General features: G+C 58.8%; 61 protein-coding genes and 2 tRNA genes. 25 read left to right on the top strand and 38 right to left on the bottom strand.

The annotated features are described in order from the left end of the window. Positions 1-42: 42 nt before the first annotated feature. The 3 genes from A3H92_03285 to A3H92_03275 are packed head-to-tail and all read right to left on the bottom strand — an operon-like array spanning position 43 to position 3,063. The gene (locus A3H92_03285) at positions 43-1,338 is read right to left on the bottom strand and encodes a hypothetical protein (protein OHC75705.1); all 1,296 of its coding nucleotides are present in this window, start codon (positions 1,336-1,338) and stop codon (positions 43-45) included. A 10-nt stretch (positions 1,339-1,348) separates the two neighbouring features. Continuing rightward, complete coding sequence (locus A3H92_03280; GenBank protein ID OHC75704.1) at positions 1,349-2,500, bottom strand: 3-dehydroquinate synthase; 1,152 nt, start codon at positions 2,498-2,500, stop codon at positions 1,349-1,351. Beyond that, positions 2,497-3,063 carry a hypothetical protein gene (locus tag A3H92_03275; GenBank protein ID OHC75703.1) on the bottom strand — a complete coding sequence of 189 codons (567 nt, stop codon included), beginning with the start codon at positions 3,061-3,063 and terminating at the stop codon, positions 2,497-2,499. Before A3H92_03275 ends, A3H92_03280 begins: the two co-directional genes overlap by 4 nt. A 293-nt stretch (positions 3,064-3,356) precedes the next feature. On the opposite strand from A3H92_03275, the gene A3H92_03270 reads away from it, so the two are divergent. Both A3H92_03270 and A3H92_03265 read left to right on the top strand, forming a co-directional pair. Continuing rightward, positions 3,357-5,216 (top strand): hypothetical protein, encoded by a 1,860-nt coding sequence (locus A3H92_03270; protein OHC75702.1) that lies wholly within the window; start codon positions 3,357-3,359, stop codon positions 5,214-5,216. Position 5,217: 1 nt separating this feature from the next. Continuing rightward, positions 5,218-6,156 (top strand): site-specific tyrosine recombinase XerD, encoded by a 939-nt coding sequence (locus A3H92_03265; GenBank protein OHC75701.1) that lies wholly within the window; start codon positions 5,218-5,220, stop codon positions 6,154-6,156. A gap of 18 nt (positions 6,157-6,174) precedes the next feature. On the opposite strand, the gene A3H92_03260 is transcribed toward A3H92_03265, so the two are convergent. From A3H92_03260 to A3H92_03225, 8 genes are all read right to left on the bottom strand, one after another. Continuing rightward, positions 6,175-6,999 (bottom strand): chemotaxis protein CheR, encoded by an 825-nt coding sequence (locus A3H92_03260; GenBank protein OHC75700.1) that lies wholly within the window; start codon positions 6,997-6,999, stop codon positions 6,175-6,177. After that, positions 6,996-8,084, bottom strand: a complete 1,089-nt coding sequence (locus tag A3H92_03255; protein ID OHC75699.1) for a chemotaxis response regulator protein-glutamate methylesterase — start codon at positions 8,082-8,084, stop codon at positions 6,996-6,998. Before A3H92_03255 ends, A3H92_03260 begins: the two co-directional genes overlap by 4 nt. A gap of 88 nt (positions 8,085-8,172) precedes the next feature. Further along, complete coding sequence (locus A3H92_03250) at positions 8,173-8,538, bottom strand: two-component system response regulator (protein ID OHC75698.1); 366 nt, start codon at positions 8,536-8,538, stop codon at positions 8,173-8,175. A 140-nt stretch (positions 8,539-8,678) separates the two neighbouring features. Next, positions 8,679-11,414, bottom strand: a complete 2,736-nt coding sequence (locus A3H92_03245; protein ID OHC75697.1) for an ATPase — start codon at positions 11,412-11,414, stop codon at positions 8,679-8,681. A gap of 103 nt (positions 11,415-11,517) precedes the next feature. After that, entirely contained in the window at positions 11,518-12,165 is a 648-nt protein-coding gene (locus A3H92_03240) for a hypothetical protein (protein ID OHC75696.1), read from the bottom strand. Beyond that, a complete protein-coding gene (locus A3H92_03235) occupies positions 12,165-12,725 on the bottom strand; it encodes a hypothetical protein (GenBank protein OHC75695.1) in 561 nt (186 codons plus the stop codon). The genes A3H92_03240 and A3H92_03235 overlap by 1 nt, the downstream gene beginning before the upstream one ends. A gap of 79 nt (positions 12,726-12,804) precedes the next feature. Then, a complete protein-coding gene (locus A3H92_03230) occupies positions 12,805-13,161 on the bottom strand; it encodes a hypothetical protein (protein OHC75694.1) in 357 nt (118 codons plus the stop codon). A 21-nt stretch (positions 13,162-13,182) separates the two neighbouring features. Then, positions 13,183-13,258 (bottom strand) — tRNA-Thr (locus A3H92_03225). Positions 13,259-13,343: 85 nt separating this feature from the next. On the opposite strand from A3H92_03225, the gene A3H92_03220 reads away from it, so the two are divergent. Further along, positions 13,344-14,504, top strand: coding sequence for a hypothetical protein (locus tag A3H92_03220; GenBank protein ID OHC75693.1), 1,161 nt, complete (start codon positions 13,344-13,346; stop codon positions 14,502-14,504). Here the strand turns inward: A3H92_03220 and A3H92_03215 are convergent. The 8 genes from A3H92_03215 to A3H92_03180 all read right to left on the bottom strand — a co-directional run bounded on the left by A3H92_03215 (position 14,501) and on the right by A3H92_03180 (position 21,862). Further along, positions 14,501-15,337 carry a hypothetical protein gene (locus A3H92_03215; protein OHC75692.1) on the bottom strand — a complete coding sequence of 279 codons (837 nt, stop codon included), beginning with the start codon at positions 15,335-15,337 and terminating at the stop codon, positions 14,501-14,503. The two genes, A3H92_03220 and A3H92_03215, sit on opposite strands and share 4 nt — an antisense overlap. Positions 15,338-15,347: 10 nt before the next feature. Beyond that, a complete protein-coding gene (locus A3H92_03210; protein OHC75691.1) occupies positions 15,348-16,373 on the bottom strand; it encodes a hypothetical protein in 1,026 nt (341 codons plus the stop codon). Beyond that, the gene (locus A3H92_03205) at positions 16,370-16,948 is read right to left on the bottom strand and encodes a hypothetical protein (protein OHC75690.1); all 579 of its coding nucleotides are present in this window, start codon (positions 16,946-16,948) and stop codon (positions 16,370-16,372) included. Before A3H92_03205 ends, A3H92_03210 begins: the two co-directional genes overlap by 4 nt. Then, complete coding sequence (locus tag A3H92_03200; protein ID OHC75689.1) at positions 16,938-17,249, bottom strand: hypothetical protein; 312 nt, start codon at positions 17,247-17,249, stop codon at positions 16,938-16,940. Before A3H92_03200 ends, A3H92_03205 begins: the two co-directional genes overlap by 11 nt. Positions 17,250-17,535: 286 nt before the next feature. After that, positions 17,536-18,891 carry a hypothetical protein gene (locus tag A3H92_03195; protein OHC75688.1) on the bottom strand — a complete coding sequence of 452 codons (1,356 nt, stop codon included), beginning with the start codon at positions 18,889-18,891 and terminating at the stop codon, positions 17,536-17,538. A 5-nt stretch (positions 18,892-18,896) separates the two neighbouring features. Next, a complete protein-coding gene (locus tag A3H92_03190; GenBank protein ID OHC75687.1) occupies positions 18,897-20,144 on the bottom strand; it encodes a hypothetical protein in 1,248 nt (415 codons plus the stop codon). Positions 20,145-20,200: 56 nt separating this feature from the next. Next, the gene (locus A3H92_03185) at positions 20,201-20,923 is read right to left on the bottom strand and encodes a hypothetical protein (protein OHC75686.1); all 723 of its coding nucleotides are present in this window, start codon (positions 20,921-20,923) and stop codon (positions 20,201-20,203) included. Then, a complete protein-coding gene (locus A3H92_03180) occupies positions 20,924-21,862 on the bottom strand; it encodes a hydroxymethylbilane synthase (protein ID OHC75685.1) in 939 nt (312 codons plus the stop codon). It abuts the gene before it with no gap. A gap of 82 nt (positions 21,863-21,944) precedes the next feature. Between A3H92_03180 and A3H92_03175 the strand changes: the two genes are divergently transcribed. From A3H92_03175 to A3H92_03165, 3 genes are read left to right on the top strand one after another with little or no spacing between them, the layout of a single operon-like run. Next, complete coding sequence (locus A3H92_03175) at positions 21,945-22,991, top strand: tRNA (adenosine(37)-N6)-threonylcarbamoyltransferase complex transferase subunit TsaD (protein OHC75684.1); 1,047 nt, start codon at positions 21,945-21,947, stop codon at positions 22,989-22,991. Positions 22,992-23,029: 38 nt separating this feature from the next. Further along, positions 23,030-24,016, top strand: coding sequence for a glycerol-3-phosphate dehydrogenase (locus A3H92_03170; GenBank protein ID OHC75683.1), 987 nt, complete (start codon positions 23,030-23,032; stop codon positions 24,014-24,016). Between the two features lie 11 nt (positions 24,017-24,027). Beyond that, positions 24,028-24,312, top strand: a complete 285-nt coding sequence (locus A3H92_03165) for a hypothetical protein (protein ID OHC75682.1) — start codon at positions 24,028-24,030, stop codon at positions 24,310-24,312. Between the two features lie 15 nt (positions 24,313-24,327). On the opposite strand, the gene A3H92_03160 is transcribed toward A3H92_03165, so the two are convergent. The 5 genes from A3H92_03160 to A3H92_03140 are packed head-to-tail and all read right to left on the bottom strand — an operon-like array spanning position 24,328 to position 27,978. Beyond that, positions 24,328-25,269: a glutathione synthase gene (locus A3H92_03160; GenBank protein OHC75681.1), complete on the bottom strand. Its 942-nt coding sequence runs from the start codon at positions 25,267-25,269 to the stop codon at positions 24,328-24,330. Positions 25,270-25,294: 25 nt separating this feature from the next. Continuing rightward, positions 25,295-26,134 carry a hypothetical protein gene (locus A3H92_03155; GenBank protein ID OHC75680.1) on the bottom strand — a complete coding sequence of 280 codons (840 nt, stop codon included), beginning with the start codon at positions 26,132-26,134 and terminating at the stop codon, positions 25,295-25,297. Continuing rightward, positions 26,131-26,730 carry a hypothetical protein gene (locus A3H92_03150; protein OHC75679.1) on the bottom strand — a complete coding sequence of 200 codons (600 nt, stop codon included), beginning with the start codon at positions 26,728-26,730 and terminating at the stop codon, positions 26,131-26,133. The genes A3H92_03155 and A3H92_03150 overlap by 4 nt, the downstream gene beginning before the upstream one ends. A 53-nt stretch (positions 26,731-26,783) precedes the next feature. Beyond that, positions 26,784-27,155: a hypothetical protein gene (locus A3H92_03145; GenBank protein ID OHC75678.1), complete on the bottom strand. Its 372-nt coding sequence runs from the start codon at positions 27,153-27,155 to the stop codon at positions 26,784-26,786. Continuing rightward, positions 27,142-27,978, bottom strand: coding sequence for a 16S rRNA (cytidine(1402)-2'-O)-methyltransferase (locus A3H92_03140; protein ID OHC75757.1), 837 nt, complete (start codon positions 27,976-27,978; stop codon positions 27,142-27,144). The genes A3H92_03145 and A3H92_03140 overlap by 14 nt, the downstream gene beginning before the upstream one ends. A 62-nt stretch (positions 27,979-28,040) precedes the next feature. Here A3H92_03140 and A3H92_03135 point away from each other — a divergent pair, with 62 nt between their 5' ends. Then, positions 28,041-29,501: a hypothetical protein gene (locus tag A3H92_03135; protein OHC75677.1), complete on the top strand. Its 1,461-nt coding sequence runs from the start codon at positions 28,041-28,043 to the stop codon at positions 29,499-29,501. Between the two features lie 212 nt (positions 29,502-29,713). Here A3H92_03135 and A3H92_03130 read toward each other — a convergent pair whose 3' ends face one another. The 3 genes from A3H92_03130 to A3H92_03120 are packed head-to-tail and all read right to left on the bottom strand — an operon-like array spanning position 29,714 to position 32,193. Then, on the bottom strand, positions 29,714-30,856 hold the full coding sequence (locus tag A3H92_03130; GenBank protein ID OHC75676.1) for a coproporphyrinogen III oxidase: 1,143 nt from the start codon (positions 30,854-30,856) through the stop codon (positions 29,714-29,716). Positions 30,857-30,862: 6 nt separating this feature from the next. Beyond that, positions 30,863-31,462, bottom strand: a complete 600-nt coding sequence (locus A3H92_03125) for a non-canonical purine NTP pyrophosphatase, RdgB/HAM1 family (protein OHC75675.1) — start codon at positions 31,460-31,462, stop codon at positions 30,863-30,865. 11 nt (positions 31,463-31,473) lie between these two features. Beyond that, complete coding sequence (locus A3H92_03120; protein OHC75674.1) at positions 31,474-32,193, bottom strand: ribonuclease PH; 720 nt, start codon at positions 32,191-32,193, stop codon at positions 31,474-31,476. Between the two features lie 99 nt (positions 32,194-32,292). On the opposite strand from A3H92_03120, the gene hrcA reads away from it, so the two are divergent. From hrcA to A3H92_03090, 6 genes are all read left to right on the top strand, one after another. Next, positions 32,293-33,327, top strand: a complete 1,035-nt coding sequence (gene hrcA / locus A3H92_03115) for a heat-inducible transcriptional repressor HrcA (protein OHC75673.1) — start codon at positions 32,293-32,295, stop codon at positions 33,325-33,327. A gap of 7 nt (positions 33,328-33,334) precedes the next feature. After that, the gene (locus A3H92_03110) at positions 33,335-34,057 is read left to right on the top strand and encodes a nucleotide exchange factor GrpE (protein OHC75672.1); all 723 of its coding nucleotides are present in this window, start codon (positions 33,335-33,337) and stop codon (positions 34,055-34,057) included. A 162-nt stretch (positions 34,058-34,219) separates the two neighbouring features. Further along, on the top strand, positions 34,220-36,154 hold the full coding sequence (locus A3H92_03105; GenBank protein OHC75671.1) for a molecular chaperone DnaK: 1,935 nt from the start codon (positions 34,220-34,222) through the stop codon (positions 36,152-36,154). Positions 36,155-36,383: 229 nt separating this feature from the next. Further along, the gene (locus A3H92_03100) at positions 36,384-37,523 is read left to right on the top strand and encodes a molecular chaperone DnaJ (protein ID OHC75670.1); all 1,140 of its coding nucleotides are present in this window, start codon (positions 36,384-36,386) and stop codon (positions 37,521-37,523) included. 20 nt (positions 37,524-37,543) lie between these two features. After that, entirely contained in the window at positions 37,544-38,341 is a 798-nt protein-coding gene (locus A3H92_03095) for a 4-hydroxy-tetrahydrodipicolinate reductase (protein OHC75669.1), read from the top strand. A gap of 14 nt (positions 38,342-38,355) precedes the next feature. Beyond that, complete coding sequence (locus tag A3H92_03090; GenBank protein OHC75668.1) at positions 38,356-38,994, top strand: endonuclease III; 639 nt, start codon at positions 38,356-38,358, stop codon at positions 38,992-38,994. Between the two features lie 142 nt (positions 38,995-39,136). On the opposite strand, the gene A3H92_03085 is transcribed toward A3H92_03090, so the two are convergent. Genes A3H92_03085 through A3H92_03075 form a run of 3 tightly spaced genes read right to left on the bottom strand, consistent with a single transcriptional unit; the run spans position 39,137 to position 40,882 of the window. Next, positions 39,137-39,586 carry a hypothetical protein gene (locus tag A3H92_03085; protein ID OHC75667.1) on the bottom strand — a complete coding sequence of 150 codons (450 nt, stop codon included), beginning with the start codon at positions 39,584-39,586 and terminating at the stop codon, positions 39,137-39,139. After that, the gene (locus A3H92_03080) at positions 39,583-40,194 is read right to left on the bottom strand and encodes a hypothetical protein (GenBank protein ID OHC75666.1); all 612 of its coding nucleotides are present in this window, start codon (positions 40,192-40,194) and stop codon (positions 39,583-39,585) included. The genes A3H92_03085 and A3H92_03080 overlap by 4 nt, the downstream gene beginning before the upstream one ends. Before the next feature lie 19 nt (positions 40,195-40,213). Continuing rightward, positions 40,214-40,882, bottom strand: coding sequence for a hypothetical protein (locus A3H92_03075; GenBank protein ID OHC75665.1), 669 nt, complete (start codon positions 40,880-40,882; stop codon positions 40,214-40,216). Between the two features lie 141 nt (positions 40,883-41,023). On the opposite strand from A3H92_03075, the gene A3H92_03070 reads away from it, so the two are divergent. Genes A3H92_03070 through A3H92_03060 form a run of 3 tightly spaced genes read left to right on the top strand, consistent with a single transcriptional unit; the run spans position 41,024 to position 43,332 of the window. Continuing rightward, positions 41,024-41,512: a hypothetical protein gene (locus A3H92_03070; GenBank protein OHC75664.1), complete on the top strand. Its 489-nt coding sequence runs from the start codon at positions 41,024-41,026 to the stop codon at positions 41,510-41,512. 11 nt (positions 41,513-41,523) lie between these two features. After that, a complete protein-coding gene (locus A3H92_03065) occupies positions 41,524-42,033 on the top strand; it encodes a hypothetical protein (GenBank protein ID OHC75663.1) in 510 nt (169 codons plus the stop codon). 12 nt (positions 42,034-42,045) lie between these two features. Then, positions 42,046-43,332 (top strand): spore maturation protein, encoded by a 1,287-nt coding sequence (locus A3H92_03060; protein OHC75662.1) that lies wholly within the window; start codon positions 42,046-42,048, stop codon positions 43,330-43,332. Between the two features lie 4 nt (positions 43,333-43,336). Here the strand turns inward: A3H92_03060 and A3H92_03055 are convergent, their stop codons facing one another. Then, the gene (locus A3H92_03055; protein OHC75661.1) at positions 43,337-43,774 is read right to left on the bottom strand and encodes a hypothetical protein; all 438 of its coding nucleotides are present in this window, start codon (positions 43,772-43,774) and stop codon (positions 43,337-43,339) included. A 46-nt stretch (positions 43,775-43,820) separates the two neighbouring features. Here A3H92_03055 and A3H92_03050 point away from each other — a divergent pair, with 46 nt between their 5' ends. After that, a complete protein-coding gene (locus tag A3H92_03050; GenBank protein OHC75660.1) occupies positions 43,821-44,045 on the top strand; it encodes a hypothetical protein in 225 nt (74 codons plus the stop codon). 129 nt (positions 44,046-44,174) lie between these two features. Continuing rightward, positions 44,175-46,268, top strand: a complete 2,094-nt coding sequence (locus tag A3H92_03045; GenBank protein OHC75659.1) for a hypothetical protein — start codon at positions 44,175-44,177, stop codon at positions 46,266-46,268. Here the strand turns inward: A3H92_03045 and A3H92_03040 are convergent. Next, positions 46,265-47,464: a phosphoglycerate kinase gene (locus A3H92_03040; GenBank protein OHC75658.1), complete on the bottom strand. Its 1,200-nt coding sequence runs from the start codon at positions 47,462-47,464 to the stop codon at positions 46,265-46,267. The genes A3H92_03045 and A3H92_03040 overlap by 4 nt on opposite strands. A 129-nt stretch (positions 47,465-47,593) precedes the next feature. Between A3H92_03040 and A3H92_03035 the strand changes: the two genes are divergently transcribed. The 4 genes from A3H92_03035 (at position 47,594) to A3H92_03020 (ending at position 50,727) form a co-directional block, all read left to right on the top strand. After that, positions 47,594-48,328, top strand: coding sequence for a hypothetical protein (locus A3H92_03035; GenBank protein ID OHC75657.1), 735 nt, complete (start codon positions 47,594-47,596; stop codon positions 48,326-48,328). 162 nt (positions 48,329-48,490) lie between these two features. Further along, positions 48,491-49,354: a hypothetical protein gene (locus tag A3H92_03030; protein ID OHC75756.1), complete on the top strand. Its 864-nt coding sequence runs from the start codon at positions 48,491-48,493 to the stop codon at positions 49,352-49,354. 12 nt (positions 49,355-49,366) lie between these two features. Beyond that, positions 49,367-49,810 (top strand): ribosomal protein S6 modification protein, encoded by a 444-nt coding sequence (locus A3H92_03025; protein ID OHC75656.1) that lies wholly within the window; start codon positions 49,367-49,369, stop codon positions 49,808-49,810. 11 nt (positions 49,811-49,821) lie between these two features. After that, on the top strand, positions 49,822-50,727 hold the full coding sequence (locus A3H92_03020) for a ribosomal protein S6 modification protein (protein ID OHC75655.1): 906 nt from the start codon (positions 49,822-49,824) through the stop codon (positions 50,725-50,727). A gap of 6 nt (positions 50,728-50,733) precedes the next feature. On the opposite strand, the gene A3H92_03015 is transcribed toward A3H92_03020, so the two are convergent. From A3H92_03015 to A3H92_03005, 3 genes are read right to left on the bottom strand one after another with little or no spacing between them, the layout of a single operon-like run. Continuing rightward, a complete protein-coding gene (locus tag A3H92_03015; GenBank protein OHC75654.1) occupies positions 50,734-51,132 on the bottom strand; it encodes a hypothetical protein in 399 nt (132 codons plus the stop codon). Then, positions 51,129-51,359 (bottom strand): phage shock protein B, encoded by a 231-nt coding sequence (locus A3H92_03010; protein ID OHC75653.1) that lies wholly within the window; start codon positions 51,357-51,359, stop codon positions 51,129-51,131. Before A3H92_03010 ends, A3H92_03015 begins: the two co-directional genes overlap by 4 nt. Positions 51,360-51,373: 14 nt before the next feature. Next, positions 51,374-52,042, bottom strand: a complete 669-nt coding sequence (locus tag A3H92_03005; GenBank protein OHC75652.1) for a phage shock protein PspA — start codon at positions 52,040-52,042, stop codon at positions 51,374-51,376. Positions 52,043-52,237: 195 nt separating this feature from the next. On the opposite strand from A3H92_03005, the gene A3H92_03000 reads away from it, so the two are divergent. The 3 genes from A3H92_03000 (at position 52,238) to A3H92_02990 (ending at position 54,002) form a co-directional block, all read left to right on the top strand. Next, the gene (locus A3H92_03000) at positions 52,238-53,242 is read left to right on the top strand and encodes a phage shock protein operon transcriptional activator (protein OHC75755.1); all 1,005 of its coding nucleotides are present in this window, start codon (positions 52,238-52,240) and stop codon (positions 53,240-53,242) included. Next, entirely contained in the window at positions 53,239-53,868 is a 630-nt protein-coding gene (locus tag A3H92_02995; GenBank protein OHC75651.1) for a molybdenum cofactor guanylyltransferase MobA, read from the top strand. The genes A3H92_03000 and A3H92_02995 overlap by 4 nt, the downstream gene beginning before the upstream one ends. Before the next feature lie 57 nt (positions 53,869-53,925). Further along, a tRNA-Met gene (locus A3H92_02990) sits at positions 53,926-54,002 on the top strand. A gap of 12 nt (positions 54,003-54,014) precedes the next feature. Here the strand turns inward: A3H92_02990 and A3H92_02985 are convergent. The 3 genes from A3H92_02985 to A3H92_02975 form a co-directional block, all read right to left on the bottom strand. After that, complete coding sequence (locus A3H92_02985) at positions 54,015-54,278, bottom strand: hypothetical protein (GenBank protein ID OHC75650.1); 264 nt, start codon at positions 54,276-54,278, stop codon at positions 54,015-54,017. Continuing rightward, a complete protein-coding gene (locus tag A3H92_02980; protein OHC75649.1) occupies positions 54,259-54,531 on the bottom strand; it encodes a hypothetical protein in 273 nt (90 codons plus the stop codon). The genes A3H92_02985 and A3H92_02980 overlap by 20 nt, the downstream gene beginning before the upstream one ends. A 160-nt stretch (positions 54,532-54,691) precedes the next feature. Further along, on the bottom strand, positions 54,692-54,889 hold the full coding sequence (locus A3H92_02975; protein OHC75648.1) for a hypothetical protein: 198 nt from the start codon (positions 54,887-54,889) through the stop codon (positions 54,692-54,694). Positions 54,890-55,066: the final 177 nt, after the last annotated feature.

The raw sequence follows: 55,066 nt of genomic DNA, 5'->3' as shown, positions 1-55,066 counted from the left end.
AGCATAGTTTACCACCAAATGCCTCGCGGCGTATCATTACTTTTATGGGGCAGGCGCTTCCTTTTCCAACTTTTTTTCTGTTTTTCGCCGGGGAGGAGTTATGCGCACCGAGGTTATCTGATGACGGACGCGATTCAGTATCTCGAAGCGGAAGTCATGGAACATAAAAGCCTGTCCGCTCTCGGGGATGCGGCGCGATTCATGAATAATCAATCCGGCGATGGTGGCCGTCTCCTCATCAGGGAGGCTCCACGAAAACTGGCGGTTAAGGTCGCGGATGGTGACAACGCCGTCAACGATGTAACTGCCGTCGGACTGAGGACGAATGCCGGTAGCGGCGATATCGTGTTCGTCGGAGATTTCACCGACGATTTCCTCAAGAATGTCATCAAGGGTAACGATGCCCATCAGGCTTCCGTACTCGTTAACCATCAAGGCGAAGTGCTGGCGGCGGCGGCGAAAAGCGTTAAGCTGATTCAGCAGGGTAGTTGACTCAGGGATAAACCACGGCTTGGTCGCCAGAGCCATGATGTCCAGCGGAGATCGCTTCTCGCCGCGTTCCCGCACCGCTTTCAGCAGCGCCTTGGCGTGCAGGACGCCGACGATATTATCGGGTTGTCCGCGCCACAGCGGGATGCGGGTAAAAGGACTCGACAGCATTTCATCGACTATCGCCTGAACAGGCTGATCGGCGTTGATCGTCACCATGTTCTTGCGATGCACCATGATCTCGCCCACCTGTACGTTGTCCAGATCGAGGACGCTGTGCAACATGTCGCGCTTATGCCCGACCGAATGTTCCTTGCCGCCGTGCAGTTCAATGGCGCCGCGCAATTCCTCCTCGGTGGCGGCCAGCCCATGGTCATCCCTGATATCGACCCCTGCGATCTTCATAATAACGCGCACCACCAGATTCACCGTTCTGGTCGCCGGCGCCAACATCAGCGCCAGACCACTTATTAACGGCGCGACGACCAGCGCCACGCGATTGGCTTTATTGAAGGCGTAGACCTTGGGCATGATCTCGCCGAAGATCAGCACCAGCAGCGTCATCGAGATGGTGGCGTAGACAACGCCGGCTTCGCCGTAGAGTGAGATAAAAATGCTGGTGGCCATGGCCGACGCCAGAATGTTCACCAGATTGTTGCCGAGAAGAATAGTGCCGATCAGCAGTTCTTTTTTCTCGCGCAGACGGTTGACGACGGCGGCGCGGGCGCTGCCTTTCTTTTCCAGTTGGTACATCAACGGCCGCGAGGCGGCGGTCAGCGCCGTTTCGGAGCAGGAGAAAAAGGCGGAAAACAACAGTAAAACGGCGATGGCGATCATGGAAACCATCATAGTTTGGACCCTAAATGATGTTGATGGGGCGAGGTTTAATAAGAGCGTCCTTCAGCAGGGCGTGAATATCATTGTGCGTCGCTTCGCCGGTAATAAAAGATCGGCCGATGCCGTGAGCCAGAATGAGGGTAAGCTTGCCGTCCCTGACCTTCTTGTCCCGCGCCATGTGGGCGATCAGGCCGTCGGCTGTCCACGACGGAGCGGCGATGTCGCCGAGGCCGGTCGGCAGGCCTACGGCGTCAAGATGCCTGCGTACGCGCTCGGCATCCGCAGGCCGGCACAGGCCCATGCGCTCCGATAAACTAAAGGCCAGACAAATGCCGACAGCCACCGCCTCGCCGTGAAGCAACGCGCCGGAATAGCCGGTCTCGGCCTCCAGGGCATGACCGAAGGTGTGCCCCAGGTTGAGCAGGGCGCGGCGATCCGCTTCCCTCTCGTCCTCGGCGACAATAGCGGCCTTGGCGGCGCAACTTGTCAGAACGGCGTGACGTCTGGCCGCGCTGTCGCCTTCAAGCATGCCGGCGGCGTTATTTTCCAGCCATGAAAAAAAATCGGCGTCGTTGATCAAGCCATATTTTACCACCTCGGCATATCCGGCAAGCAGATCACGCGGCGTCAGGGTGTCCAGCGTTTTGATGTCGGCCAGCACCAGCGCCGGCTGGTGAAAGGCGCCGATCAGATTCTTGCCGTGACGACAATTGATGCCGGTCTTGCCGCCCACCGAGCTGTCAACCTGAGCCAGCAAGGTGGTCGGAATCTGGATAAAGGGAAGTCCGCGCAAGGTGATGGCGGCGGCAAAGCCGGTAATATCGCCGATCACGCCGCCGCCCAGCGCAATCAGGGTAGTGGTCCGCTCCACGCCTCTGTCCAGCAATCCGTCCGTCAATTCCCGCAGATGGTCAAAGTCCTTGGTCCTCTCGCCGGCCTCAAGAACGATGCTGGAACGGCGGATGCGGGCGTCGCCCAGGGACTCTTCCACCGCCGCCAGATAATGCCCGGCGACGGTCGAATCGGTGACTACAACCACGTCCTTCAGCGAGGACATGTAACGACCGGCGTCGGCCAGCAGACGCTCCCCGATGATAATATCATAGCTGCGAGGCCCCAGCTCTACCCTCAGGCTGTCAACAGCCGGCCGTTTTATGTCATCGCGGCCGGTCATGGGTTCTCCCGGGGGCCGACTTTGCGTTTGATAAAGGCGTCTACGGCTTCGGCAACGCGCTTGGTGGTCGTCGTCGGCGTTTCATCATTACTGTCGATAACGATGTCTGACTCGGCGTAAACCGGATAGCGGATGCTTATCAATTTTTCCAAAGTCGCGTAGGGATCATCGGTTTCAAGAAGAGGCCGTCCCCCCCGGCGCCGGGTGCGTTTGAACAGAGTCTCGATGTCGGCCCTCAGCCAGACCGAAATGCCCTTGTCCCTGATCATGGCGCGGGTTTCAGGGGCCATGAAGGCGCCGCCGCCGGTGGCCAGCACTTGCCGGCCGTTACTCAACAATCTGGAGATTACTTTTTTCTCCACCTCACGGAATGACGCTTCGCCGTAGAGTTCAAAAATGTCATCAATAGAGCATCCGGCGGCTATAACCACTTCCTCATCGACATCAATGAACGGCAGGCCGAGCTGCATGCCGAGCCGGCGTCCGACGCTTGTCTTGCCGGCCCCCATCAGACCGATCAGGACGATAGACTTGTCAGGAGGAAGACAAATCACCACAGGCATCCCTCTCCCCGCAACGATTCACAAGGCAAAGCATAAAACAAACCGCCGCCCTTGACGCCGGGACGTTGAAAGCATTTATGCGAGCCTATACACTGCCGAAAATTCGCCATAGTCGAAACTTACCGTAAAGATAATATGATTCCGCTATAAATAACCGCTTTCAAGGTATTCTATGAGAAATTTTCCAAGAATCGTTTTATTCACTGTTCTCGTCATGCTTATCGGCGGCGCAGTTTTCCTCGTCACCTGGGATATTCCCCCGCCGTCAGCCAAGGTGGAGAAAGTTATACCCGATGATCGCTTCCCCAAGTAACGCCCTCCAGTTCAGGTCAGCGATTTTCGCATCGGGTTTTGCCGTCCTTATCGCCGGGGCGGGATTTCCCGGACTGGGCATGGCTCAAGACTCCCCTTCTTCAAGCGCTCCCGTGCGTCTGGCGCCGCCGAAGGCCCCACCGCTGTCGCCGGCGCCTCAAAAGCCGTCTCCCGCCGCCAAACAGGAGGCTCCGGCCCCCGGATCGTCGAAAGCCTCCTCGCCCGCCGCGCCGAGCAATCTGATTGAAGTGGATTCGCTTCAAACAATCGACCCCGACGCAACAGGCGTGCTGAGTGAAGGAAAGGGCGGATTCGGGGTCGATATGTGGGCCGGCGCCGGTCGCGAAATGGTCTTCGCCCTGCTTCCGCAATTACCCGTGGCCGCCAATTCCATAACGATGCGGGAACTGATGCGTCGCCTGTTGTTGTCCTCGGCCACGCCGCCGCAGGGTGACGCCGCCGCCGCCCAAGGAGGCGGTCTGATGGCGATAAGGGCCAGACTGCTTGTGGATATGGGTGATCTTAACGGCGCCGACCGGCTCATCGGCGCCACCCCGGACCACGCCCGGAATAATGAACTGGTGCGCATTGAAGCCGATGTCCGGTTCCTGTCCAACGACAACGCCCGCGCCTGCGCATTAGCCGTCGATCAAATCACCGCCGGGGCGAACGACTACTGGCAAAAAGCATTTATCTTTTGTCAGGCGTTGGCGGGAGAGAAGGAGAAAGCATCCCTCGGCATCTCTATTCTGCGCGAGTTAGGCGAAAAGGATGCGGTTTTTCTGCAACTTGCCGGCGCGCTGATTAACGGCGAGGTTGTCGCCGTTGAACGCCTGCCCGATCCGTCGCCGATGCATTTGGCAATGGCGCGCGCCGCCAAGGCGTCCCTGCCGATGGATGTGATGTCTTCGAATCTTCCGGGGATATTAAGCGCTGTCGCCGTCAACCCAAGCTCGTCAGTTGATCTGCGTCTGAATGCTGCGGAAAAAGCCGAAGCGACCGGCGCTCTGCACGTCGATACCCTGCGTCAACTTTATACTGACATTTCGTTCTCCGATAAAGAGATGGCCAACCCGCTTTCCAAGGCGGAAGCCGAAAGCAGCCCGATGAGCCGCGCGCTGCTTTACCGTGCGTCTTTGACGCAAACGGCGCCGGCGGCGCAGGCCGAATTATTGGCGCGCGCCTTGTCTCTGGCCCGGCAAGACGGCCGCTACAAATCCACGGCAAGAGTGTTCATGCCGGCGCTCCTGCGCGTCCCGCCGTCCCCCGACCTGGCGTGGTTTGCCCCCGAGGCGGCGCGTTCGCTGCTGGCGGGAGGCGAACATGAGGCCGCCGGGGCATGGTTCTCCCTGCTGCGCTCCGGCGCCGTGCTGAACGATGATTCCAAAGCCGCGCTTAAGGCCCTTATGCCGATTGCCCGTCTTGCCGGCTCCGTCGAAGCCGGGGACTGGACTACCGATAATCTGGCCGACTGGTGGGAAACCGAGAAGGAAAATGACGGGGCGCGAGAGCGCGCAACCCTTCTTTACAGCCTGTTTGAAGCCCTTGGCGAGCCTGTTCCCGATAAAATATGGGACAAATTAATTAACGGCCGTGAACGCATAACGGTGACCGCGCCTCTTCCGGCCCTTCGGCATCGCCTGGAAAAAACGGCCCACGGCGCCGCAGGCGAACGTCCGGGCGAAACGGTGCTTATTTCACTGCTGGCGCTGGGTAAGGACGGGCTGGATAAAACCGATCCGATAATTCTAAGACAAGCATTGGCCGGCCTTTACGCCTCCGGCCTGAAGTCCGAAGCCCGCATGCTGGCCGTGGAAGCGGCGTTGGCCGCAGACCTTTAAAATGGTCGAGCGCCTTACGCCGCTTCGCGTAGAAAGCTTTCTGGAAATGCTTGTGGCGGAACGCGGCGCATCCGCCAACACCATTTTGTCCTATCGACATGATCTGGTGAGTTTTTCCGAGTTTATAACCTCCAAAAAACAGGGAGGCACCCTTGAAAATGCAAGCTCGGAGATTATCAAGTCCTACCTCAAATATTTATCCGTCGCCGGCATGACCCCCGGCACCGCCGCCCGGCGTCTGTCCGCCCTGCGCCAATTCTATAACTTCCTTTATGCGGAAGGGCTGCGCGCAGACAACCCCTGCGCCGTCATCGACGGCCCCGGATCGGGGCGGTCTTTGCCGAAACTGTTAAGCGAGGAAGATGTGGAACAACTGCTGTCAACGACTCGGCTGCGGCAAGGCGCCGAGGGGCTGAGGCGGATAGCGCTGATCGAAACGCTCTACGCCACCGGCCTCAGGGTTTCAGAATTGGTGGGGCTGCCGTTGTCGGCCCTCTCCCGCGACGGCTTGATGCTGATCGTTAAAGGCAAGGGCGGCAAGGAACGCATGATCCCGCTGGGCGAGGAGGCGTCATCGGCGCTTAACGATTATAAGCTGATGCGGGAAAATTTCATTTCCGGCAAACAAAAGACCGGCGGGCATTCGCCCTGGATGTTTCCTTCAAGCTCCAAAAGCGGCCATCTGACGCGCGCCCGCTTCGCCCAGATGCTCAAAGAGACTGCGGCGGATGCCGGAATTGACCCCACGCGCGTTTCGCCTCATGTCTTGCGGCACTCATTTGCCAGCCACCTGCTGGCGCACGGGGCCGACCTGCGCTCGATTCAACAGATGCTGGGACACTCGGATATATCAACCACCCAAATATATACTCATGTCCTGGAGGGCCGTCTGACCCGTCTGGTCAAGCAATCACATCCATTGGCGATGGTAAAAAAATAATCAATATCTCCGGATTTTTCAGATATTTTTATTCTGAGTGAGGCAATAAAGGCCCCGTTGTCCGGGAACCGGCTTGAACTTATCTGAAATGCCCAAAACCGTTTCTGCGCCGCCCATAAAAAGCATGCCGTCTTCGGGCAACAAACTGCTGATCTGGTCAAGAACCTTGGTCTTGGTCGGCTGATCAAAATAAATCAGCACATTGCGGCAAAACACCACATCGAACTTACCCAATGCCTGAAGGCTGTTCAGCAGGTTGTATTCCCTGAATTGAACCATGGCGATCAATGACGGATGGATCTGCCACATGTCGGCCTGCTTGATAAAATATTTCAGCAGAAACTGGATAGGCAGTCCTCTTTGCACTTCAAATTGCGAATAAAGACCGGCCTTCGCTTTTTTGAGAATATCCTTTGAGATGTCGGTGCCGATGATTTCGGTGCGCCATCCGACCAGTTTGGCGGCTTCTTCCCTGAGGATAATACCCAGAGAATAAGGCTCCTGACCGCTGGAGGCGGCGGCGCACCAGATACGAAACGACTTTTTATCGGCGCGGGTTTTTATAAGGTTGGGCAGGATCGATTCGCGGAATATGTCAAACGGCTTGATGTCCCTGAAGAAGAATGACTCATTGGTGGTCATCGCCTCCGTGACTTCCTGGATAAGAGCCTCTTCCGGGCTGGCCCGCATGACGGGAATCAATTCATCCAAACTTTTCATGCCGCGCTTGCGGGCCACCGGCATCAGCCTGCTCTCAAGCAGATAGGCCTTGTCTTCGGTCAGGACCAACCCGGATCGTTCCTTGATGAGCTTGCTGATAAAGGAAAAGTCTTCAGGTTTCATGAGTGACCCCTGCCGACATGTTTTGCAACATAGGACGCAAGCTCTTCAAGCGGGAGCACGGCGCTGCATATTCCGGCCGCCGCCGCCGCTCCGGGCATGCCCCAAACGACGCTGGTTTTTTCATCCTGGGCGATAAGGGTGCCGCCGGCATCGGCAATCTCCGTCCCGCCCTTGGCCCCGTCGGACCCCATGCCGGTCAGAACTACCGCCATCACGCGGGCGCCGAAGGTTTTGGCAATGCTTCGAAACATAGGATCAACGGCGGGCTTGCAAAAATTTTCCGGCGGGCCGTCGTTAATGCTCAACACCCGCTGAGCGCCTTTGGTCGTCACCAACATATGATAGCCGCCGGGAGCCAGATGAATATGTCCGGAGGTGATTACGTCGCCGTCTTTGGCCTCGCTGCACGGCCAACCGGTCAGACGGTTGATATGATCGGCCAGAATAGCGGTAAAGGTCGCCGGCATGTGCTGGGTGATAAGGATCGGCAGCTTGATATCTTTCCCGAGTTTGCCGAGAAAGGTGAACAGGGCTTGCGGGCCGCCCGTCGAACTGCCGATAGTCAGAACGTCCGGTTTTTCCGTTCCCGGCTTGCGCAAGGAAACGGGGCCGATCGGTCCTATGGCCGCCTTGATCGGCGCGGAAGCAGCCCCCTTGGGCCGTTCGGACGCTCCCCGTAAAATGCGGGCGCGCCTTCGGGCGAGTCCCAGCGCCTTGACCTTTTCCTGAAGCTCCCTGCGGAATTCTCCGCCCATGCCGATTTCGCGTGCGGAAGTCGGTTTAGGCACATAATCGGCGGCCCCGGCTTCGAGCGCGCGCAGGCTTATATCGGCGTTGCGCGCAGTCAGCGTGGAAGCCATGATAATCTTGACGTTCGGGTCTACCTCAAGAAGCTTGGGCAACGCCGTCAGGCCGTCCATCACCGGCATTTCAATATCGAGGATAATGACATCAATGTCATGACGGGCAAGGTTGCTTACCGCTACCTCGCCGTTGCCTGCGGAAACGGCGACGGTAATAGCCGGATCATCCTCAAGCATTTTGGTTATCAGTCCGCGAATAACCGCAGAGTCGTCCACGACCATGACCCGGATCTGCTCCGAGGAGGAATTTTGTGTTGTTTCCGACACGATACTTTCCAGATTAATCGCCAAGGGCTACCCCCAGGGAAATTTACAGCAAACCGACTTGAGCAAACTTTGCCTGAATGATCTCGCTGTCAAAGGGCTTCATTATGTATTCATTAGCCCCGGCCTCAATGGCTTCCTGAATGTGTTCAATATCGTTCTCGGTGGTGCAGAAAACTACGACCGGCGTGTTGCCCCCGGGCAATGCGCGCATTTCTCTGAGAAACTCAATACCGCTCATTATCGGCATATTCCAGTCAAGCAGAACCGCCTCGGGCATTTTGCTCTTGCAGGAATCGAGGGCGGCCTTGCCGTCCGCAGCTTCCACCGTTTCAAATTTCAGCTCCTGCAGGATCTTCCGGGCCACCATTCGAATGACCTTGGAATCATCAACGATCAGACAAGTCTTCATGTGCTTCTTCGTCCCCCCCAAGGGCAAAACAACGGCCCGTTTGCCGAAATCCGCCCGAGCCGTTTAAATTATAGTTACTAAAATCAACAAAACCCCTGCTGCGTCAAGCACAAACGGCGACGGCGCAGACGGCGTTTCAATTACGATGTTGCCGCAAGCACGGTGCCGGCAAGCGTGCCGACCAAAGCCTCGCGGTCGAATTTGGCGACATAGTCATTAAAGCCGACCTTGCGGCCCCGCTCAAAATCCTGCTCGGTCGCGTGCGAGGAAAGAGCGATCATCGGCACGTTTTTCCATCTGGCGTCGGCGCGCACCGTCTCGGCGAATTCAAATCCGTTCATCCCGGGCATTTCGATATCGCTGATAATGACGTCGTAGGCGGCGCCTCCCTCAAGCAACTTGAGCGCAAGCTGGGCGCTCTCGGAGGTTGTCACCTTGTATCCGGCAACCGACAGGAGCGGCGCCAGGAGATTACGGAAAAACGGACTGTCATCCACCAGCAGCACACGCTTGCTGTGATTGTCTTTGCCGGCGGGGTTTTTTGATTCCTCGGCGCCGAACCAATCGGAGAAAGCCTGGGTCAGGAAGAAACCGGCGTCGATAACGTCGGTAGCCTTGCCGTTGATAATGGCGCTGCCGATAATGCCGGGCATATTCGAGGCCAACTCGATATTGAGGCGCTCCTCGACAATGTCAACGATAGTATCAACCACCAGCCCCATGGAATGCTTGCGATCAGTGAAGACCAAAATCGGTTGCCGGCCGTCTTTTTTCCACTGGTGAGCCGTGTTGAAGGGGATCAGCGGCATCAGGTGATCACGGTATTGGACCACGATCTGGTTATGAGAAACCTCCGTGGACGCCATGTCGATTTCCTCCAGCCTTGCCACAAGAGCCAGCGGCACCGCCCTCAGCTCTTTTCCGCCGGCGCTGAAAATGAGCATGGAGGTTTTCTCATCGCCATGCTCGATGGCGACAGGTTCCGAGGATGCCGCATCGCCGCCGGCGCCTTGGCCGGAAGCGGCGGCAATGCCGTTAGGATCAAGAATCATGATAACGCTGCCGTCGCCGAGGATGGTGTTGCCCGAATAAAAAGGAATTTCCCGCAAGATCGGCGAAACCGGCTTGACCACGATTTCTTCAGTGTCAAAAACCCGATCAACAATGACGCCGAATGTATAACTGCCGACCTGGGTAACCACAATAAAGAGTTCTTCCCGGGTCGCATCTTTCCTGTCGCCAAGCTTCAGAAGATTTTGCAGGGACACCAGCGGCAACAGTCTGTTGCGCAACCGCAACACGGGAGAGTCATTAATCATCTCAATAGTGTTATCGGAATGGGCGGACGTGCGCACCAACTCCAGAACGCTGATTTGAGGAATGGCGAAGCGTTCGTTGCCGCAGGCGACGACCAGGGCCGAGACGATAGCCAGAGTCAGAGGAATCTTGATAGTAAAGGTTGAACCTTTTCCTTCCACCGACTTGAATTCGATGGTGCCGCCGATTTTTTCAATGTTTGTCTTTACCACATCCATGCCGACGCCGCGACCGGAGACGCTGGTGATTTTCGCTGCGGTGGAGAAGCCGGGCCGAAGGATGAATTGCTGGATTTGTTCATCGGTCATCGCCTCCAGTTCGGACTCGCCGGCCAGCCCGTTCTCGATAACTTTGGCTTTGATCCTGCCCATATTGAGGCCGCGTCCGTCATCGGCGATGCGAATAATAATATGACCGCCTTCATGGAAGGCTTCGAGAACGATCTTGCCCATTTCGAGCTTGCCCGCCGCCGTGCGGTCGGGCGGAGTTTCCAATCCGTGATCGGCGGAATTGCGAACCATATGGGTAAGCGGGTCCTTGATTAATTCCAGAACCTGCCGGTCAAGTTCGGTCTCCTGGCCGATCATCTGAAGGTCGATCTTCTTGTGGGTTTCAACCGAAAGATCGCGCACGATGCGCGGCAGCTTGGCCCAGGCGTTGCCGATAGGCTGCATGCGCGTTTTCATCACCCCTTCCTGAAGATCGCTGGTGATATGGCTCAAGCGCTGCAACGGCACATGAAATTCACTGTCGTCGTGACCGCGCACCATCTGCAAAAGCTGGTTGCGGGTCAGCACCAATTCGCTGACCAGAGTCATCAGGTTCTCAAGCAGATCGACGTTGACGCGGATAGACTGGGCGGCAATGGCGGATTCCTTGGATTCGCCGTCCTTCTTCTCGGCGGGAGGAGCCGTCTTTTTCGGCGCCGCCGGAACCTTTGCCTCTGCCGTCGCCACGGACTTTTCATCGACGGGGGCGGGCAATTCGCCTTTCTCGGCGGCGAGCTTGGCGGCATTCTCGGCGGCGATTTGCTCATCGCTTGCCGCTTTGGCGCCGGCGGCCATGGCGGCTTCGACTTCGGCCAGCAGTTCGGCCGCTACGGGAGCGCCGGTGGCGTTTACCGCAATGCCGGGAGCGCTGAATACGGGGGCCGCTCCCAACGGCACGGGCTTGGGCGTCGAGGCGCCGCCGATCAGGCCCCTTAATTCGCTGATCAGCTCGCTGTCTTCGCCTTCCTGTTCCTCGCCGGAGGCTTCAAGCTTTTCCAGAAGCGCCTTAATTCTGTCGATGCATTTAAGGATAACCGTTACCGACTCGGGAGTTACTTTAAGTTTTCCGTCACGGTACAGGCCAAGCACGTCCTCTCCGGCGTGAGCGACCTTTTCCAGGCGCGGCAGACCGAGGAACCCGCAGGTGCCTTTGATGGTATGCACCAGGCGGAAAATATTGGAAAGAATCGCCTTGTCGTTGGGATTTTGCTCGAACTTGACAAGCTCGGCGTCAATGACGGCCAGACTTTCGGTAGTTTCCGTAAGGAATTCAGTTAACAGGTCATCCATAATTATTTTCCTCTTGCGGAACGGACAAGTCGGCGAAAAATATCCGAACTAACCGACTGTGAGCGCAATATAACCACATAAGTCTTTAATTATCAAAAAGAAATCATTTGCCGACGGACATCAGGGCGGCCATGCGCACCTCATTTTTCATGTCGTCGGAAATTTCGATATCGGTATTAAGGCTCTCGGCCAGACGCATGGTGAAATAGCCGTGGACATTATGCGCCGTGAGATCGCCCGAAGACACATCGGCGGCCATGGCGGCGCGGATGTCATCCCTGAGGCGCGCTCCCGGGCCTTTCGCCGTGACGGCGATTCCCATTCCCTCGGAAAGATCGGCCGGACGGACGCTCAACTCGCCGCCACGGGGCAGGGAATCCATACTCAGCAGAATCAGGTTGAGAATGAGCGCCGCTCCGCCTCGCGGCAGGTTCCCGGCGGCGTATGTATCTTCGGGCCAGTCCATGGTTACGCGGTTGCCGTCAATCAAACCCGCAGCCAGACTGCGGGTTTGAACGAGCGAGGCAACGGCGCCGGCGCCCTGGCCGAAGGCCATGCGGAAGAAAGCCAAACGACCGGACAGTTGACGGGCGCTGTCAGCGACCAGGGCCGCTGCTTCTCCATCATCGTCTGCGGCATCTTCCAGGACTTCCAATCCGGCATTTACGGCGCCGGCGGGGCCGATAAGGTCATGGCAAAGACGCGAACACAGAAGTTGCACCGTTCTGAAGTCGATAAGCACCCCCGCCACTAACGCGACTTCAGGTACTCAAGCATGGTTCCGGCGTCGCTGACCTTGAAGGGATCGCCTGGTTCTTTGGAATTTTCAACGAACATCTTTTCGATGACCCCGTTAACGACCAGCATGGAATACCGCCATGAACGGTGGCCGAACCCGATCACATCCTTGTTGACCAGAAGGCCCATGCCCTTGGAAAAACGGCCGCTGCCGTCGGGGATGAATTTTATTTCGTTGTTTATTTTCTGGTCTTTCCCCCAGGCGTTCATGACAAACGAGTCATTGACCGACAGGCAGTAAATGTCATCGACCCCTTCGGCCTTGATGAACTTGGACATGGCCTTGTAGCCGGGAAGATGGGTGGACGAGCAGGTCGGGGTAAAGGCGCCGGGCAGCGCAAAAACGACAACCGTCTTGCCGCCGAATATTTCCGAGGTGGTTACATCGACCCACTTGCCGTCGGCGCGGGTGTGGAAAGTTACGTTGGGAACTCTTTGGCCGGCTTTTTTAATGCCCGCTTTCTTTGCGACAACTTTCTTTGCAACCACTTTTTTCGTGACCGCTTTCTTCATGGAAACCCCCTCCAAATTAAATCATATTATATCATTTAGAATAGCTCTAAATATATATATCAGCAGACTTTATTCATTATCAACCTTTGCCGTTTGATATATTTTCAGCGATAACCCGCACGGCGGAGTTTCCGGCGGCTTCCTTGGAGAGGGCGGCGGTTTTATCCTCGATAGCCGCCTTCAGTTCCTTCTCATCAAGAGGATTGTTTTTAATCATCACCGCCAAAATCGCCTCAATGGCAAGAATATGGGCAGCCAGACTTTCCGTTTCTTCAAGGCGCTGGGTGGCGGTCTCGCCGAGAGACTTTATATCCATAGAAATTCTTCTCAGGTTGCCTTCCAGGTCCTTGATCTGCCGGAAAAAGCCGGATTCCTCCAACTGCTCCAGAAACTCGGAGGAAGCATTGTCGGGGCCGCTGTTATCCTTACCGGACATCTCGATCCTCCCGAAAACAAATGGTGCCGCGTGCAAGACTCGAACTTGCGACCCTCGCATTACGAATGCGATGCTCTACCAACTGAGCTAACGCGGCGATAATTGTTAAATACTTCGCCGTCTTCAGTGCGTCAACGCTCCGTTTCACGGTAGCATATCAGGGCATAGAACAATATGGTGGAATGAATGGCAACCCCGGCCAAAGGCGCGAAATGATAACGACGACTCCCCTGCCGACATGGAAAGAACTGGCGGCCCCGTTCGCCCGCCCCGCCCTTGATGACGAGCCGTCGGCGGCGCCGTGGCGGGGAAAAGACGGCGGCGAAGGCCAAGCCTTTTGGTTTTCACGCTCGGCATGGGCGATGAAAGCCATCGTCCGTTGGTGGTCGTCCCTGCATGAGGGGCGCAAGCCCGTGCTGTGGCTTCCCGATTATTTCTGCAACCAGTCCACCTACCCCTTGCGCGAAATAAACGTCACGCCGGTCTTTTACCCGATAGATATGGACCTCAGGCCCGACCGGGAGGCGCGCCGGGCCATGGCCGCGCTTGCCGCTCCCGACCTGTTTGTTATCGTCCATTATTTCGGAATACCGGCGGACGCCGCTGCGGCCCGCTCTTTCTGCGACGAGACAGGCGCGTATTTGATCGAGGACGCCGCCCACGCCTTAGGCCCGGCGCCCGGCATCGGCGAACAGGGCGACTTCATTTTTTACAGCCCTCACAAGATTCTCGCCGTCCCCGACGGAGCGCTTTTGCTGATGCGCCCCAAGGACGGCGCCGGGATCATACGGGAAGCGGCAAACGGCGGCGGTTATTCAAAGGCCTTGACCGGCGCCTGGATAATCAGGCGAACGCTTCAAAAGATATTGCCGGAACCGCTGCTCGCCCGGCGGGCGCGGCGGCAAAAGCCGGCCTTTGCCGACGATCCGCCCTACAAGCCGTTGCCGCCCGAAACCCGGATCAGCTCCACGGCCCGCGCCATGCTGGCCGACGCGGCGGAAATCATGCCCGCAGCGGCGAAGGCGCGGCGGCGCAATTGGCTGGCGTTGCGCCAGGCCTTGAACGGCCTCAAGGGTTGTCGTCCCCTGGAAATTGCCGATCAGGCCACGCCTTACCGCTTTGTCCTGCGTTGCGACGACGAGGCGACCGCCGCCGCCTTGTTCGATAGTTTACATGCCGGGGGTTGCCCGGCGGAAAGCTGGCCCGACCTGCCGCCGGAGGCATGGGCCGAGCCTGGCCGCCACCAAGCCGCCATTCGCCTGCGCCGCACCCTGGTCCTGCTCCCCGTCCACCAGACGGCGGGGATGAACGAACTGATCGCCTGCTGTGAGAAAATACTTTAAGAAACCATCTCGTCCAGCCGCCGTCGCGCCCCGGCGTAGCGGAACTGAAGTCCCCCCTCGACGATCAGCTTGCGGTAGGCGGCGGGGGCCGTCATTTCCACATGATCGGCCCGCAGGGCGTGGAGATCGGTAGTCGGGAAATTAACCCCGCGCACGCCGCTGCGGCAGAAACGGAATTTTTGCGAAATGATTTTTAACGCATCCACGGAAATACTGTCGATATCGCCGAAGGCGTAAGCGTACCAGTCGATATTGTCGCCCAGACGGTCTTCGAGCTGAACGCCGGAATCGAGAATCTCCCGGCCAAGCGCCTCCCCCGACAATTTTGTAAGACGAAGATGATTCATGCCGTGGGCGCCGATGACATGGCCCCCGGATTTAAGTTCGGCGATCTCATCCCAGGACATCAGGCGCTTGCCGGCCGCTTGCCGCCGTCCGTCAAAGATATTGGCGGCGATCAGTCGGCTTTGCTCGTCCGCCCCGAGGCCGATGAGGCCGGGGCAGACAAAGAAAAGCGCCGTCACCCCGTGGCTCGCCAGCACCTCGGAAGCCAACTCGAAGTTGGAGGCAAAGCCGTCATCAAAAGTGAACAGGCAAGGAGTCCGCTCCTTGCTGTTTTCCTCCCCCCCGCCGGCAAGCCGCGCCGCCGCTTCTTGCGGAGATAAAATTCCGTGGGTTTGTTTTACATATTTGACAAAACGCCCGAAGTCCTCAAACCCGTCCCTGGGCGTATCGTGGAACAATAGTATCCTGACTCCTCCGCCGCCGCTGAACAGCCGCCATGTTCTCAAGGCCGATAGCCAGGGCAGGGAAAGCCGGGTCAGAATTGGCATGGTCCCTTTCCTATCCGTCGGAGCGGGCGCGATTGACAAGCCGGCGCACCAATCGGCCTGGAAGTCCGCCGCCGACGGCTTCGACTTCGTTGGTCAGCCGGTAAGGCTCGGCGGCCACGCCCGCCTTGAATTTATAAATACCCTCCGGCGTCAGCTTCGGGTCCATGCCGCCGACATCAAGGCGCCGGCAACCCAGAGCCTTCATTGCCATGATCGCCCGCCACAGCACGAATTGTCCGGCGTTCAGCCGCCGCCCCTCGGCGCTCAGATTGCCTGCCAGATACTCGCAGGCATCTCCGTATTTGACCATCAGCACCGAGGCCGCCGCCGCCCCCTGATGGTAAGCGGAAAAGACTTCCATCTTGCGCTCGACCGGCAACAGGTCCTGAAGGGCGGCGAGCAGTTCGCCGGTAACGCTGGTGGCAAAACCCCTGCCGGCGATCAGCCGGTCATGTTCTTCAAGAAAATTCTGAAAGACCTTTCCTTGCGACCCCGTCTTGATTTCCAGATCGCCCCGTTCGCTATGGTTGAGGGGGCCGCGCCATTTGCTTTTCAGGTTTCTTCGCAAGTCCTCCTCCGGCGGCGTCAGGTCAAGCGCCGCCGAGGCCCAGCCGAGCGTTTTCGTAGGCATAAAGCCGGATGCGCGTATATCGCCGACGGTCAACGCGCCGTCAAGAACGGGCGGCGCTACGCGCAGATACATGCCGCGCTTGTCGGCATAATGGCTACGCAACGATTTCATGATTTCAAGGAACTGCGTCTGTTCGCCGCCGCGCCACAACGGCCCGCGATTAATCCAGACCAAGCCGCCGGGGAGTCCGGCGGGGAGGAGGCGAACCAAGGCCTGAAAAGCGCCGACCGGCTGATCGCCATCAAGGAACAGGCCTCGCTCTACGCGCCACGGGCCGGTGCGCGCCTTGGCTTCGGCGTATTCCCAGCACTGCCCCAGACTAAGCGAAGGAAAGCCGCCGACCAGCCGGTTCCAATTATCTTGGGCGAAATTTTCAATAACCAGACGAACCATTCGCCGGATCATGCCTGTGAAGAAAGAAATTGCAACCATTCACGCAGATGGTGAATGTTTTTGATCGGCAGGAACATTCGCATTGGGTGAGACGGAAAGGACGTAAAATTAAACTTCACATAGAATTGCTTACGCTTCTTGACCGCTTTGATGTCGCCATCATCCAAAATATCAAGAACAATGGCCGCCAACCCCATCTGTTCGGATATACCGACGATCCGTTTCAAGGCGTCCACTAACAAGACACGCCCAAGGCCTTGGCCTTGGCAGACCGATTCAATGCCCAGGAAAGAAAGATAGGCGGCTGGAATTAAGCCGTGGTTCGGGGCGTTCTTCGTCAACTCCGTGGGCAAATCCGCCGCCTCGATTACATGGCTGTTGATCGCGTAATAGCCGAGTACGCGCGACCGGCCTGAAGCAACCGCGACCCAAACCCGCGAGAAATCACCTTTTTGATGCTTTTTCGCGGTCTTTTTGATAAAATTATCAATCCAGGCGGCGCCACATGAGAAAGCCGTTCGATCATGTATCGCCGGATCAAACGACTCAATCGAGACTTTTAGATCATCGGCGGCGTCATTGGTCATCAACAACCATTCGATGATGAAGGTCAAGCGCTTGGCGCATCGCCGCGCTCGGCCCAACCGGCGCGTCCAGAGCGGCGAGAAACACATCCCGATCCTCGACCGTTAAAACCGTGCGTTCATGATCTCGAAGGACCAAGCGCGCCCGCTCATAAGCCGCACCGGTCACGAACGCCGTTTCATCAATGCCCATTAATGCGGCGGCCTTTTGAATCTCAGCCTTCACATGAGGTTTTGTTCTCTGCTCCATGCGTACGGTCTTGGCCTCGTCAACCGCCGTCGTCACGTCAGTAAAAGAAATCATCTTAGCTTACCTCAACCTGCCACATTAAAGTGTACGGCAATATGCCGGACATTGCAAGGATCGCATGTTTATGAATAATAAGGTGAATAAGGGGGGAAAGGAGGGCGATTTGTTGTATCAGCGCTTTCTGCCAAAGATGACGTCCCAATTGGCGAGGTAAGATTTGGTGATGGTTTTTTGACCTTCGTGGCGGCTACAACCACTGTCTTGATCGTTGGCGGACTCCTTTGAGGGTTCTTTAGATGGTTCGGCGGCATCTACCTTTTTCTTCGTCTCTAGGATCATATTAATCCGCCTCGCCTTCCAGCGCCGGAAGAGCCGCAGGCGGCGGAGCTTGGGCGGCAAGGCAGGCGACATGAGACGGCGTTCGCCAGGAGAACGGATCGAATTGTTCGCACTTGCCGCACAGGACGCTCCATTCCTCCACCGTATTGCCGCAGTGCTCGCATACCCAGGCCGGGTCAGCCTCGGCCGTCGAGGCGCGCATCAACCATTCGCGGGCGCCCGTCAGGTTGCCGTGCTCACGCTCCTCCAGTTCCGCCATCAGTCGGCACACTCCGACCGGCGCGTCGATGTTCGCTATCTCCGTCAGGTGTTTCCTCGCCTCGCCCCACAGGTCGGCCTCCAGCGCCGCCGCAGCGACGGCGATGCGGCTTTCCATATGGCCGGGATTGTGCCTGGCCAGACTTTGGGCGGCGCGCACCCCGGCCATGGCGTCATCGGCGGACTTCGCCCGCCGGTAGATTTCCACCAGATCGGGATGGGGATTGAACTTCCAGGCGCTCTCGATGACCCCTGTCGCCTTGCGCATTTTATCGGCATCCACATACAGCCGGGCCAGACGAATCGACGCCGGAACAAACTCGCGGGACAGGTCATGGGCCTTGCCCGCATGTTTCATAGCCTGCGAGACATTGCCGGCGCCGCTTGCCGCCAAACTTAATTGATATTCGAGAACGGCGCGGCGGCGAACGCCGACCGCCGGCGTCACCAGCTTGTTATCAACGGCGTCCTTGAGAGTCGCCATGGCGTCTTGCCAGTGACCGGAACGAACCTGCAAATCAAACAGGTTCGCCGCCACCCAGCCGCTTTTCGGACGGAGCGCGTAGGCCCTTTGGGCCAGTTGCAGCGCCTCGTTCCAATTGCGCCGCCTCATCGCCTGGGTCAACAGGCCGCGCAGCCCTAAAAACTCGGTCTCCGTTTTTTCACGCATGGCGTTGAAAAACTTCCCGGCCGCCATCTCGTCGCCGCCGAGCTGCGAGGCCTGGGCTGACAAAAGCATGGTCAGCGGCGGGTCTTCCAGCAACGCTTCGGCGCGCTTGCTTTGGCGACCGGCTTCCTCGACATCTCCGGCGGCGACCGCCACCAGACCCCTGGTCAACGCCATATATCCTTTGCGGCGGCGTCCCTCGCGCCACAGACGGCTGATATCGGCGGGGGAGCGGCAAATAAAAAGCCAGAACCGGTAAAAAAGCGCCGCCGTAACGGCAATGATGATGATCGCCGTCAACAACAATGAAAATGAAGTGTCGAGCCGGTAGCCCCGCCATTGCATGGTCACCGATCCGGGATTATCGGCCAGCCATGCGGCAACGACCGACAACGCCCCGATAACCACCATAAATCTTAAAGCGCGAAACATGGGTTCTACTCTTTCGCGGGAGACAGGGGAGATGCGGCGAGAACATGCAGCGTGGTCATCGCCCGTTCAGCCGTCAGCCGCGCCCGCGCATCCTTCAGCCATGGCTCTGCGATAACGGCTTGTGAACCGGCAAGATTCTCAAGCGCCTTGACTGCCGCCGGCAAATCGCCGGACTTAAGACCGGTTTCGGCGGCGGCAAGAGCGGCGTCGGCGGCGCCGGCATCGGCTCCGATGCGACGCACGCTGACTAAAGAGGTCAACCGGGTGATGGTCTTGGCGACCCAGCCGTCGCCTTCTACGGCCATGAAAGAGTTGGCGACCTTGACCGCCATGGCGTCGAACCGATCACGCAGGGCGGCCTGGGTCGGGATACCGACGGCGGCGAGAGGATCAAGAACGGAAATGACCGTCATGACGCCCTGGTCGCCTTCGGCTGCGGCTTTAAGGGCTTCCAGGCTTTCCGCATACGGAGCGGCGCCGCGCAAGTCATCATGCAACCGGTTCACCGCAAGCAATACCGCCTGAGACCCCGCCGGCAACGCCGACGGCGGCGCCGTGTCCTTGGCCGCCTCCAGGGCGCCGATGCGTTTGGAAATCTCGGCGATATCATTCTCACCCGAAGAAGAATCGCCCTTGGCGATAAGCCTCTCTTGTTCCAGCTTGCCGATCCGGTCCAGCAGACCGCCCATCGCCTCGTCGCGTTCCTCCAGCTTGGCAAAACGCTGCGAAAGCTGCTTCAAAGAGGCCTCGGCATCCGCCGTTTCCGCCGACAGCGCCGTGGCCTCGGCCACCTTTCTTACCGACCTGAAGGCCTGATCGAGTGAATCAACCTGCTGAATCAAGGCCTCCACCTGTCCGCGCAAGCGGGTCCGTTCCGCCTCCATTCCCTTGATTTCCTGATCGGTGTCGAGACGGACTTTTGTCTGCTCTTCCAGGGTTTTCAATCGGTTGTCCACGCCGTCAACGCGCGGGTCGGGCAGATAGGAGGCAATAATCGGAGACCATCTGGGCCACGTCAGATAACCGGCGGCGCCGACAACCGCCGATGCGGCAACCATTATCAGAACCCCGGAAACGCCGCGTGATTTTTTGACCGGCGAGGAGGCGTCATCAACGACGGGAACGGAATCAGGCCCCGGCTCATCCGTGGTCGGCGAGGCGGATTCTTCGGCAAAAGCCTCCTTCGCCGCCGCTTGTAGTTCATCATCATCGCGCCGCGCCGACGGGCTTTTCTTTTGTTCGGGATTTTTCATGACTCCAACTATATCCTCTCTTCCCAGGCAAAGAAGAACAAGAAACGCCCGGTATGTCAAAAACCTTCTTTAATAACGTCGCTGACGACTGCCAAAAGAGCCGCCTGTTCGGGGCGCGCCGCCGAACGCACGTCCCGCCAGGCAATATCTTTAAGCTTGTCGGCGACGGCGGGGCTGAGACAAAAGGCGATTATGCCCCGGCAGGCTTCAGTCAAACCAGCCGTACGCGCCAGCGCAACGAAGGCGGCGGCGGTGCGCGGCGAAAAGAACATTACCCCGTCCACGGCGCCATCCTTCAGGGCCAGCATCGTTTCATCGGAAAACCTTTCGGCCTTGCGGGCCTCGTACAGAACCTCGCGGCGATAGGCGAACCCGTGTTTCTCCACCATCCCCTTAAGGTCGCCGGCGACCGTGGAACCGGCAACATGCAACAAACTCCCGCCGTTTATGTCAAGACGCGCCGCCGCCAGTTCGGCCAGCGCCCCGACATCGCCGGAGGCGCTGGCGACGTCCGTAAAGCCTACATCACGCGCCGCCCCGGCGGAAGCGTCGCCGACGGCATAGACCGGCGTCCCCCTCGCCGTCGAACGTCGCGCCAAGGCTCGTATCCCGTTGGCGCTGGTCACCAGCAACGCCTGTACGCCGTCCAGATTCAGCATCGGACCGTCCAGGTAATCAATAGATAAAAGAGGCTCCGGCAAAACCTCGACGCCGATAGCGCCGAGGCAGACCGCCAACCGGTCTGAGTCTTCTTCGGGGCGGGTAACCAAAACGCGCAATTAGACTGATCCTTCCAGAAAGCCGGGACCGGCCCGTTTCTTTAATTCCTCGCCGGCGTCGCGCCCGATGGCTTTTGCATCGGCCGCGCTCCCCGAACGCTCCGTCTCCAGCACCTCGCTGCCGTCGGGGCGCGCGATCAGGCCGCGCAGCCTCATATTTGCGCCGGTTATCTCGGCGAGAGCGGCAATCGGCGTGCGGCACGAGCCGTCCAGCACCGTCAGCATGGCCCGTTCGGCAGTAACCCGCATGAAAGTCTCGGCGTGATTAAGAGGCGCCAGAAATTCATCGGCGCGCCGATCATCGCTCCGGCAGGTGACGCCGACGGCGCCCTGGGCTACCGCCGGCAACATTTCCTCCGGCTCGATAACGGCGGTGACGACATCGGCCATGCCGAGACGTTTAAGCCCGGCCAGCGCCAGCAGGGTGGCGTCGACGACCCCTTCTTCCAGTTTTCTGAGCCGACTCTGGACGTTGCCGCGAAACACCGCCACCCTGAGGTCGGGGCGGCGGTAAAGGATTTGCGCCTGACGCCTTAGGGAAGAAGTGCCGACCACCGAACCCGCCGCCAATTTCCTGATGCTCGCCGCCTTGTTGCTGATAAAGGCGTCACGCGGGTCTTCACGCTCCAGGGTGCAGGGCAGCGCGATGCCGTCGGGCAACCATGTAGGCACGTCCTTCATTGAATGCACCGCCACGTCGATAGAGCCGTTCAGCATCGCCTCGTCAATTTCCTTGGTGAACAGGCCCTTGCCGCCGATCTCGGCCAGCGGCCGATCCAGCACCATGTCGCCGGTAGTCTTGATGATCACTATTTCTATCGCTCCCGGAACGGCCAGTTCGCGGTGAGCGGCGATCAGCCGGTCGCGGACGTCATGAGTCTGGGCCATGGCCAGCGGCGAACCTCTGGTGCCGATGCGAAGGAGGGGAGTCTGCGGCATGGGATTAAATAACTCGGATATTGTGGTTACAAGCGGGCGGACAGAGTAAAGTCCGCCGACGATTCGGCAAAAGGTTTTTTTAATGATCATGCTCGGCATCGAAACCAGTTGCGACGAGACCGCCGCCTCGGTGGTGACCGGCGAGCGTCAAATCCTGTCCAACATAGTCCTCTCCCAACTTGAGGAGCATAGGCCCTACGGCGGCATCGTGCCCGAAGTCGCCGCCCGCGCCCACCTGGATAATCTGGATTTTATCATCGCTCGCGCCATGGACCGGGCCGGAATAAAATTCGCCGACCTTAACGGCGTCGCCGCCGCCGGCGGGCCGGGGCTGATCGGCGGCCTGCTGGTCGGCGTCATGTGCGCCAAGGCCATCGCCTGCGTTCATGATATTCCTTTTCTGGCGATCAACCACCTTGAAGGCCACGCCCTGTGCGCCCGGCTTACCGGCGACGTTGACTTCCCCTACCTGCTGCTGCTGGCGTCGGGCGGCCATTGCCAGCTTCTATGCGTCGAGGGAGTCGGGAAATACCGCAGGCTGGGAACCACCCTGGACGACGCCCTCGGCGAGGCCTTCGATAAAGTCGCCAAGATGCTGGGGCTGGGTTTCGCCGGCGGGCCGCTGGTGGAAAAGGCGGCGAGGAGCGGCGACCCCGCCCGCTTCAAGTTTCCCAGGCCGATGAAGGGGCGGCCCGGCTGTCATTTTTCCTTCTCCGGCCTCAAGACGGCGGTGCGTCACGCCGTCATCGGCTTGCCCGAGGGAGACTTGCGTGACCAAGACGTAGCCGATCTGTGCGCTTCGTTCCAGGCCGCCGCCGCCGACGCCTTGCATGACCGCGCCAAAAATGCGCTCAAGGAATTCAGCAAGCTCCATGGCCCCGCCGCCGCTCTGGTGATCGCCGGCGGCGTCGCCGCCAATCAGCATATCAGAGACACTCTTGAAGGCCTCGGCATACCGTTGGTGGCGCCGCCCTCGAACCTGTGCACCGACAACGCCGCGATGATCGCCTGGGCCGGCATCGAACGTTTGCGGCTTGGGCAAAGCGATGACATGGAGTTTGCGCCCCGTCCGCGTTGGCCGCTGGATCAAAACGCCCCTCCCGCCGTCTACGCCGGGGTCAAAGCATAACTCTTGTCCCCCAATCTCAATCGGGGCATAACTGAACGATGAAAAAAATAGGCATTATCGGCGCGGGAGCATGGGGAACGGCGTTAGCCATGGTGGCCCGGCGAGCCGGACGGGAGGCGATAATCTGGGCCTTTGAACCCGAAGTCGTTGCCGCCATCAACGGCGACCACGAGAACATCTCCTATCTTCCCGGCGTCGCCCTTGACCGAAAGATTGCCGCCACCGCCGATATGGCCGCAGCGGTTGACGCCGACGCCCTGATGCTGGCGGTTCCCGCCCAATTCCTGCGCGCCGCCTGCGTCAGACTCGCCGCCGTCATCGGGGAAGGCCTTCCGGTCGTCATCTGCGCCAAGGGCATCGAGCGGCAAAGCAACGCCTTGCCCGGCGAGATCGTCAATCAGATTCTGCCCCGAACTCCGGTCGCCGTTCTTTCCGGGCCGACCTTCGCCGCCGAGGTGGCCTGCGGATTGCCGACGGCCGTGACCCTGGCCTGCGCCGACGCAAAACTGGCCGCCGACATCGCCGAAGCCGTCGGCTCCCCCCGCTTCCGCATCTACGGAAGCGATGACGTCATCGGCGCCCAGATCGGCGGCGCCGTCAAGAACGTATTGGCCATAGCAAGCGGCATTGTCGAAGGACGGGGCCTGGGCGACAACGCCCGCGCCGCCCTGATCACCAGGGGACTGGCCGAGATTGCGCGACTCAGCGCCGCCAAGGGCGGCAAGGCGGAGACCCTGATGGGACTGAGCGGCCTCGGCGATCTGATTCTGACCTGCACCGCCATGCAGTCGCGCAACTTCTCGCTCGGCGCGGCCTTGGGCAAGGGCGAGCGCCTGAAAGATATCCTGAGCCGTCGCCGCTCGGTGGCCGAGGGCGTGGCTACCGCTTCGTCGGTGAGCAGTCTGGCGCGGAGCATGAGCATCGACATGCCGATCTGTCTGGCTGTTGACGGCATCCTTCACGGCGGACTGGACATCGACCTGACCATCGCCGGGCTGCTGGCCCGCCCCCCCGGAAATGAATAAAGGAAGTCTCCATGCTGTTCGTTTTCTGCTGCGCCGACAAGCCGGACCACCAACAAGTGCGCGCCGCCGTGCGTCCGGCCCACCTGGAATATCTGAACGCTTTCAACGACCGGATTTTCGGGGCCGGGCCGACCCTGACCGATGACGGCCAAGGCATGACCGGCAGCGTCCTGATCATCGAATTCGCCGACCGCGCCGCCGCCGAGGCTTTTGCCGCGAACGATCCCTACAACAAGGCCGGATTGTTTGAAACCGTCGCCATCCGTCCATGGAAAAAGGTTCTCCCCAAGGGATAGTCGAATTACAGATATTCAGCCGCGCCGATCCTCGATAGCGTCCCAGATGCGGGCTTCAAGGCAGACGCCGTCGAAGCGATTGATTTCCTGAAGTCCGGTGGGAGAGGTGACGTTGATCTCGGTGAGGCAGCCGCCGATAACGTCGACGCCGGCAAAGATCAATCCGCGCTCCTTGAGGCTTGGTCCGATAGCTTCGCATATTTCACGGTCCCGCGCAGTCAGCTCCGCCTTGAAGGGCGTGGCCCCCGCGTGCATGTTGGCGCGGGCCTCGCCCGCCGACGGCACGCGATTGATGGCGCCCGCCGCCTCGCCGTCGATAAGGATGATGCGCTTGTCGCCGGCGCGCACCTCCGGCAGGTAGGCCTGGACGATGACCGGCTCGCGGTAGAATCTGGTGAACATCTCCAGCAGTGAATTCAGATTCTCATCCCCCGGCGGAATGTGAAAGACACCGGCGCCGCCGTTGCCGAACAAGGGCTTGACGATAATATCCTTGTGTTCGTCCCGGAAAGCGGCGATGCGCTCCCGATCCGAAGCGATCAGGGTCGGCGGCATCAGGTCCGGAAATTGCGTGACAAAAAGCTTCTCCGGCGCATTGCGGACCTCGGCCGGATCATTGACCACCAGAGTCTTGGGATGGATATGCTCCAGCAGGTGGGTGGCGGTGATGTAAGCCATGTCAAAAGGCGGGTCCTGACGCATCAGCACAATGTCGAAATCTTTAAGATCGACGGTTTGGGCAGGCCCCAGCGAAAAGTGGTCCCCCTTGGAACGACGCACCTTGAGGGAGCGCGCCCGCGCCAAAACCTTTCCCTGGGTAAAGGCAAGACCGTCGGGCAGGTAATGGTAAAGGACATGTCCCCGCCGTTGCGCCTCCAGCGCCAGGACAAAAGTGCTGTCGGCATCGATGTTGATGCTCTCGATGGGGTCCATCTGAATGGCTACTCGCAGGCCCATGCCGCCGTTCCTTTTATAATAACGTCTAGACCAGACGGCCCCGCAGTTCCTGCAAAAAAACGGACGTGCGATATCTGGCCGAATCGCCGGTGTTGCGGCGTAAATACTCTTCCAGCGCCGCCACCGCCTCTTTTATTTTATCAAGGCGGGCGTTGAGCATGCCCGCCTCGCGCCACAACGACGGCGTCGCCGGAGCGAAAAGCAGCATGGTCTCGATGGCGTCAAGAGCGTCTTCCGGCCGCTCGGAACGAATCAGGCGAAATTTTATATGATTTTGAAGGCGCAACAAAACCCCACGGTTACCCAGGGGTCGGTAATGGTTGGGGGTTAATTCGGCCTGGTTGCCGATGACCGCCTTGGAAAGATCGCGCATGTCTTTAGGCGTCACGACGCGGCCGCCGTCAAAAGGATCAAGGATGACGCGCCGGCCCTCGTCTTCCAGGCGCACCATGAAACGGGCGGGAAAATCGAGTCCCGAAATCGTCCACCCAAGGGCGCGCGCAACGTGAATATAAATAATTCCCAGAGCTACCGGGGCGCCGACCCGCCGGTCAATTACCCGCATCAGGTTGGTGTTATCGGGGTCCTCGTAAGAGGTTTCAGCGCCCTTGTAGCCGTAGCGTCTGGCGATAACCTGACACAAAGCCTCGACGGCCTGATCAAGCCCCGCCGCCCCGCCGCCGGCGTCGACATAAACGCGGACTTCATCGCTTAACCGTTCCAGGTGGCGGAGATACGGGTCAATCGCCATTCCGGGCCGCTCAATCGACGCCAGAACAAGGGCCGTCTCCGCCGGATTTATCTGCTCGTCCGGCAGCCCGCCGAGCCGCATCAGCCTGGCGTGAATGTCGGCAGGCAGCCTCATGCCTTGTCTTTCAGGCGCACATGACTGACCACCTTGCGCACATATTCGATATTGCGGGCATGGGAGATCACCCGGTCAAGTTCCTCCTTGTTCTGGGCGATGCCGATCATATAAACGACGCCGCCGACCGTTTCGATAGCGTAATTAACGGCCATGACATATTTATCCACGGTCAGTTTGGATTTCAGCTTGGTGGTGATCCACGAATCGCGGGCCATATCCATGAAGGTATTGTCATCTTTTACCTGGATTTCATTGATGACGTCCTTGACGCCATGCACTTTCCAGGCGAGGCGCACGGCGTCGGCGCGCATTTCGGGCTTATCGACGATTCCGGTCAGCAAGGCGCGGCCTTCGTAGAGTTCGGTGCTGACCTTGATCGGCAGGGAGTTATCGTGATTCAGCCACAGCTCAATAATTTTCATTTCAAGTTTAAGGTCATCGGCGGCGACCTCGATGCCGCGCTCCTGATAAGCGACAACGCCGGCCCCGGCCCCGGCCCCGGTTCCGGCACACCCGCCGAACATAGTCGCTACGGCAAGCAGCCCCACGGCCGGCAACAAAAATTGACGATGCGTTCGAATCATTTGAAACATCCTTTGGAAATCAGGTTCAGCGTAGTTATTTCATAATACACCCTAATCAAATCCTAATCGCCGCATATCCAGGCGCCGGTCAGATGGGTCGGCAGCCGTCCGGGGCTTACCAGCATAACGTCAAAGCGCGCGTCAAGGCCGGCATATTCCGGGCGTGATCGAAGGAAGGCCCCGGCGGCGGCGGCGATGCGTCGGCGCTGACGCAGTCCCAGCGCGTGCGCCGCCTCTCCCATGTCACGGCGGGCCTTGACCTCGATCATGGCGATGATGCGGCCGCGACGGGCGATGATGTCGATCTCGCCGGCGTGAACGCGAAAGTCCCGCTCCAGGATGCGATAGCCTCTGAGCCTCAAGCTCCAAACGCAAAGAGTTTCGGCGAATCGGCCGTAGCGCCAGGCGCGCCGCTTCTGCTCAGGCCCGCGCATTAATTTTTTTGTTGAGGAGGAGGGCGCGGGCGTAGACCCGGCGTCGGGGCAGATTAGCAGCGGCGGCCACCTTCGCCGCCGCATCGCGCACGGAATGGCCGTCAAGGGCGGCAAGTAATCGGCGGTCAAGCTCGTCATCATCAATTATCACGCCGACGGACGACGGCGGCGCCACCACCACCGTTATCTCGCCCTTGGGCGGACCCTTGGTCTGGTAATAGGCGGCCAGTTCGGCCAACGCGCCGCGTCGCACCTCTTCAAACATCTTGGTCAGTTCGCGGCCTACCGCCGCTTGGCGCGGTCCCAGGATTTCCGCCATGTCGGCCAGCGCCGCCGCCAGCCTTTTGGGCGATTCCATGAATATCAAAGTGGCCGGGATAACGGCCAATTCGGCATAGACCTTGCGCCGCCCCGTCGCCCGCGACGGCGGAAACCCGGCAAACAGGAAACGATCCGCAGGCAGGCCCGAAAGCACCAGCGCCGCCAGCGGCGCCGATGGACCGGGCAGGGTGGTGACCGGCAGCCCTTCATCGATACAGGCCCTGAGGAGATCATAACCCGGATCGGAGATCAGCGGCGTTCCGGCATCCGACACCAGCGCCGCCTTTTTGCCGTCTTTCAGCAACTTGATGATTACAGGCCTTACCCTGTCCGCGTTGTGCTCGTGGTAGGGCTTGAGAGGTTTGGAAATGCCGTAAATGGCCAACAGCCGGGAGGTCACCCTGCTGTCCTCGCAAACGATGACATCGGCATTTTTCAGGACATGAAGCGCCCTCAACGTGATGTCCCCCGCGTTGCCGATAGGGGTGGCGATCAGATACAGCCCCGGCGTCACCGGATCATCGGATGGTTTACTCACGGCGTTGACATGAGTAGGGTCTGTCAATGACCGATACGAAATTTTCCCGGATGCGATACGCTTTGGCGCCATGGCTGATTGCCGTCGTGCTGTTGAATGCCGGGTGCGAGTCTCCACGACAAAAATCCGTATTTCAGGATGATAAGACCTCCCAGGCTTCCGGCAAGAAGAAAGAAACGCTGAAACCGCCGACGCCGGAGAATCAAGGACAGCCGCGCCGCGCCGAATTACCGCCTTACGCGCCGCCGTCTGCGACTCCCGAACCGAATCGGGACCGTGCGCCCTCTCTCCGCGAACGTCCGCAAGAGGACGAGCCGGAACAAGCGTCGGCAACGGCGCTGCCCAAATCGGCTACGGTGCGGGTTGCGTTGCTGCTGCCTCTTTCCGGTCCCAGCGCCGCGCTCGGCATCGCCATGCAAAACGCCGCCCAACTGGCGATGTTTTCTTTTGCCGATGATAAATTCGAATTGCTGATTCATGACACCAAGGAAACGCCGGAAGGCGCCGTCGAGGCGGTGGGATCGGCCATCGGTGACGGCGCTCATCTGATTCTGGGGCCTTTGCTCAGAACATCGGTAAGAGCGGCGGCTCCCGCCGCGCGCGCCGCCAATGTGCCGATGGTCTCTTTCTCAAGTGATCGGACGGTAGCCGGACAGGGCGTTTTCACCATGGGTTTTTATCCCGAATCCGAGGTCGAAAGGGTCGTCGCCTTTGCCCGCTCACGCGGGATCACGACATTTGCCGCGCTGGCGCCGGAAGACGAAAACGGAAAAGCGGTGGTCAGCGCCCTGCAACGCGCCGCCGAAACCCATGGCGCGAGGATAAGTAAAATCCAGTTCTATGATCCCGAGACCGGCGATTTCTCCGGCATCGTGCGCAAATTGGCTAATTACGACGAAAGACGCAGGGCCTTGCTTGATCAAAAGACTACGCTGGAATCAAAAGACGATGAAATTTCCAGACGCGCCCTTGAGCGTCTGGCGAAAATGCAAACCATCGGCGATCCGCCGTTTGAGGCATTGTTGCTGGCGGACGGCGGGAAAAGACTCCAGGCCATCGCCGCGTTACTGCCGTTTTATGATATTGATCCGGCGAAAGTCCATATCCTCGGCACCGGCAGGATGGATGTTCCGGAGATCGGCGCCGAGCCGGCGCTGGTAGGCGCCTGGTTCGCGGCGCCGCCGCCTTCGGCCCGCATTGATTTCGAGAAACAGTACCAGGAAGTCTACGGCCAACCGCCGCCGCGCCTTGCCACTTTGGCCTATGACGCTACGGCCATGGCGGCCTGGTTGGCGCAAGCCGAAGCCGGCGCCGATCTCGGCGTCCGGGCGTTGACCAATCCCGGCGGGTTTTTCGGCCGTGACGGTATTTTCCGTTTTCTCAACAACGGCGCCGTCGAACGGGGGCTGGCCGTTCTCAAGGTGCTTCGTCATGATTCAACGGTTATCGACAAAGCGCCTGAAACCTTCGAGAAGGCGACAAACTAGAGCACGTCAGGATCGATCAGGATCACCCGCGTCGCGCCTTGGCGTCATTGCGACCGTGAGAGCGTCAGCGACACGGGAAGCAATCCAGTGGCCGGTGGCGCTCTCTGGATTGCTTCGTCTTGCTTCGTCGCTTCGCTTCTCGCAATCCTCGCAAAGACGATAAGGCATGGCCCACAGCGGTTTTGAGCGATTCCAGTCAATCCTGACGCGCCCTAACCACTCAAAAGACCGGCAAGCACGGCGTTCAGGCGCAGGCGTCCGGCGCCGGTCGCCCGCAGGCCCTTGCCGTCGATCTCCAGAAAGCCGCCTTCAACCATCCGCCTGAGGGCGTTGTTGTCCACGGCCTGCTCAAGGTCAATTCCCGCAAGATGTAAAAATCGATCACGGCGGACGCCCTCGGTCAGGCGCAAGCCGCACAAAAGCAGTTCCTGACGGCGCTCATGAGGACTAAGGACGCTCCGATGGGCCGTCCCACAGCCGGTCTCCTCCACCATTTTAAGCCACTGTTCGGGAGCGGCAATCTGCTCCAAGGCCTCGGTCCCCCGCGCCGACGTGAGGCGGCCGTGAGCGCCGGGGCCTATTCCCAGGTAATCGCCGCCTTGCCAGCAGGCCAGATTGTGACGGCACTCCTCGCCGGGCCGGGCGTAGTTGGAAACTTCATAGGCCCCAAAACCATGCGCTTTCAGCATCTCATCAGTAGTTTCGTAGAGCATCGCTCCGCTCTCTTCGTCCGTCTCAACGACGCCTCTTGCCTGAAAGGCCGTACCCGGTTCGACGGTGAGCTGGTAAAGGGAAAGGTGGCCGCCGGCCAAGGCAAGCGCCTCGGCAAGCTCGGATCGCCAGGAAGAAACCGTCTGCCCCGGACGTCCGTAAATCATGTCAAAGGAAACGCGGGGGAAATGCCGCTTGGCCAGATCAAGGGCGGACAACGCCTCCGCCGCCGTGTGGCCGCGTCCGAGAAAGCGCAACGCCCGGTCATCAAGGGCTTGTAGCCCCAGCGACAGACGATTGACTCCGGCCTCGCGAAAAGCGTGAAAGCGTCCGCTTTCCACCGAGGTGGGGTTGGCTTCAAGCGTAATCTCGACATCCTCGCTAAATCCCCGGCGCTCCCGGATGAGGGCGATCAATTCCGCCGCCGTTTCCGGCGCCATCAGTGATGGCGTGCCGCCGCCGAAAAAAACGCTGCCGACCCGCCGACCCGCCGTTTCAACGGCGAAATAATCCAGTTCGCGCAACAGCGCCGCCCGCCAGCGCGGGTGGTCAACATCGGCGGCCGCATAACTGTTAAAGTCGCAATATGGACACTTGGATCGGCAAAACGGCCAGTGAATATATATGGTGAGCACCGTGTCCAAGGCGGATTACTCTCTGAAGCAAGCCTTGATCAGCTTGCTGAACGCATCGGCGCGGTGGCTGATGGCGTGTTTTTCCTGTGGCTCCATCTCGGCGAAAGTGATGTCGCAGCCGTCGGCAATAAAGATGGGATCATAACCGAAGCCCCCGCTCCCCCGAGGCGTCCGGGCTATATGGCCATGGACAACGCCGTCGAAAGTTTCTTCGACGCCGTCGGGTCGGCAAAGCGCCAGGGAACAGACAAAACAGGCGCTCCGGTCATCCTTGCCGGCAAGTGCGGCCTGCACCCTGTTCATCGCTTCCCGGAAGTCCTTGTTCAATCCCGCCCAGCGCGCCGAATGAACGCCGGGAGCGCCGCCCAACGCCGTAACCGCCAGGCCGGAATCATCGGCCAGGGCCGGCAGTCCGGATAGCCGCGCCGCGCTTCGCGCCTTGATCCGGGCGTTATCGACGAAGGTCTCTCCGCTTTCTTCCGGTTCCGGCAGATTCAAGTCGGCCGCCGAAACTACCTGAACGCCGAAAGGAGCAAGCAGATCGGCAAACTCGCGAACCTTTCCGGGATTATGACTGGCGATGACCAGCTTTCCGCCTTGAAAAATGCGGGCCATCGCCGGCGAGACTACTTCAGCCCTAAAACCAGGCATTGCATAGCCGCCAGTTCCGCCACGCCTTTATGGGCCAGAGACATCATTTCGATGAATTGATCCTTGGTGAAGGGCGCGGTCTCCGCCGTTCCCTGAATTTCGACAATGCCGCCGACAGCGGTGAGAACAAAATTGGCGTCGGCTTCGGCGTTGCTGTCCTCTTCATAGTCCAGATCAAGCACCGCCGCGCCCTTGTAGACGCCGCAGGAAACAGCCGCCACCTGCCCGGTCAGCGGCGAAGCCTTCAATACGCCGAGACCGACCACCTTGGCAAAGGCCCGGTGCAGGGCCACATAGGCCCCGGTAATGGCGGCGGTGCGGGTGCCTCCGTCGGCCTGGATAACGTCACAGTCCACCTTGATCTGCATTTCATTCATCGCCGTAAGATCGGTAACGGCGCGCAAGGATCGTCCGATGAGGCGCTGAATTTCCTGGGTGCGTCCCGACTGCTTGCCGCGCGCCGCCTCTCTGTCGGTTCGCGAGCCGGTGGCGCGGGGCAACATGCCGTACTCGGCGGTGACCCAACCGCGCCCGGAGTTGCGCAGCCACGGCGGCCCCTTCGGCTCGACGCTGGCCGTACACAACACATGAGTGTCGCCGAAGCGCGCCATACATGACCCCTCGGCATACTTGCTGTAATCCGGTTCCAGAACGATGGAGCGAAGCTGGTCAACGGCGCGGCCCGAAGGTCTCATGACTAATCCCTATGTTGATTATCGCGCCGGTAGGCTAACGTAAAGAACAGGCAATAGCCATTCTGTTGACGCCGGGCGGCGGGATACATAAATTCAGGCATGATTTCCGAACTTAACGAACGATCACGCGAAGTTTTCAGGCATATCATCGAAGCCTTCGTCGATACGGGAGAGCCTATCGGCTCGCGCACCTTGTCGCGAAAGCTGAAAATGGGCCTGTCCCCGGCGACCATCCGCAACGTCATGGCCGATCTGGAGGATATGGGATTGTTATACGCGCCCCACGCCTCCGCCGGGCGGCTGCCGACGGAAGCCGGGTTAAGAATATTTGTCGATGGAATTCTTGAGGTCGGCAATCTGACCGAAGATGAGCAAAAGAACATCAACAGCCGTTGCGCCGGCGCCGACGCCAATTTCGAGGGCCTGCTGGGAGAAGCCATCTCGGCGCTTTCCGGGCTGTCGCGGTGCGCCGGGCTGGTGCTGGCGCCGAAGACGGACAGCCCGCTTCGCCACATAGAGTTCGTCAGCCTTAGTCCGGGCCGGGCGCTGGTGATCATCATTACCGAAAACGGCGTGGTCGAGAACCGCATTATCGAAACGCCCGCCGGGCTGCCCTCATCGGCGCTGGTTGAAGCCACCAACTTCCTGAGCGCCCGGCTGGTCGGGCGCACCATCGGCGAGGCTCATGACGAAATCATAAAGGAACTTGCGGCTCACCGCGCCCGACTTGACGAACTGACGACCCGCGTTGTTGAATCCGGCCTCGCCACCTGGGCCGGCGGCAACAAAGGCGGCTCGCTGATCGTGCGCGGCCAGGCGAACCTGCTGGACGATATCACCGCCACCGCCGATCTTGAACATATCCGCTCCCTGTTCACCGCCCTGGAGACCAAGGAAACCATGATCAGGATTTTGTCGATGACCGAACTTGCGGAAGGGGTGCAGATTTTTATCGGCGCCGACAACAAGTTATTCGGCCTTGCCGGATGCTCGATGATCGTCGGCCCTTACAGCAACGCCCGCCAACAGGTGGTGGGCGCTATCGGAGTGGTCGGCCCGACCCGCATGAACTATGCGCGAATCATCCCCATGGTCGATTACACCGCCAAACTCATCAGTCGTATGTTAGGATAACTTTTAAATGGCCGAAGACAAAAACGAAAACACCAGTGAGAAGACAGCAAAGGTGAATGAATCGCCGGTTATTTCCGAGGCCGAAGATGCCTCTGAAAGCGCCGCCGCCGCCGGAGATTCGGCAAATGCCGAGGTCGCCGGCAAGCCGGAAGCCGAAATTGCCGAACTCAAGGACAAGCTTCTGCGCGCCATGGCCGAGTCTGAAAATGTGCGTCGCCGCGCCGAGCGCGACAGGGAGAACGCCTCAAAATTCGCCATCGCCGGCTTTGCCCGCGAGATGCTTCAGGTAAATGACAACCTGCGCCGGGCGCTGGGAAGCGTTGATAAGGACGCCCGCAAGGAAAGCGACGCATTGGAGAATCTGGTCGTCGGCCTGGAATTATCGGAACGGGAAATTATGAACACCTTCGAGCGCGCCGGCATCAAGCCCATTGACGCCGTCGGCAAGAAATTTGACCCTAATCTGCATGAGGCCATGTTTGAGATAGAGGACGGCGGCCAGCCTGCCGGCACCGTTGTTCAGGTGGTGGAAACCGGATATCTTTTGTTTGACCGCCCGTTGCGCCCGGCTCGGGTGGGAATTTCAAAAGGCGGCCCCAAGGCGACGATCCCGGGGGAAGCTATGGAAAAAATCCGCCCCGATTTGTCGGCAAAGGGCCAGTCGGTTTACGAGAAACAAGCGGATGCTCAGTCCAATGCTTCAGGCTCGCAATTGAATGAAGAATTATAATTTGATGGCGGCGACGGTTGCGCGAACGGGGGGATCGACTTATATAACGCCGGAAGCCCGCTTGCGAAAATCAGCACGGCTGTTTGTATTTAACGAGGGGAGTCTGCGTCGCGCCTTTTCAGGCGCCGCAAGCATCCGCCGGAAGCATAGAAGAGGAATGATATGAGTAAGGTGATCGGAATCGACCTTGGAACCACTAATTCCTGCGTCGCCGTAATGGAAGGCAGGGACGTTAAGGTCATCGAAAACGCCGAGGGCGTGAGAACAACGCCGTCCATCGTTGCCTTCACCGACTCTGAAGAACGCCTCATCGGCCAGCCCGCCAAGCGTCAGGCGGTAACCAATCCTGAAAACACCCTGTTCGCCATCAAGCGCCTGATCGGCCGGCGTTATGATGATCCGTTTACCAAAAAAGACATGGGACTGGTGCCGTACAACATCATCGCCGGCGAAAACGGCGACGCCTGGGTCGAAGCCGACGGCAAAAAGTACAGCCCCAGCCAAATCAGCGCCTTCATCCTGCAAAAGATGAAGGAAACCGCCGAGTCCTATCTCGGCGAAGAAGTTGTCCAGGCGGTAATTACCGTCCCCGCCTACTTTAATGACTCCCAGCGTCAGGCGACCAAGGACGCCGGCAAGATCGCCGGCCTGGAAGTGCTGCGCATCATCAATGAACCGACGGCGGCGGCTCTTGCCTACGGGTTGGATAAAAAAGAATCCGGCATCATCGCCGTATTCGACCTGGGGGGCGGCACTTTCGATATTTCCGTTCTCGAAATCGGCGACGGCGTTTTCGAGGTCAAATCGACCAACGGCGATACCTTCCTCGGCGGCGAGGATTTCGACAAGCGCATCGTCGATTATCTGGCCGATGAATTTAAAAAGGACACCGGCATCGATCTGCGCACCGATAAACTCGCTCTCCAGCGCCTCAAGGAAGAGGGAGAGAAAGCCAAGATCGAACTTTCAAGCACCAAGCAGACGGAAGTCAATCTGCCCTTCATCACCGCCGATCAAAACGGCCCCAAGCACCTGAATATCAAGCTTACCCGCGCCAAACTGGAAGCTCTGGTCGATGATCTTATTCAGAAAACCATCGATCCCTGCAAAAAGGCGCTGAAGGATGCCGGGCTTACCGCCGGTGAAATCAATGAAGTAATCCTGGTCGGCGGCATGACCCGCATGCCCAAAGTTATCGAAGCGGTGAAGGAATTCTTCGGCCGCGAACCGCACAAGGGAGTCAATCCCGACGAAGTGGTCGCCATCGGCGCCGCCATTCAGGGCGGAGTGTTGAAGGGCGATGTCAAGGACGTGCTGCTTCTTGATGTTACGCCGCTGTCGCTGGGCATCGAGACATTAGGCGGCGTCTTCACCCGCCTTATCGACCGCAACACCACCATCCCGACGCGCAAAAGCCAGGTCTTCTCTACCGCCGAGGACAACCAGACCGCCGTCACCATCCGTGTTTTCCAGGGTGAGCGCGAGATGGCCGCCGACAACAAGATTCTCGGCCAGTTCGACCTGATCGGCGTTCCGCCGGCGATGCGCGGCGTGCCGCAGATCGAAGTAACTTTCGACATCGACGCCAACGGCATCGTCAACGTCTCGGCCAAGGACAAGGCCACCGGCAAGGAGCAGCAGATTCGCATCCAGGCTTCAAGCGGACTGAGCGATGCCGATATCGACCGCATGGTTAAGGAGGCCGAGCAAAACGCCGCCGAAGATAAAAAGCGCCGCGCCCTGGTCGAAGCCCGCAATCATGGCGAGGGCATGGCCCATTCCACCGAGAAAAGCCTTAAGGAATTCGGCGACAAGATTTCCGATAACGAAAAGCAGGCGATTAATAACGCCGTCAAGGAATTGCGCGAAGTTCTTGAAAAAGATGATATTGAAATCATAAAGTCCAAGACCGACGCCCTGGCCCAGGCTTCGATGAAAATGGGCGAGGCCATGTACAAAGCCGCCCAGGAAGGGGCGCCCGGCGCCGGCGACGCCGGAGCCGACAAAGGATCGTCGGCAAAAGGCGACAAGGACTCAACGGTGGTCGATGCCGATTTTGAGGAAGTGGATCCGAATAAGGAAAAGAAAGACAACTAGAGCGTTATCCGACCAAATGGCGTCGCCCCTCTCACCCTTCCCTCTCCCCCAGCAAATTGCTGGGGGAGAGGGTTGCGTAGGGTTGGCGCGTCGGCTCGATGCGCCTTACCCGAAGCCGGGTGAGGGGGGGGATGGTTCAATTTGGTCGAATAATGCTCTAATCTTTCAAAATGGGTGCCGGTAACGCCCGGACAGAAACGGGCGCGTCAGTTTATTATAGGTTTTTTTGATGTCCAAACCGGATTTCTACGAGCTTCTCGGAATTAAACGGAACGCCGACGCGGACGATATAAAGAAAGCCTATCGCACGTTGGCCATGAAGCATCATCCTGATCGCAATCCCGGCGATGCGGACGCGGAAAAGAAATTCAAAGAAATCAGCCATGCCTATGAAATCCTGAAGGATGAACAAAAACGCGCCGCTTATGACCGTTTCGGCCATGCCGCGTTTGAACAGGGCGGTCATGGCGGTCACGGCGCCGGCGGCAACGGCTTTGCCTCGGGCTTCGCCGATATCTTTGATGAGATGTTCGGCGACTTTGCCCACGGCGGCGGACGGCGCGGCCCCGGAGCGCAGAGCCGAGGCTCCGACCTGCGCTACAATATGCAGATCTCCCTTGAGGAAGCCTTCGCCGGCAAGAAGACAAATATTCGCGTCCCCTCCTCAATCCCCTGCGGCGAGTGCAAAGGCAGCGGCGCCGCCGGCGGCTCGGCCCCGGTAACCTGCGCGACTTGCCATGGTCACGGCAAGGTTCGCTCCCAATCCGGTTTCTTCACCGTCGAACGCACCTGCCCGTCATGTCACGGCAACGGCAAAGTCATCAAGGAGCCGTGCCATAACTGCGGCGGATCGGGAAGGGTAAAAAAGGAAAAGACTCTGTCGGTCGCCATCCCGCCCGGCGTCGAGGACGGCGCCCGCATTCGCCTTTCCGGCGAGGGCGAGGCCGGTCTGCGGGGAGCGCCGACCGGGGACCTCTACATTTTTCTGGCCGTGTCACCGCATCGTATTTTCCAGCGCGACGGCGCCGACATTTATTGCCGGGCGCCCATTCCGATGTCGACGGCGGCGCTCGGAGGCTCCATTGAGGTGCCGACCATCCAGGGCAACCGCGCTCGGGTCGCCATCCCGCCGGGGACTCAAACCGGGCAACAGTTCCGTCTCAAAAGCAAAGGCATGTCGGTTCTGAATTCCAAGGTTCTCGGCGACATGTTTGTTCAAACCGTCGTCGAGACGCCGGTGAATCTGACCGCCAAACAAAAAGAGCTGCTCAAGGAATTTACCAAAGAATCTCCCGGCGAAACCCACAGCCCGGAAGCTCATGGCTTCTTCTCCAAGGTCAAGGAGCTGTGGGAAGATATTAACGACTAATGGAACGGGGAGGAGAACTCATGAGGATCGGAATAATCGGGTGCGCCGGTCGCATGGGCCGCATGTTGGTCGCCGAGGTCCTGGCCGCCGACAACTGCCGGTTATTGGGAGGAACCGAGCAGGCGGGCAGTGAATTCATCGGTCAGGACATCGGGGAACTGATCGGAGTCGGGGCGCTGGGACTGCCGGTGGGAGAAGATGCGGCAGCGCTGTTTGCCGCCGCCGACGCCGTCATCGATTTCACCACTCCCGCCGTCGCCGCCGCCAACGCCGCCCTCGCCGCCGACCACAAAACGGCGTTGATCGTCGGCGCCACCGGCCTGGAGGCAAAACACCAGGACGCCCTGCGCCGGGCCGCCGGGTCATGCGTTATCGTACAGGCCGCCAACATGAGCGTCGGCGTTAATCTGTTGCTGGGATTGACCGAGCGCGTCGCCGCCGTTCTCGGCGATAATTACGACATCGAAATAGTGGAAATGCACCATCGCCATAAGGTGGATGCGCCGTCGGGAACGGCCTTGGCCCTGGGGTCTGCCGCCGCCGAAGGCCGGGGCGTTGATCTGAACATGGTGTCGCGGCGGGTGCGCGACGGCCATACCGGAGACCGCAACCGGGGAGAGATCGGTTTCGCAACGCTGCGGGGCGGTGACGTGGTCGGCGATCATACGGTCATCTTCGCCGCCGAAGGCGAGCGCATCGAACTCACCCACAAGGCATCGTCGCGCACCATCTTCGCCGGCGGCGCCGTCAAGGCGGCGTTGTGGACCAAGGGCCGCCCGCCGGGGCTTTATTCCATGCGCAATGTTTTGGGATTCTGAAAAGCCGTTTCCCGATGAACCGCGCCGACATCGATCAGTTTTACCGCCGGCTGTCCACGGCTAACCCCGATCCCAAAAGCGAGTTGGATTACACAAATCCTTATACCTTGCTGGTGGCGGCGGTGTTGTCGGCCCAGTCCACCGATAAAGGCGTCAACAAGGCGACGGCGGCGCTGTTTCCCGTCGCCGATACGCCGAAAAAGATGCTGGCGTTAGGCGAATCGCGGCTTAAGGATTTCATCAAGACCATCGGCCTTTACAACAACAAGGCCGGGAACATCATCGCTCTCAGCGCCGTTCTGGCCGATCAATATGACGGCCGAGTGCCTCGGAACCGCGAGGCTCTCGAAGCCCTGCCCGGAGTCGGGCGCAAGACCGCCAACGTGGTGTTGAATGTAGCCTTCGGCCTGCCGGTGATCGCCGTTGACACTCATGTCTTTCGCGTCGGCAACCGAACCGGTCTGGCCCCCGGCAAAACGCCGGCGGCGGTGGAGCGGGAGCTGGAAAGGCTGACGCCGGAAGAGTGGAAACCGCATGCCCATCATTGGCTGGTTCTTCACGGTCGTTACGTCTGCAAGGCCCGCAAACCGCTGTGTGAAGATTGCATCGTTTACGACCTTTGTGAATTCGCGGGCAAAGCGACGCTGAAGTGATGCCGGCGATTATAAAAAATGAAAAATTCTCCCCCTTGCTTTAAGGGGGAGTTAGAGGGGGTATCGGCAGCAACCTCCCCTCACCCCTCCTTGGTAAGGAGGGAAAAATGATTGAGGCCGCCGGCATAATCCGAAAACCGATTTACCCCTGCGCCGCCTTCTGTTTTTTCTCGATCAGGCGCGTTATGCAGTCCTTGTGCGTAATTTTCGCGCCGTCGCGGCCCCGCGCTTCCGAATGGGCCACGGTAAGGGTTTCGCCGCCCTTATTTTCATAAAGGAAAACATCCAGCAAACAGGTTTCGCCGCCGTACTGCCAAACCTGGGCGGGCGAATCGTGACGCTTGAAGGAAGGCACTCCCAGCAAGGTCGCCACTTGCTCGCCGCTGAGGCCGGCAAGTTTGCCCGGCGCGTCTATGGGTCCGGGCCTGCGGGCGGCGGTCTCTTTCGGCGTAGCCCCGGAGGCGACGGATTGCTCTTGTTCCGGTTCTTCCGTCGCTGACGGCTCGCCCGGCGCCGCTTCCGGCGGGCCGCCCGACGCACAGCCGGAAACGACGAGGAGTCCCGCGATCAACAAGGCATGACGAAAACTCATATATTTATATTCGGCGACTTGAACCTGATTCCCGACGCCGCTTTCCCTTCATCTTCCCCATGTGCGGGCTTCTCCAGGGTCTCCATCTCGCCGTCGATCTCGCCGCCGGCCTCGATGATGATCTTTCCATAGCGGATGATGCCGCTGATTTTCCCGCCGTTGCGCACGGTCAGCTTGTCATCCGCCGTCAATTCACCTTCAAAGCGGCCGCTGATGTCGGCCTCCTTGACCTGGGCGTTGCCTTTGAAAAAACCGCTGGGCGCTACTTCGATAATGCGGGCGTTGGTCAGCGCCGCCTCGACGCGGCCCTCGACCACGAGTTTATCGCAGGAGGTGATTTCGCCTTTGAGGCAAATCTCCCGGCCGACAATCAGTTTTTTACTTTCCATGTCGCCGGGGCGCGACCGCTCCATGCGCCGCGCCGGGTTCGGGCTGTCGACGGGGCGGTTGGGAATTTCATGACTGAACGAGGCGCCTGAAATCTGCTTGGCGGGTTGATGCGACCCTTTTTTTGAAAAAGGCTTCAACGGCGGCGCGCTGATGCCGCCGGAACTTTCTTCGCTCTGAAGCCGGTCCCGGCTTTCCTTGTCGTCATTTTTCTTGAACATTTTTCTTGCCCCTCAAGACTTAGTGTTTCCCTTGCGACCGCCACCCCTCGAAAAGATGGATCATGGCGGCGGTGGCGACGATGGGAGCCAATAAATTAACCACCGGGATGGTCAACATCAGCGCGATCAGGACGCCCGAGAAAAAAAGCTGTCCCCGATGCGCCCTTCTCAATCTCTCCGCTTCCGCCAGTCCGACACGGCGCAAGGCCACCATCGCAAAATATTCACGACTTAAAAGATAGCCGTTAACGCCGTAGAAGACAAAAGGGAAAAGCGGCGGGATAATCAGAAACGCCAATAAAAAGATGTTGAGAAAAATCATGATGACAAGAAATTTAGCCGCCGACAACAACGCCTCGCTGAATGACGCCCCTTTGATCGGCGGCAATCCGGGGTAATGACGGGCCTCCACGGCGTCGGCGACTCTGTCCAGCATCAGGCCGGTAAAGGCGCCGGCCACGCCGGGAAACAAAAACCAGGTGATTACCAACGCCGCCAGCCAGCCCAGGAAATCGACAATCGTCTCCAGCCATCCCCACGAGAACAGGGCGGTGCTGGAAAGCAGGAATATCACGACCAACATCAGGCCGATAAAGACGGCCAGCGTCGAACCCAGGCTGATCCACACCACGCGACGGGTAGACCTGTCGCTTATCTGGTCAATGGCTTTGAGAAACGCGGCGATCATGATGAATACGGTTCTACAACCATCCCCCGTCATTTCCCAGTAGTTTCAGAATTCGGGCGCAGGCGACCTTCCGAAAAAGTCGGCCTTGAATGATCCGCCGTTAACCTGATAACCTTTCATCGAAGGGCAAGGAGGGGAATCATGCACAAAATCTTTCCGGCATTGATGTTATCGATCATCGCCGTGTCGGCGTCCGCCGGCCAGCCGTTCATCGAGGTGTTTGACCGCGCCGTCAAGAAGGAATGCGGCTCCTGCCACATGGTGTTCAACCCGGAGATGCTTCCCGCCAAGTCATGGGAAACCATCATGAAGGGGCTTAAGAATCACTTCGGAAAGGAAGTCGGCCTTGATGAAGCAACCGTCGGCAAGATCCTGTCTTATTTTACCGGCCGCTCGTCGGATATGAGCGGCTCGCAAAACGGCCGCACCTTCATGGAAGGCATTAACCGCGAGGAGCCGCCGCTCAGGATCATTGATACGCCGCGCTTCAAGGACAAACACCAGGGCATCGCCGCCGACGTATGGAGCCGCGAGGGAATCAAGGCCAGAAACAACTGTGTATCCTGCCATGTCGGCGCCCTTAAAGGCGACTACGAAGCCAGGAACGCCAAAATTCCCGACGGCAAATAGAACCAACCTTCATGCGCATCCTTGTCATCGCGGCGGCGCTCTTTCTTCTCCCCGCGCCGACGCAGGCCGATGATCGCATTCCGCCGGTCGCCAACAAGATCGTCAAGCGCGAATGCGGCGGCTGTCACATGGCGTTTCAACCGCTGCTTCTGCCTCAACGGTCATGGCTTTTGCTGATGGGCAATCTATCCGATCATTTCGGCGAATCGGCAAATCTGAACGAAGGAGACCGCCGCGAGATTCTCGGCTATCTGACCGGAGGCTCGGCCGATGTCACCCTCAGCAAAGCCGGCGTCAAGATTATGCGTAACGTAAAAACGGATGAGACGCCTCTGCGCATTACCGGCCTGCCGCACTGGCAACGCAAACACAAGGGCGGCGACTACGCGCTTATGATGAAAGCGACCAAGGCCAAGTCCAACGCCGACTGCGTCTCCTGCCACCAGGACGCCGACAATGGAAACTACGACGATGATCATGGGCATGACGACGACGACGAGAGAAAAAAGAAAAATAATTAGAGGCTTCCGGCCATGAACGGCATCTTCTTCGCCATTGTGCTGATATCCTTCGCCGTCGCCGGATTTCATCAAATAACCTGGATTGATCCGGGCAACGGCGCCAAAGCGCCGATGGAATTGTTGACCGTCGCCATGATCGACTCGGCCGCCGCCTCGGTCACCCTCGCCATCGGCATGATCGGGGTGATGGCCTTGTTCCTGGGACTTATGAAGGTGGCTGAGGCCGGCGGCCTGCTGGTGATCATCGCCCGCGCCATGCGTCCGCTGATGCAGCGGCTTTTTCCCGACGTCCCCGCCGACCATCCGGCTATGGGAGCGATGATCCTCAACCTGTCGGCAAACATTATGGGACTGGGCAACGCGGCGACGCCTTTCGGCATCCGGGCGATGCAGGAACTGGATAAGCTGAATCCGGTAAAAGGCGTCGCCTCCAACGCCATGGTGCTGTTTCTGGCCATCAACACCTCCAGCGTCACCATAGTGCCGACCGGCGTGATCGCGCTCAGGGCAGCCGCCGGCTCCAATGATCCGGCGGGAATCATCCCGACGACGCTGTTCGCCACCATATTTTCAACCGCTGTCGCCATTATTGTGGCCAAGGCCTGTCAACGCTATTGGCCCATGGGCGCGCCGCCGTCCGCCGCCGAGCCTCAAACCGCGCCGCCGATAGTTTCCCCGGACATCGGCGGCGCCGACGCCGCCTATCCGACATGGGCGTCGTTCGCCTTGCTGGGAGCGGTGGTCGCCCTGATCCCGCTGACCATCGCCTACGGTCATCAGATCGCGCCGTGGATTATCCCCGGACTGATGGTCGGCTTTCTGGGCTTCGGCGCGGCGCGCAAGGTTCAAGTCTACGAAGCCTTCGTCGAAGGGGCCAAAGACGGCTTCGAGGTGGCGCTGCGCATCATCCCCTATCTGGTTGCTATCCTGGTCGCCGTCGGCATGTTCCGCGCCGGCGGCGCCATGGACATGCTGGTCACTCCCTTGTCGGTAATCACCACTCCCCTGGGGTTGCCGGCGGAAGCCCTGACCATGGCCCTGATGCGGACGCTTTCCGGCTCCGGGGCCTACGGCCTTCTGGCTTCCATCGTCAACGACCCGGCAATCGGGCCGGACAGCTATCTCGGCTACCTGGCCGGCACCATTCAGGGATCGACGGAAACCACCTTTTATGTGCTTGCCGTTTATTTCGGCGCGGTGAACGTAAGGCGCATCCGCCATGCCCTGGCGGCCGGCCTTTGCGCCGATCTGGCGGGAGTTATCGGGTCGATGGCGATCTGCCTGTATCTGTACGGTTGAAGGATTATTGAAGCCAATAATCCATGGCAATGCCGATCCTTGAAACGCCCTCGCCTACGTTCACAGCGGCTTCCTCAAAATCGGGGGGGCCGAAAAATACCTTGGCGCCGTTGCTGAAGCCGAAGCCTTCAATGGGAAGGCCCCAAAATATCTGATTGAATTCGTGATCGCCGTTTTCGTCATGATAAGCCGCCAGCGCGTAGGTTCCGGGAGCCAGGCCGGTAAAAACCGCCTCCGTCCCCTTTTCCCGAGCCGGCACGATCACATCGGCGATCATGCCTTTGCTGCTCGGAAAGGTTTTCGGATCGGCATAGACGGCGACATGCACGTCCCCTCTGCCGGAACGCATTTCGCTTACATCAATCCACAGATCGGCGGCGTTCGCCCCGAAGGCTGCGCATGACGACAGGATAAAAGCGGGAAAATATATATGAAAACGCATAACGGCAGACAGGCGCCCTTTCTGAAGCGCCCTAAAATGATGCTTTATGATGGAAACGTCAAACGCGAATGTTCAAATAATATCCGCGCGGCGCGTCGCTTCGGAAAGGCGCGCCGGAAGCAGCCGCCCGATTGAGGCGAATAATCCCTATTTGCTCTTCAGTCGTGATCCCTTGCGGAATCGCCTTGGCGCGAATGACGGCTTCACCGGCCGTTCCAAGACGACCGGCATCGTTACCGAGACGGGAAAGCAACTGACTTGCTATATTTAACGTATCATTCATGGCGACCAGCATAACCGAAAAAGGTTAATGGATTCTCAAAACGCAAAATATAGCCACACTCCACGGGAGTTCTTTATATAATGGGCGCCGGGTTACATAAGTTTTTAAGAGAACGGCATGACGAAAAGAAACCACCTTCACCCCGATTTACATGATTCCATTATGGATAATTACGAAGGAAAGACCTTTCTGGGCGGGGGTCGTCTTTCCGTGCGCACGACTCTCTTTTTCCTGTTCGGAGTTTTTGCCCTTGTTTCAGCGGCGGGCGGACTTTTCATCGCCGATAAAAGGCTTTCGACGGCGCAAAGCCGCTTGATGTTATCCAGGGAACTGGCTGATTCAATCTTTTCCGTCGAGAAAATCGTCTGGAACATCCGCATCGAAGAAAAAGACTTCTTCCTGCGCAAAAATCCTCAACACATCAACAGCCACAAGATAAATGCCGACCTTCTTTCCGCCCGGTTGAACGCCCTTTATTCCCTGCTCGCGGCGGCGCCGATCAAGGAGCATATCACCACGATCAATGAAGGCCTCGCCCAATACACTGCGGAATTCGCCAATGCCGTCGCCGCTCAAGGAGTAACCGGCAAAGCCGGCGGTCTTGCCGACGGGCTGCGGGAAGCGGCGCATAATGTGGAATCCAGGATTGCCAATACCAGGATAACTCTTCTCATCGGATCGCTGGCGACGATCCGTGAGCACGAAAAAGAATTCGTCCGGCTCGGCGAGATGCAGGACATAGTGAAATTAAACAAAAGCATCGACGAGTTTGCCGCCCTTCTCGCCTCCGCCAAACTGCCGGAGGAAGATAAAGCGTTGATCGGCAATCTTTTGAAATCCTATCAGGACAGCATTACCGCCTTCGCCAAAAGCCGGCTGAAGCGGGATAGGGAAATCAGCCGTCTCGATGAAATCTTCGCCTATATCGCTCCCAGCATTAACGGACTTGTCACTTTTGCCGGGAACAACCTGATCGAGGCGTCCAAAGAAGAACAACAGCTTCGCAGACTATATCGCCTGTCGCTGCCGGCCGGCGGCGCGGCAATCGTACTTGCGCTCATGTTGTTCGGCCTGATCATGATGCGATCCATCATTTCTCCCGTCAAAGACATTGCAATAACGGCGATAACGCTGGCGGACGGCAATAAAAACGTAGGCATTCCGGCGCTCGGCAACAAGGACGAAACGGGTGACATCGCCCGCGCCCTGGCCAGACTGCGATTGGGATCAGACGAAGCCCTGCGCCGGGAGGATAAAGAAGACAAAAATGCCCTTGCCGAAATAGAGCGACTGCGCTCGGAACTCGAAATAGCGAGCGAAAAAACCAGAAAGGGCGAGGCCGCCATGGCCGAAGCCACCCGGCTTCGCATGGAACTGGAAACCCATATAAGCACGGCCGGAAACAGCGCCGCCGCCGCCGCCGAAGCGGACGCGCTGCGCAAGGAGCTTGATGAAACCAAAAAAGAATTAATGAAAGGCGAAACGGCATTGATCGAAGCGGCGTTGCTTCGCATCGATCTGGAAGCGACCAAGGCCGAGCTGGCGAAAGCCGCCGACGAAGCCAAATCCATCCTGGAAAGCAAAGAAAAAGAGGCCGCCGTCGTCAATCTGCCCACGCCTCAGCTTACGCCGGAAAAGCCGCAGCCCGTCGCATCGGACACTCTGTCGGCACAGATAACCATTGCCAGCCGGCAACTGGCCCGATCATCACAAAATGTTTCGGAGGCGGCTTACGAAGCCGAAAGAACGGGCGCCCTGATCAACGGACTGGCCGATGTCGCCGGCAAGATCAATGAACTGGACGCGCTGCTCGCCGTCATTACCAACCAGACGAATTTCCTTGTGCCTCAAACGGACGCCGGCGAGCTTAAACGCGGCGAGACCGACAGCAGCCTCCTCGCCTTAACCGCCGACTACAAAAAAGCGGTCGGCCAGAAGCTGAAGGAAACCAAGGACGACGCCATCGGCCAGCGCTTCGACGCTATCCGCGCAACGACCAGACAAGCGACGTGGACAGTCAAGGATATCGCCGACATCATCAGCGAGATCAAGGAAATCGCCTCTGCAATCGCCGCCGCGTCCTCAACCGAAGCCATGGAAATCACTGCCGAGCTTTTAGCGCAATCGGAGCAATTACGGGAAATGCTTGATTCCCTGGTCGCCAATATTCAACGCCCCGGCAATCCGCATAAAGCGCCTTCCAAAAATTAACTATCCTCGTACAGCGCGCTGACGCCCGGCAATTCCTTGCCTTCGAGCCACTCAAGAAAAGCGCCGCCGGCGGTTGAAACGTAGGTGAAGGAGCTTCCCGCTCCGGTATTGGCCAGCGCCGCCACGGTGTCGCCGCCGCCGGCAACGCTGATCAGGTCGCCCTTCATCGTCATCCGGGCCACGGCCCTGGCTACTTCATTGGTGCCGGCGTCGAAAGGAGGCGTCTCAAAAGCGCCGAACGGCCCGTTCCACACCAGGGTCCGGCACCGGCTCAGGCGCATGGTTACGGCGGCCGCCGTCCCCGGGCCGATATCCAGTATCCTGGCGTTTTTGGGAACGGCGGTTACGGATACGGTTTGATGCTCGACGCCGGCCGCGCCTTCCAGCGCCACCACGGCGTCTCTGGGCAACATGATCTCGGCGCCTGTCGCCTTTGCCGCCGTCATTATAGCATGGGCGGAATCCACCATATCATGTTCATAAAGAGAGTTGCCGACATCAATCCCCTCGGCATGAAGAAACGTATTGGCCATGGCGCCGCCGATGATCAGTAAATTTACCTTGGCCGCCAGATTGCCCAACACCTCCATCTTGGTGGAGACCTTGGCGCCGCCGACTATTGCCGCCAACGGCCTTTGCGGGTCGTCCAGGGCCTTGCCGAGAGCTTCCAGTTCCGCCTGCATCAGACGCCCGGCGGCGGCGGGCAGCAGATGGGCAATGGCCGAAGTTGAGGCATGGGCGCGGTGAGCGCAGGAAAAAGCATCGTTGACGTAGCAATCGGCGAGGGCGGCCAGTCCACCGGCGAACCCGGCGGCATTCCTTTCCTCTCCGGGATGAAAGCGCAGATTTTCGAGCAGGGCGACATGGCCCTCGGGCATGATCGACAAGGCCCATTCAACCTTCGCCCCGACGCAATCTTCGATAAAAGTCACCGGTCGCCCGACCACGCCGCTCAGGGCTTCGACGAGGGGACGCAAACTAAACCCCTCCGCCGCTACTCCCTTGGGGCGCCCGAAATGGGATATAACGATAACCGTCGCGCCTTTTGCGACCAGTTCTTTTACCGTCGGCGCCATACGCATAAGACGGGTGGAATCGGTAATCCTGCCGTTGCGCATGGGAACATTGAGGTCAGCCCGCACCAACACCCGTTTTCCGGAAAGGTCAAGGGTGTCGATAGTTTTAACTTTTTTCATTTACGACCCTTTTCTCGCGGATGAGCGCGCCGCCGGTAAGCCTATTGAGTTTTGCCCCATTTGTGCCATATTAATCAAGGATGATGATATTCGTTGAAACCGCCTTTTTTATTTGAACAGGTGTTCCCCATGGCTTTCGAACCTAATAACCAGTTTGAACTTCGAACCGCGCGGATGAGCGCCGCCCAGGCCATAGACGCCGGCGTGGACGTCGGCCTGCGCAAGTATCTGCTCGGCATCTACAACTACATGGCCTCCGGCCTGACGCTGACCGGCATAGTCGCCCTCTGGGTCGCATCGTCGGAAACGGCCATGCAGATGATCTTCGGCTCCGGCCTGTCCTTCGTCGTCATGTTGTCGCCGCTGGCCTTTATCATGGTCCTTTCCTTCGGCATCAACAAAATGAAGGCCTCGACCGCTCAAATGGTTTTCTGGGCGTTTTGCGCCGTCATGGGCCTGTCCATGGCATCCATCTTCATCCAGTTCACCGGCGCCAGCATCGCCAGGGTGTTCTTTATCACGGCAGGCGCCTTCGCCGGCATGAGCCTCTACGGCTACGCCACCAAGCGCGACCTGTCCGGTTTCGGCTCGTTCCTGTTCATGGGGCTGATCGGCATCATTATCGCCGGCGTGGTCAACATCTTCCTGCAAAGCTCGGCCATGCATTTTGTGATTTCGGTGGTCGGCGTGCTGGTGTTCGTCGGTCTGACCGCTTATGACACTCAAAAAATCAAGGCCATGTACAGCGAAGTCGACGACAGCGAAATGCAGGGCAAGAAGGCTATTATGGGCGCCCTGACCCTCTATCTGGACTTCATCAACCTGTTCATGATGCTGCTGCGGTTGTTCGGCGACCGCCGCTAGAATCCTAAAGAGAACGAAAGACGGCCCCTTGAGATAACTCCCAAGGGGCCGTTTTTCGTTTGATGGTTTATTTTAGTCGGAAAATGCTCTAACCAAGAGGTCTACCGCTTCCTATCATTGAGGAATATCGTGCCAAAATCCGATGAACAGCAAACCCTGGTTATTTTATTCGCCGACATAACCGGCAGCACCGGCCTGTACGAAAAATTCGGCGACGTCGCCACCCAGAAACTGGTCGCCGACTGCCTCGCCATCCTGATCGCCAAGACCGAGGAATGCGGCGGCTCCCTGATCCAGACCGTCGGCGACGAGGTGATGACCCGCTTCCCGAATGCCGACTCGGCGTTCAGAGCCGCCGTCGCCATGCAGCAGGCGCACATCAACGCCCCCGTCTCCATCCGTGTCGGCTTTCATTACGGATCGGTTATCCAGAAGGGAATCAACTATTTCGGCAATGCCGTGAACATCGCCGCCCGCATGGCGAATTGGGCGACCGCCGGCGAGATCATGACCACCGGCGATACGGTGGACCGACTGTCCCCGGCGTTCAAAAGCGGCGTTCGCCACCTGGACACCACCACCGTCAAGGGCAAGGACGAGATGATCGCCATTTTCGAGGTAATCTGGCGTGAGGACGACGAAGACAGCCAGACCATCATGGGCGGCGACACCACGGCGCCGCCGGCCGCCGGCGAGATTATCCTTGAACTCAGCCATGACGGCGCCAATTACCGCCTCGGCGCCGGCCGACCGACCGTAACCATCGGTCGCGACGAAGGAAATGACATGGTCGTCAACGACTCCCTCGCCTCAAGAAAACACGCCAAGATTCAATTCACTCGCGGCAAGTTTCTGCTCACCGACTACAGCTCCAACGGCACCTATGTGGAAATGACCGACAAGGTCTCCACCATGCTCAAGCGCGAAACCTCCGAAATCGTCGGCTCCGGCGTCATCAGCCTGGGACGCCCCCATCTGGAAGGCAGCGCCGGAATCATCCGTTTTCGCCGGCTGGACCAAATCTGAGTCCAACCCCGCATGAAACATAGAAAAGCCGCTAAAAAAGAGATAATCGGGTGGCGCGAATGGGTGGCGTTTCCCGACCTCGGCATAGCGCGGATCAAGGCCAAGATCGACACCGGAGCAAGAACGTCCGCGCTTCACGCCTTTCGCATACGCGAAGTTCGTGACCTCCCCGTTCCGCATGTGGAATTCTTCGTGCATTCATCCCAGCGCCGAAAATTTCCGGAAATAAAGTGCCGCGCGCCTCTTGTTGATGAACGGGTCATCACCAGTTCAAACGGTGAGCAGCAAAAAAGATATACGGTAAGCGTCAGGGTAGCTGTCGGCGATAAAAGCTGGCCGATAGAATTGACCCTCACCGACCGGGACGAAATGAATTTTCGTTTGCTTATAGGCCGCGAAGCGGTGCGCAAGCGGTTCGTCGTCGATCCGGCGGCATCCTACCGCTTCGGTAAATAAAGGCGCAGGTTATGAAAATCGCACTTCTATGCTGCAATGCGAATCTCTATTCGCACAAAAGGCTCATCGAGGCGGCCAGGCAGCGCCATCACAAGATTGACAGCATCAACCATCTTCGGTGTTACATCAACATCGCGTCGCATAACCCGACGATCCACTATAACGGAAAAAGCCTTGAAGGCTATGACGCCGTCATTCCCCGGATCGGCGCTTCGGCGACGTTCTTCGGCACCGCCGTTCTGCGGCAATTTGAAATGATGGGCGTTTATCCCGTCAATGAGTCGGTGGCGATCTCGCGGTCCCGCGACAAGTTGCGCAGCCTGCAACTTTTGGCGCGCAAGGGCGTCGGCCTGCCCGTTACCTTGTTCGCCCACCGAACAAGCAACGCCGAGGAAATCATCAATCTGGTCGGCGGCGCTCCCGTCGTCATCAAGCTGCTGGAGGGAACGCAGGGCATCGGCGTGGTGCTCGGTGAAACGCAAAAGGCGGCGGAGAGCATCATTCAGGCTTTCGGCGGCGTGAAGACCAACATTCTGGTCCAGGAGTTCATCAAGGAAGCCCATGGCGAAGACATTCGCTGCCTCGTGGTCGGCGGTAAAGTGGTCGCCGCCATGTTGCGCAAAGGCAAGGAAGGCGATTTCCGCTCCAATCTGCATCGCGGCGGATCGGCCGAAGCCGTCAAAATCACGCCTGCGGAGCGCAAAACCGCCGTGACGGCGGCAAAAGTAATGGGGTTGAACGTCTGCGGCGTTGACCTGCTCCGCTCCAGTCACGGGCCGGTGGTTATGGAGGTGAATTCGTCGCCGGGCCTTGAAGGCGTTGAAAAAGCGACCGGTATTGACGTCGCCGGCAAGATTATCGAATTCATCGAACGCTCCTTCAAGCCCAACCGGACGGGAACGCGCGGCAAGGGGTAGCCTTTGCTATAAATTACTAATATCGCGATTCAGCTTGAACTCGCTTGAGGTGACATAGGCCTCGGCTTCGCGGATGCGGCGCTCGATATCGCGGAATTTGTGCTTGAGGTTGCTCGCCGTGTGGACCGGCTCGGTGCGCATTTCCCGCCAAAAATCCTCCTGCTCGCGGCTGGCGTACAGCGTTGCCGGCTTGGCTTCGAGCATCATGCCGGCGGCAAAGTAGGCGATCGCCGTCGGCACGGTGAAAAACACCAGACTGATGACGGCGATGACGCGGACGGTTGAGGGGGAGATGTCGAAATAGTCGGCGATTCCGGCGCACACGCCCATCAAATGGCCGTTGGCGGGGTCACGATAAAGTCTGGTGGGGCTGGGATCACGATTATATTTACCGGCGTATGTCATATTTTTTCCCTCCAGTCGGGAGCCTCGGCATCGAGAATGCGTTCAAGATTTTTGATGCGGGTTTCCATCTTCACGGCGCTGTCCCACAGCCCGGTGAGCATTTTTTCTTCAGACGAAGACAGCGTCCTGACGGTGCGCCATTTGGTCATGTAGTGAGCGATGATCCAGACCGGCAGGACCACCGCCATGAAAATAACGATGACGGGAAAAAAGAACATTATCGACATGCTGACTCCTTACTCTATTTCCTGCCGCCTCCGGCGCCTGCCTTGAGGGCTTCGAGTTCTTTGTCGATGGCGGTCTCGACTTCCAGTTCGGCGATTTCGTCGGCCAGACTCTTTTCCTTGCCGAGATTGTAGGATTCCACTTTACCCTCCACTTCGTCAACGCGACGTTCCATCCGCTCGAACCGGGAAAAGGCGTCGTTAATGCGGCTGTCATGAACGCGCTTGCGGACCTTGAGTTGGGAAGTCGCCGCATCATGACGGGCCTGGATCGATTCCTGCTTGGCTTTGGCCTCGCGCAGCTTGGACTGAAGTTTGTTGATATCCTCCTCGTGACCAACCAGCAAGGCATCCAGCGCCGCCAGGTCGTCCTTGAGCAATCTTCCGGTTTCTTCCAGCTTGGCCTTTTCGCGCAGCGCCCCCTTGGCCAGATCTTCGCGGTCCTTGGCGAGGGCCAGTTCGGCTTTGCGTCGCCATTCGTCCCGGGCCTCGTTCAGGCGATCCAGGGTGCGCCGGGCTTCCTTCCGGTCGGCGATCAACTTCGCCGCCGAGGCGCGGGCCTCGAACAGGGTCTCGTTCATCTCCAGAATCATCAGGCGGATAATCTTCTCCGGGTCCTCGGCCCGGTCGAGAATCGCCGTCAGGTTGGAGTTGATGATATCGGAAAGGCGCGAAAAGATACCCATTGTCGGTCTCCGTTAATTAACTGTGTGGCTAATCCTGCCTTGATCTATCGCAGGAAACATGCCAATCGGCCCGGATTCGGGTAACACATTGAAACCACATTATTATTTCATGATTTAATCTTTTTGATAGAGTCGAACGCTTGGCGTAAATAACTAATAATTTGCATATTCTGATAAAATATGGTGAAATTCATCATGTCTTCTCCTCGTCAATTACCGCCGCTGATCGGCGAGTCCAAACCCTTCGCCGCCCTGATGGAGAGGGTGTCCGAGGCAGCGCCCCTTGACCGCCCGGTGCTGGTCATCGGCGAGCGCGGCTCGGGCAAGGAATTGATCGGCGCCCGTCTGCATTTTAGCTCCCGGCGCTGGGCCGGCCCCTTTGTCCAGGTCAACTGCGCCACCCTGCCCGAAACCCTGATCGAAACAGAGCTGTTCGGCCACGAAGCCGGCGCTTTCACCGGGGCCGGCAAACAGCGGATCGGCCGATTCGAGCTGGCCGACGGCGGCAGCCTGTTCCTTGATGAAATCGCCAACGCCACCCTGCCGGTCCAGGAGAAGGTGCTGCGGGTCATCGAATACGGCGCTTTCGAGCGGGTCGGCGGCAATCAGACGCTGAATGTCGATGTGCGCCTGATCGGCGTCACCAACGTCGATTTGCCGAGCGAAGCCGACGCCGGACGCTTCCGCCACGACCTGCTTGACCGCCTGGCCTTCGACGTGCTGACCGTGCCGCCGCTGAGGGCCAGACAGGGCGACATCCCCCTGCTGTCCCGCCACTTCGGACGCGCCATCGCCATGGAGCTGGAATGGGAAGGATTCCCCGGATTCAGCCGTCGGGCGGCGGACGCGCTGATGGATTACTGCTGGCCCGGCAACGTCCGCGAATTGCGCAACGTGGTCGAACGCGCCGTCTACCGCCATCCGGCCCCCGCCGAAGCCGTTGACGCCATCGTCTTTGATCCCTTTCAGTCGCCTTATCGGCCTGAGCCTCGGCAAACGGAAGCCGCGCCGAAAGCGCCGCCGTTGCCGGAGATTCCCGGCGAGCCGGTGAACTTTCGCGAAACGCTTGCCGCTATGGAAAAGCGGCTGCTCGAACAGGCCCTGGTCGCCGGCCGCCACAACCAGAAAGCCGCCGCCGACCGTCTGGGCCTCACCTACCACCAACTCCGCAACCGCCTGAAGAAGCATGCCCTGATATGACAAAACTCATTCCCCTGCCCGGCGTCCTGCTGGCCGGCGGCAAGTCCAGGCGCATGGGCGGCAAGGAAAAATGCCTGCTGCCTCTGGCCGGACGCCCCCTGCTCGATCATGTTATCGAGCGCCTTCGCCCCCAGGTAGCCACCCTGATCATTAATGCTCCCGGCGACCCGGCCCGTTTTGCTCGCTGGGGCCTGGAAGTGGTCCCCGACGCCATCGAAGGCTTCGCCGGCCCCCTGGCCGGAATACTTGCCGGCCTGGATTGGGCGTATGCCAATGCCCCGCAAGCTGCCTATATCGTCACCTCGCCCTGCGACGCTCCGTTCCTGCCCGGTGATTTGGTAAAGCGTCTGGCCCGGACACTAAAGAAAGAAGGAGCCGATATCGCCTGCGCCGTCTCGGCAAACCGCAACCATCCGACATTTGCCCTATGGCCGCTGAGTCTGAGGGAAGACCTGCGCCGCGCCGTGGTCGATGAGGGAGTGCGCCGCATTCAGGATTGGATGCTCCGCTGCAAGGTCGCGCCGGTTGATTACCCGTGCGATCCCATCGATCCCTTCACTAACATCAACAACCCGCAAGACCTTGCCGAGGCGGAGGAGATATTGAGCAATTTGGGATCATGCTGATCATGGTCGGCGCCTCCCTTGACATATCTTCGGCTTTGGCCGTATAGGGCATGCAACGGCGGAGTAGCTCAGCTGGTTAGAGCAGCGGAATCATAATCCGCGTGTCGGGGGTTCGAGTCCCTCCTCCGCTACCAATAAACGCCTTGTCAGTGATGTTTCGCCCAATCCCGCAGCGCGTCATTTATGCGGGTCTGCCAGCCGCTGCCGGTCGCCTTGAATTGCTCCAGAATTTCCGTGTCAAGCCGAAGCGTTACCTGCTCTTTTTTTCCGCCTCCGAGCGGCCTTCCACGGCTTCGCCTGAATTGCGCTAATTCCGCATCAGTCAGCGGCGGGTTGTCAGAGTCAGTAAGGGCGGCGGCGGTAATCTGCGCATCCTCAATTTTGGAGGGTCTAATTAGTTTCCTGTTCATAATGGTCAAACTCCCTCTGATTCGCTTTCCGCAAGCTGATTACCCGCCGGTCACTTTCACGGTCAACAAAAACCGCGCAATACACCCTTTCGCCGATTTCCCCCAAAGCAACCATGCGGGTTTCCCCATAGTCATGTCGTGTGTCTTGCCATATCAGCGCGGCATCCCAATCCATGAAAGCGGCTTCGGCCAGTGATACACCGTGCTTGCGCCGGTTTTCGGTATCTTTGGCAGCGTCAAAAACCACATTCATAGGATTAATGTAGTTACGTTTATTATTGAAGTCAATTAATATTCGTAGTTACGTTTATTGTTGCCGACGCACCACCCGCAAACCCGCCGACGCTGGCATAAGACTCGGAATCATAATCCGCGTGTCGGGGGTTCGAGTCCCTCCTCCGCTACCAATAAAATCAAGGGGCTGGAGAAAGAAACGAGTTAATCGACGGCGCGCCTGCCGGAGACGGCGGCGCTTTTTCATCCTTGATTTCCGGTTTCTTGTCGGCGGGCCAATAAAGAAGGCAAGGGTCTTTGCCCTCGGCGCATAGATTGCAGCACATATCCTTAACCCGAAAAAAACAATCAAACTTCGTACAAATTGTTTCCATCATTTTTTCCTCCTTGCCGCCCCTGCCTTGGAATTAAGTGTGAGCGAGCTTCGCTCCCCTGTCTGTGATTTTGATCACGAATAACGATGATTATTTAGAGCGGTTTGCGACCAGATTGGATCATCTGCGTTTCGATCCGGCGAGGCGGTCCGCCAGGCGCGACGCGAAAAGCGATGCAAA

It is taken from the genome of Rhodospirillales bacterium RIFCSPLOWO2_02_FULL_58_16 (genome assembly GCA_001830425.1).
GTDB lineage: Bacteria > Pseudomonadota > Alphaproteobacteria > Rhodospirillales > 2-02-FULL-58-16 > 2-02-FULL-58-16.
Note: the sequence above shows the minus strand (reverse complement) of the source record. Positions and strands in the feature narration are given on the sequence as shown.

Bases quoted from the DNA above. Each gene is read 5' to 3' on its own strand.
- A3H92_03285 (OHC75705.1), bottom strand. From the start codon at position 1,338: ATGATGGTTTCCATGATCGCCATCGCCGTTTTACTGTTGTTTTCCGCC.
- A3H92_03280 (OHC75704.1), bottom strand. From the start codon at position 2,500: ATGACCGGCCGCGATGACATAAAACGGCCGGCTGTTGACAGCCTGAGG.
- A3H92_03275 (OHC75703.1), bottom strand. From the start codon at position 3,063: ATGCCTGTGGTGATTTGTCTTCCTCCTGACAAGTCTATCGTCCTGATC.
- A3H92_03270 (OHC75702.1), top strand. From the start codon at position 3,357: ATGATCGCTTCCCCAAGTAACGCCCTCCAGTTCAGGTCAGCGATTTTC.
- A3H92_03265 (OHC75701.1), top strand. From the start codon at position 5,218: ATGGTCGAGCGCCTTACGCCGCTTCGCGTAGAAAGCTTTCTGGAAATG.
- A3H92_03260 (OHC75700.1), bottom strand. From the start codon at position 6,999: ATGAAACCTGAAGACTTTTCCTTTATCAGCAAGCTCATCAAGGAACGA.
- A3H92_03255 (OHC75699.1), bottom strand. From the start codon at position 8,084: ATGGTCGTGGACGACTCTGCGGTTATTCGCGGACTGATAACCAAAATG.
- A3H92_03250 (OHC75698.1), bottom strand. From the start codon at position 8,538: ATGAAGACTTGTCTGATCGTTGATGATTCCAAGGTCATTCGAATGGTG.
- A3H92_03245 (OHC75697.1), bottom strand. From the start codon at position 11,414: ATGGATGACCTGTTAACTGAATTCCTTACGGAAACTACCGAAAGTCTG.
- A3H92_03235 (OHC75695.1), bottom strand. From the start codon at position 12,725: ATGAAGAAAGCGGTCACGAAAAAAGTGGTTGCAAAGAAAGTTGTCGCA.
- A3H92_03230 (OHC75694.1), bottom strand. From the start codon at position 13,161: ATGTCCGGTAAGGATAACAGCGGCCCCGACAATGCTTCCTCCGAGTTT.
- A3H92_03220 (OHC75693.1), top strand. From the start codon at position 13,344: ATGAATGGCAACCCCGGCCAAAGGCGCGAAATGATAACGACGACTCCC.
- A3H92_03215 (OHC75692.1), bottom strand. From the start codon at position 15,337: ATGCCAATTCTGACCCGGCTTTCCCTGCCCTGGCTATCGGCCTTGAGA.
- A3H92_03210 (OHC75691.1), bottom strand. From the start codon at position 16,373: ATGATCCGGCGAATGGTTCGTCTGGTTATTGAAAATTTCGCCCAAGAT.
- A3H92_03205 (OHC75690.1), bottom strand. From the start codon at position 16,948: ATGACCAATGACGCCGCCGATGATCTAAAAGTCTCGATTGAGTCGTTT.
- A3H92_03200 (OHC75689.1), bottom strand. From the start codon at position 17,249: ATGATTTCTTTTACTGACGTGACGACGGCGGTTGACGAGGCCAAGACC.
- A3H92_03195 (OHC75688.1), bottom strand. From the start codon at position 18,891: ATGTTTCGCGCTTTAAGATTTATGGTGGTTATCGGGGCGTTGTCGGTC.
- A3H92_03190 (OHC75687.1), bottom strand. From the start codon at position 20,144: ATGAAAAATCCCGAACAAAAGAAAAGCCCGTCGGCGCGGCGCGATGAT.
- A3H92_03180 (OHC75685.1), bottom strand. From the start codon at position 21,862: ATGCCGCAGACTCCCCTCCTTCGCATCGGCACCAGAGGTTCGCCGCTG.
- A3H92_03175 (OHC75684.1), top strand. From the start codon at position 21,945: ATGATCATGCTCGGCATCGAAACCAGTTGCGACGAGACCGCCGCCTCG.
- A3H92_03170 (OHC75683.1), top strand. From the start codon at position 23,030: ATGAAAAAAATAGGCATTATCGGCGCGGGAGCATGGGGAACGGCGTTA.
- A3H92_03165 (OHC75682.1), top strand. From the start codon at position 24,028: ATGCTGTTCGTTTTCTGCTGCGCCGACAAGCCGGACCACCAACAAGTG.
- A3H92_03160 (OHC75681.1), bottom strand. From the start codon at position 25,269: ATGGGCCTGCGAGTAGCCATTCAGATGGACCCCATCGAGAGCATCAAC.
- A3H92_03155 (OHC75680.1), bottom strand. From the start codon at position 26,134: ATGAGGCTGCCTGCCGACATTCACGCCAGGCTGATGCGGCTCGGCGGG.
- A3H92_03150 (OHC75679.1), bottom strand. From the start codon at position 26,730: ATGTTTCAAATGATTCGAACGCATCGTCAATTTTTGTTGCCGGCCGTG.
- A3H92_03145 (OHC75678.1), bottom strand. From the start codon at position 27,155: ATGCGCGGGCCTGAGCAGAAGCGGCGCGCCTGGCGCTACGGCCGATTC.
- A3H92_03135 (OHC75677.1), top strand. From the start codon at position 28,041: ATGACCGATACGAAATTTTCCCGGATGCGATACGCTTTGGCGCCATGG.
- A3H92_03125 (OHC75675.1), bottom strand. From the start codon at position 31,462: ATGGCCCGCATTTTTCAAGGCGGAAAGCTGGTCATCGCCAGTCATAAT.
- A3H92_03120 (OHC75674.1), bottom strand. From the start codon at position 32,193: ATGAGACCTTCGGGCCGCGCCGTTGACCAGCTTCGCTCCATCGTTCTG.
- hrcA (OHC75673.1), top strand. From the start codon at position 32,293: ATGATTTCCGAACTTAACGAACGATCACGCGAAGTTTTCAGGCATATC.
- A3H92_03110 (OHC75672.1), top strand. From the start codon at position 33,335: ATGGCCGAAGACAAAAACGAAAACACCAGTGAGAAGACAGCAAAGGTG.
- A3H92_03105 (OHC75671.1), top strand. From the start codon at position 34,220: ATGAGTAAGGTGATCGGAATCGACCTTGGAACCACTAATTCCTGCGTC.
- A3H92_03100 (OHC75670.1), top strand. From the start codon at position 36,384: ATGTCCAAACCGGATTTCTACGAGCTTCTCGGAATTAAACGGAACGCC.
- A3H92_03095 (OHC75669.1), top strand. From the start codon at position 37,544: ATGAGGATCGGAATAATCGGGTGCGCCGGTCGCATGGGCCGCATGTTG.
- A3H92_03090 (OHC75668.1), top strand. From the start codon at position 38,356: ATGAACCGCGCCGACATCGATCAGTTTTACCGCCGGCTGTCCACGGCT.
- A3H92_03085 (OHC75667.1), bottom strand. From the start codon at position 39,586: ATGAGTTTTCGTCATGCCTTGTTGATCGCGGGACTCCTCGTCGTTTCC.
- A3H92_03080 (OHC75666.1), bottom strand. From the start codon at position 40,194: ATGTTCAAGAAAAATGACGACAAGGAAAGCCGGGACCGGCTTCAGAGC.
- A3H92_03075 (OHC75665.1), bottom strand. From the start codon at position 40,882: ATGATCGCCGCGTTTCTCAAAGCCATTGACCAGATAAGCGACAGGTCT.
- A3H92_03070 (OHC75664.1), top strand. From the start codon at position 41,024: ATGCACAAAATCTTTCCGGCATTGATGTTATCGATCATCGCCGTGTCG.
- A3H92_03065 (OHC75663.1), top strand. From the start codon at position 41,524: ATGCGCATCCTTGTCATCGCGGCGGCGCTCTTTCTTCTCCCCGCGCCG.
- A3H92_03060 (OHC75662.1), top strand. From the start codon at position 42,046: ATGAACGGCATCTTCTTCGCCATTGTGCTGATATCCTTCGCCGTCGCC.
- A3H92_03055 (OHC75661.1), bottom strand. From the start codon at position 43,774: ATGCGTTTTCATATATATTTTCCCGCTTTTATCCTGTCGTCATGCGCA.
- A3H92_03050 (OHC75660.1), top strand. From the start codon at position 43,821: ATGATGGAAACGTCAAACGCGAATGTTCAAATAATATCCGCGCGGCGC.
- A3H92_03045 (OHC75659.1), top strand. From the start codon at position 44,175: ATGACGAAAAGAAACCACCTTCACCCCGATTTACATGATTCCATTATG.
- A3H92_03040 (OHC75658.1), bottom strand. From the start codon at position 47,464: ATGAAAAAAGTTAAAACTATCGACACCCTTGACCTTTCCGGAAAACGG.
- A3H92_03035 (OHC75657.1), top strand. From the start codon at position 47,594: ATGGCTTTCGAACCTAATAACCAGTTTGAACTTCGAACCGCGCGGATG.
- A3H92_03025 (OHC75656.1), top strand. From the start codon at position 49,367: ATGAAACATAGAAAAGCCGCTAAAAAAGAGATAATCGGGTGGCGCGAA.
- A3H92_03020 (OHC75655.1), top strand. From the start codon at position 49,822: ATGAAAATCGCACTTCTATGCTGCAATGCGAATCTCTATTCGCACAAA.
- A3H92_03015 (OHC75654.1), bottom strand. From the start codon at position 51,132: ATGACATACGCCGGTAAATATAATCGTGATCCCAGCCCCACCAGACTT.
- A3H92_03010 (OHC75653.1), bottom strand. From the start codon at position 51,359: ATGTCGATAATGTTCTTTTTTCCCGTCATCGTTATTTTCATGGCGGTG.
- A3H92_03005 (OHC75652.1), bottom strand. From the start codon at position 52,042: ATGGGTATCTTTTCGCGCCTTTCCGATATCATCAACTCCAACCTGACG.
- A3H92_03000 (OHC75755.1), top strand. From the start codon at position 52,238: ATGTCTTCTCCTCGTCAATTACCGCCGCTGATCGGCGAGTCCAAACCC.
- A3H92_02995 (OHC75651.1), top strand. From the start codon at position 53,239: ATGACAAAACTCATTCCCCTGCCCGGCGTCCTGCTGGCCGGCGGCAAG.
- A3H92_02985 (OHC75650.1), bottom strand. From the start codon at position 54,278: ATGAACAGGAAACTAATTAGACCCTCCAAAATTGAGGATGCGCAGATT.
- A3H92_02980 (OHC75649.1), bottom strand. From the start codon at position 54,531: ATGAATGTGGTTTTTGACGCTGCCAAAGATACCGAAAACCGGCGCAAG.
- A3H92_02975 (OHC75648.1), bottom strand. From the start codon at position 54,889: ATGATGGAAACAATTTGTACGAAGTTTGATTGTTTTTTTCGGGTTAAG.